This is a genomic window from Cupriavidus sp. FW305-F7 (assembly GCF_058782875.1).
Genome location: NZ_JBYSYC010000050.1, coordinates 1 through 54,736, shown reverse-complemented (window position 1 = coordinate 54,736; position 54,736 = coordinate 1). Strand labels below are relative to the sequence as shown.

Here is a 54,736-nt window from a genome sequence, read left to right as displayed (position 1 = left end):
CAAGTTAACAGCTCGACACCTTGTTTACAACCCCTGCAAAGAAAAATGCCGTTCAGACTTAACTGAACGGCATTAGCGGCCAGGGCCGCCTTTTTTCATGGTGCGCCGCTGTCATGATATTGCCATCGTGATGCTGGGCGGTGCCGCAGCGCCGTCCCGCATTCGCCAGCCGTACCCGTTTCTGCGTGCCGCGCAGGCGGGCCCACAGGCCGGGCGTACCTGTTTCTGCGTGACAGTCCGCCACGCCCTCGCGGCATGGGGCGCGGCTTGCCATTCCCCGCGGAGACGGGGCCGTTATCACCCGTTCGGGGGTGTGAAAGCGTACCCGTTTCTGCGTAGCATATGTGCTAACGTTGGCCGCCGGGAATGTGCCGGAAAAGTGTGTATTCGCAGGCCAGCGGGTAGTGTGCGCGCGGCCTCATACCAAAGTATGAGATTGGCTGTAAGCCACCCACGCGGGGCTGGACAAAGTGCCCCAAATGCACTGAACTATAGACGTGGCAAAGAGGGGCGCGGCAAGGCGCCCCTTCTTGACTCCGGTGCATGCGGCAGGATGTCGGAGCCAACCGAGAGCGCTTGAGCGCCGTTCGCCAGTCGGGGGACATTTCGGACCAGACCGTCAACAAGGCGGCATAGCCACCATCCGGGAGCGTGCGGGAAACACGCGCGCCACGCAGACAAAAAACTAGCTCAAAGACTGACAAGTGGTAACCGCAGACGTGTAGTGCCGGGGGATGTTGTTCAACGGGGATTATCATGACCGCAGGAGAGATCCGGCGACCCGCCATCGGGCCTGTTAGGGAGACTAATAACCGCTCCATCCGATCCATCCATCATGCCTGGGCTGCCGTGGGGGAAGCCACAGGCGAAGCGCCCAGCAAGCGGGCAGTCCAAGAGGGCGCGACGGCCGACGTGGCCGCCCTGCTTGCCGAAGACAGCGAACTCAGCGACAGCGCGCGCGCGGCCGTGGCCAACCTGTTGCGCCGCCATCGCCTGCTCGAGGGCGAACTGGCACGCCAGCGCACGCTGCTGCAGGAATGGATCCTGAGCCAGCTGACCTACAAGACGCTCTACTACCAATACTCCGGCCAGTCGCCGCAGGCGCCGCGCCTGGAGTTGATGCGTGAAAAGGAGACTGTGCGGCGGCGTATCCGCGATCAGCTCCAGGCAGGTGCGGACTACCTTGCCGCGCCCGATGAGCAACTCCGCAGTCTGTCCAGCTCGTGATACCGACGTCGCGCGCGGGTGCGTGCCCGCAGCCAGTTCAGCCCCACCGTCCGCCGCGGCCCCAGGCCGCGACGGCGGACACGGGTGCCGGAACCAAAAACAAGCCTAACGTCCGGGAGATCGTGATGGACCGACTGTGCAAGGCGTCACGCACTGCACAGATCGTGGTCGTGTCGCGTCATGAAGATTTTGGTTTTGACCCGTCTGGCAGCGCCACGGGATGGGAAATCCGCCGGGTCCAGCAGATTCGCGACCTTGAACGCGTGGTGCGGGCCTGCCCGCCCATGGCCGGCGTGATCGACCTGCAGTCCGACTACAGCGATGCCGAGTTCGCGCAGCTCGAACAGGCACTGCAGTACCTGCACATTACGTGGGTGGCCATCACCTCCGATGAAATGCTGGCGCAGGAGCGCGTGCGCCGGCTGATCCGCGACTACTGCGTCGACTACGTGCGCATGCCGTTCTCGATGCCAGAGTTGCTCTACACGCTCAAGCATGCGCAGGGCATGGCATCGCTGCACGGCGTGCGCCCGCAGGAGACCGCCTCGCGCGGCACCATGATCGGCGAGTGCGCGGCCATGCGGGCGATGTTCCGCTCGCTGGCCAAGGTGGCGCACAACGAGGCACCGGTGTTCATTTCCGGCGAGTCCGGCACCGGCAAGGAACTCGCCGCGCAGGCGATCCACGATGCCTCGAGCCGGCGCAAGGGACCGTTCATCGCCATCAACTGCGGTGCGATTCCGTCGCACCTGGTGCAGTCCGAGCTGTTCGGGTATGAAAAGGGCGCGTTCACCGGCGCCAACCAGCGCAAGATCGGCTGGATCGAGCAGGCGCAGGGCGGCACGCTGTTCCTGGACGAGATCGGCGACCTGCCGCTGGAAAGCCAGGTGGCGCTGCTGCGTTTCCTGCAGCAGGGCATGATCACCCGCCTGGGCGGACACCAGTCGATCCCGCTGAACCTGCGCATCATCTCGGCCACGCACGTGGACCTGGTGGCGGCACAGGCCGACGGGCGCTTCCGTTCCGACCTGTTCCACCGGCTGTGCGTGCTGACGCTGACCATCCCGGCGCTGCGCGAGCGCGGCGAAGACATCCTGCAGCTGGCCAACGCGGTGCTGACCGAGCACGGGCACGAGGCGCACCGGCGCATTCGTGGGTTCTCGGCCTGCGCAACGCAGGCAATGATGCAGTACGCGTGGCCGGGCAACGTGCGCGAACTGATCAACCGCGTGCGCCGCGCCATCGTGATGACCGACAACCGCAAGATCACCGCCGAAGACCTGCAGCTGCATGGCGGGGCGGAACTGCCGCGCAAGACCCTCGACGCGATCCGCGAAGAGGCCGAGCGCGAGGCCATCCGCACCGTGATGGCCAGCCACGGCTTTCACGTGGTGCCGGCCGCGCGCGAACTCAATGTCTCGCGCGTGACGCTGTACCGGCTCATGCACAAGCACAACATTCGCGTGGAGAGCCAGCCGACGGCGGGCGAGTAAACGGTTGGCGGTTGGCGCGGTTGGCGGTTGGCGGGCCTCAGCTGGCGCAGCTTGTCGCTGGCCGGGCGCAATCCCAGGCGCCGCAGGAAAGGGGAACAGGCGACGTCCGCTCGCCGGTTCCGCCTTTCCTCGTGCCCGTCGGCACGTCAGCGCACCACCGCACGGGGCTGGCTGGCCCCGGACCCGCCGCTGGCCGCATCCATCGGCTCGGCGGCAAGGTTCATGCTGAGCTTGCCGCGCGGATGGCGCGGCGGCCCGTTCTCGTCTTGCTGGCGCCACGGCACGATCGCGCCGCGCTCCGGCTTGTCGCGCGCTTGCCGCCCTGGCGTTGGCATGGCGGCACCGGACGATGTGTCCGGGGATAGCTGCAGTTCCCCCCAGGCCCAGCCAAAGCCGCGCACGTAGACATCATTGCTAACCGCCGCGTGGCTGTTGGCGCTGGCTGCTTCGGGGCGGTCGAACCAGGCATAGCTTGCCGCCGCGGCGCTGCTTGAGAACACCGCCAGCACCGTGGCGGCAAGCATTCCGGCTGTCATGGTGGGTGCCTCCCTGTGGAAAAAACGGTGCCCGCCGGGGGACGGAGCACCAAATCCGCGCGGGCACGCTGGCTCGTGTGCCCGCATCATTCTGTTTGCGGCGCTAGCCTGCCGCGAATGCCTGCGTCGCCGATGCTGCCTGCGGTCACGCGCGCCGCTTGCCCGCATGGCGCCGGAAGGCAGTCCTGGCAACCCCCTGCCTTGCCGTCGCTGCGCAGCCCGCGCCTTGTGCGGCTGGCGCGGCGGGCGGAGTGCGCGCACGCGGATGGGGCAACAGCGGCGACGACAGCAGATCCACCACCGATGGCGGTGGACCTGCGAGCCGGTAGGAGCGCCGGCGCGCCGTCATGCGTGATGGCGGATGACGCATGGCTGGGTTTTCTCCTGCATGCAATGACGGGTTCAACGGACACGGACACATGTGCCCCTGTCCAGCCTGAGCGACAAGTGTGCCAAGGGCCGCAAAGGCTTATGCCACGCGGGTTTGCGGCGTGCGGGGCGAGCGCGGGCAGGCTCCGGGGCGCAGTGGCAGACCAATTGGTTTCGCCGCTGCAACGCGCCCTGCGCGCGGCGGCGCGCGTGATGGCCGCGCTGGTGTGGCGCAGGCTGCCCGTTGCGTACGCCGGGTGCGGGATAACGCGCTGCGCCACGCCCGCACGCGCGGCCTTGCAACGCGTTGCACGCCTGAAACCGGTGTTGCAGCGGGCGCGGCCCGACAACACCTGCGCCGGCCGCCGATGGGTCACGCAGAAACGGGTACGCCCTGGTCGATGCTTGCAGTGCCTGTAGCGCCGTCAGCGTGGCTGCCCGGAGGCCGGCGCGCCTGGTGTGTCGGCGGGATTGAGCGTGGCGGGCGCGCCTGGGGTGGCGCTGGCCGCTGTGCCGGAAATGGGCTTGGGGCCCGGCTGGCTGCGTTCGCAGCCAGCGCAGCCCAGCATCCCGATGATCAGTAGCACGGCCGCTGGGCGCGTGCGGAGGTTGCAGGTCACGGTGCCTCCTTGCGCCGGCGCGCGGGCACGGGTTGCGCCGGCAGGTGTGCCTCGTCCTACTGTAGCAGGTTGCCCCGCTGCGCCGGCTTGGGGCAGCGTGCAATGCGCAGTATGATGAACGCACGGGCCCTCGCCGCACAGACCGTGACGCGAAGGCATGCGCAACGCACCCGCGATCCGCCTGGCGCATCGCGCCAGCACCAGGCCGTGACCGACAACACCGAACGCCCGTCCACTTCCGCCGGCAACGCGGCGCCACAGCCCCGCCGGCGCCGCCCGCACTGGCTGCCGGACCGCCATACCGGCACGCGCACCCTGCGCGTGGTCGCCGCCGCCATCAACTCCTGGTTCGCGCATCGGGCGGCCAGCAAGGGGGCGGCGCTCTCCTTTTATATGCTGTTCTCGCTGGCGCCGATCCTGGTGCTGGTGATCTCCATCGCCGGCCTGTTTTTCGGCGCCGAGGCGGCGCGCGGCGAGATTTTCTCGCAGCTTGAAGGCCTGGTGGGCGAGCAGGGCGCCGCGGCCATCCAGGAAATCCTGGCGGCCACGCACCGCGCCGGCGGCAGCGGCATGGCGGCGCTGGTGGCGACGGCCATCCTGTTCGTGGGCGCCACCAGCGCCTTTGCCGAGCTCAAGAGCAGCCTGGACGACATCTGGCATGTGCCAGTGCCCGCGACCGCGGGCTGGCAGCAACTGCTGCGCGCGCGTCTGCTGTCGTTCAGCCTGGTGCTGGTGCTGGCCTTCATGCTGCTGGTGTCGCTGATCGTCAACGCGGCGCTGGCCGTGGTGGAGCGCCTCTGGGGCCAGTTGTGGACGCAGTCGTGGTTCGCGCCGGTGGCTGATGTGATTTCCACCGCCTTTTCCTTTGCCGTGGTGACGGCGCTGTTCGCGGTGATCTTCAAGATGCTGCCCAACGCGCGCATTGCCTGGCGCGACGTCACCATGGGCGCGGTCATCACCGCGTTGCTGTTCTCGGTCGGCAAGCGGCTGATCGGCTTGTACCTGGGCAACAGCGCAGTGGCCTCGTCGTACGGGGCCGCGGGCTCGGTGGTGGCGCTGATGCTGTGGGTGTATTACTCGGCACAGATCTTCTTTTTCGGCGCGGAACTGACGCGCCAGTACGCGTTGCAGTTCGGCAGCCTGCGCGGCAAGCCGGCGGATAAGCTGGCGGAATAACTTGGCGAACCGGGCCGCCACAAACCCGGAGCGGTGCGCAAAACCGGTAAAATAGCGCCCCATTCCCTTCGCGTGCCCGCAGAGCCCGGCCCCGCCATCGCCTGCGGGCGCTGCCGGCCCTGGCCCGGCCGCCCGCCGGGCCATCCAATATTTCCCAGTCAAACTCCGCTGCCGTGAGCTCGCTCGTTTCTGAAATTGCGCGTCGACGCACCTTTGCCATCATCTCCCACCCCGATGCGGGCAAGACCACCCTGACCGAAAAGCTGCTGTGGTTCGGCGGCGCCATCCAGGTCGCGGGCGAAGTGCGCGCGCGCAAGGCCGACCGCCACGCCACCTCGGACTGGATGGAGCTGGAAAAGCAGCGCGGCATCTCGGTGACCTCGTCGGTGATGCAGTTCCCCTACCGCCGGGAGACCGCTAATGGCAAGGCGCAGGAGAATATCGTCAACCTGCTCGACACCCCGGGCCACGAGGACTTCTCTGAAGACACCTACCGCACGCTGACCGCGGTGGACTCCGCGGTGATGGTGATCGACTCGGTCAACGGCGTGGAAGCGCAGACCATCAAGCTGCTCAACGTCTGCCGCCTGCGCGACACGCCAATCCTCACCTTCATCAACAAGCTCGACCGCGAAGGCCGTTCGCCGATCGAGCTGCTCGACGAGATCGAGGAGGTGCTGCAGATCCAGTGCGCGCCGATGACCTGGCCGATCGGCATGGGCAAGGCCTTCCGCGGCGTGTACCACCTGATCGATGACAAGGTGCAGCTGTTCGATCCGCACGGCGAGAAGGGCACGGCCGCGATCCTGGACGGGCTGGACAACCCGGAGCTGGACCGCATCCTGGGCAGCCAGGCCGAAGAGCTGCGCATCGAGATCGAGCTGGTGCGCGGTGCCTCGCACACTTTCGACAAGGATGCGTTCCTCAACGGCAAGCAGACCCCGGTCTACTTTGGTTCGGCCATCAACAACTTCGGCGTGCAGTCGCTGCTGGATGCGCTGTGCGAGCTGTCGCCGCCGCCGCTGGCGCGCAATACGGATTCGCGCGTGGTCGAGCCGCAGGAGCCCAAGTTCACCGGCTTCGTCTTCAAGATCCAGGCCAATATGGATCCGCGCCACCGCGACCGCATCGCTTTCGTGCGCGTGTGCTCGGGCCGTTTCGAGCGCGGCATGAAGCTGCTGCACGTGTCCGCCGGCAAGACCGTGGCGATCAACAACGCCATCACCTTCATGGCGCAGGACCGCAACACGACGGAAGAAGCCTACGCCGGCGACATCATCGGCGTGCCCAACCACGGCACCATCCGTCTGGGCGATGTCTTCACCGAGGGCGAGCCGCTCAAGTTCACCGGCATCCCGTCATTTGCGCCAGAATTCTTCCGCCGCGCGCGCCTGAACAACCCGCTCAAGGTCAAGCAGCTGCAGAAGGGTTTGCAGCAGCTGGCCGAGGAGGGCGCCACGCAGATGTTCCGCCCGCTTGCCTCTAACGACCTGGTGCTGGGCGCGGTCGGTATCCTGCAGTTCGACGTGGTCGCGCACCGGCTCGAGCATGAGTACGGCGTCGATGCCATTTTCGAATCGCATGAATGCGCGACCGCGCGCTGGCTCAAGGGCGCGCCCGCGGAGATCGAGAAGCTGATCGCCAAGGCGGGGCATAACGTGGCGCTGGATGGCGCGGGCGACCATGTGTATCTGGCGCCGAGCATGGTGAACCTGAGGCTGACGCAGGAGCGGTTCCCGGAGCTGCAGTTCCTGGAGACGCGCGAGATCGTCTAACGATCCCATCGCTGAACGTGCAAAACGGCTCGCCTTGGCGAGCCGTTTTGTATTCCTGAAGGGGGCGGTGGCGCTGAACAGCGCCTCAATACGCCAGCGACGCCTGGATATAGAACGTCCGCGGCATCCCCACATACTTGCCCGCATTGTTGTCCGTCGAGCGCGTGAAATAGCGCTTGTCGAACACGTTCTTCACCCCGACCGCAACCTTCAGATTCTGCGCCGACTTGCCGAAGTCATAGCCCAGCCGCATGTTCAGCAGCGCATAACCCGGGATATCGCCCAGCGCACCGTTTGCGCTTTCCGCCGTCTGGTAGCTGGTCGACGTGCTCGGATCGCCCGGCGAATGCTGCTTCGACTGGGCAAAGCCATCGACATTGAGCGCCCAGCGGTTGCGCGCATAGCGCATGCCTACGGTGGCCACGTGGCGCGAATAGAACGGCAGGTCGCGCCCGGCGAAGTTGCCCTGGTTGTAGGTGGCTTCGGTGAAGGTGTAGGTCGCGTACGCCGACAGGCCGGCCAGCGACTTGTCGAGCGCGCCGAAGTCATAGCGCAGCGACGATTCCACGCCGCGGTGGGTGGTGGCGCCGAGGTTGGTCCACGCATCCGGCGCGCCGCCGGTGCCGCCGCGCAGCTGCAGCTCGTCGTCGAAATCGATATTGAACAGCGTCAGCTCGCCGCCCCAGCCGTTGGCGTTGAAGTGCGTGCCGACCTCATACGTCTTGGCCTTCTCGGGGGTCAGGCCGTTGGTGGTCTGCGCGATCTGGAAGTACTGCAGCGGCCCGAACGAGACGCCGGCATTGGCGAACAGCTTCCACTGGTCGCTGACGTGGTACATCACCGCCAGCGACGGCAGCGGCTCGTTGGACGAGACGTCGTTGCGCGCGCCGCTGAAGTTGTCGGTCACGTACGACCGGATGAACTCGTAGCGCAAGCCCGGCGTGATGGTCCAGCTGCCGACGTTGATGGTGTCGTCGAGATAGACCGCATTGGCGGTGGTGCCGCCCGTGCGCGACTGGTACACCGGTGACGGCAGTGTGGTGGGGTCGACGGTGCCCGGGGTGTAGAACAGCGTGCGCGATGCCTTTTCGTCGCTGGCTTCGCGCAGGAAGCGGTAGCCGACGCTGACCTCGTGGCTCATGCTCTCGCCGCGGAACAGCTGCGAGTAGCGCGGCTCGATCGCGAACGTATGGTAGTTGCGCGGCGCCGCGGTCAGGCGGCGCAGGTTGGCCTGCGCTCCGGTGCCTTGCTGCTCGATATTGCTGCCGCGGAAGCTGTCGGTGTAGTACGTCAGCACCTCGAACTTGCGGTTGTTGTCGTTGTGGCTGTACTTCAGGCTGAAGTCGCTGCGGCGGCCGTCGAAATTGTCGTAGGGCCGCACCGACTGGAACGGGTCGGCCGCATACTGGGCCGAAGTCAGGCCGCCGGGCATGCCGGCCCTGCCCTCGTAGTAGTGGAAGGCCGCGCTCAGTTCATCGGTCTTCGAGATCCGGTACGCGCCCTTGAGCATCAGGTCGTCGATATTGACGTGGTCGTTGCTCTCGCGATAGCCGTTGCCATGGATGCCCGAGTACAGCAACGCGCCGCCCAGGCCGTTGTCGTTGGTGCCGCCGATGAATGCGGTCGGGTTGGTCTTGACGCTGCCGCCATGGCTGTAGATGTCGGTCGATACCGATGCATCGGCCGCAAACAGCTTCGGGACCGGGCGCGTCACGAAGTTGATGATGCCGCCCACGTTCTGCGGGCCGTAGCGCACCGAGCCGGCGCCGCGCACCACGTCGATGGTTTCCAGGTTGCCCAGCGACAGCGGCGCCATCGACAGCTGCGGCTGGCCGTAGGGCGCGACTGCCAGCGGCACGCCGTCCATCAGGATGGTCGAGCGCGGCGACAGGCGCGAGGTCAGCCCGCGCACGCCCACGTTGAGCGACACATCGCTGCCGCCGGTGCCGTTGTTCTCCTGCACCTGCACGCCCGGGATGCGGCGCAGCACCTCGCGCACATTGTTGGCGCCGGCTTCCTGGAAGGTCTCGCGGTCGACGATGGTACGCGCGCCGGGGTGCTCCAGCACCTTGGCCTCGTTGGCGTTCTCCAGCCAGTTGCCGACCACGGTGACGGTGTTCAGCGTGGCTTCGGGGTTGGCGGCAGGCGCGGAGACAGGTGCGGGATCAGCGGCGTGGGCCGGCAGGGCGGCAAGCTGGGCGAACAGCAGGGCGGCGCCGATGGCACCCCCGGAAAGGCGGAAAGCGGGCTGCAAGATGAGATTCCTGAGAAGCAGCGCGTTCCGCAAGCCAAGGGGAGGGACGTCGTGGGCGGCCGCGCCAATGGGCCGCGATTATGAATGCGAGTGATTCTCAGAAGCGAAACGGCCAGCACCCGCCGCCCGGGATTGTGGTTTCTGTGCATCAATGTGCAGACATCCGGACACCTAGAAGAGGTGAATTACCAACGATTTTTTCGGTAGGTGTGCGCGTGTGGGCATCTGTATGCAGGTATTCAGCAGGCGCTTTAGAATCTTGCCTTTGTGCACTGCAAAGGCTGTCGTGGCGTCCTCAATGGCACGGCGGCGCTGTGCGGTGCGCAGCCATCTCCGCCTCCCTCCCGTATCCATGTCTTCCCCTGCCACCGTCCAGGCCGCCGCGCCGGACAGCGTCTTCGGCGACGCCGTTTTCCGCCGTTACTGGTTCGCACGCCTGTGCACCACGATTGGCTACCAGATCTTTACGGTGGCGGTCGGCTGGCAGATGTATGACCTGACCCGCGACCCGCTGATGCTCGGCATGGTCGGGCTGGTGCAGTTCCTGCCGTCGGTGGTGCTGATCCTGATGTCGGGGCACGTGGCCGACCGCTTCGACCGGCGCCGCATCGTGCGCACCTGCCAGGCGATCGAGGCGCTGCTGGCCGCCGGCATGGCCGTGGCCAGCCTGAGCGGATGGATCGACAGCCATCACATCTTTGTCTTCGTCGCGCTGATCGGCGCCACGCGCGCGTTCGAGACCCCCACGCTGCAGGCGCTGCTGCCCAGCGTGGTGACGCCACGCCAGCTGCCGCGCGCGGTGGCGCTGGCCAGTTCCGCCGGGCAGGCCGCCATCATCATCGGCCCGGCCATCGGCGGCTTTGCCTACGTGGCCGGGCCGGGCGTGGTCTATGGGCTGAGTGCCACGCTCTTTGCCATTGCTGCCGTGCTGGTAAGCGGCATCACGCTGCGCCAGGCCGCGCAGCGCCTGACGGCGCCGGTCAGCGTGCGAACGGTGTTTGCGGGGTTTGCCTATATCCGCAGCCGCCCGGTGCTGCTGGGCGCGATTTCGCTGGACCTGTTCGCGGTGCTGCTGGGCGGCGCCGTGGCACTGCTGCCGATCTACGCGCGCGACATCCTGCACACCGGCCCGTGGGGCCTGGGGCTGCTGCGTTCGTCGCCGGCAGTCGGCGCGCTGGTGATGGCGCTGTGGCTGGCGCGCCATCCGCTGAACCGGCGCGCCGGGCGCATCATGTTCGGCGCGGTGGCGCTGTTCGGGGTGGCTACCGTGGTGTTCGGCGTATCGACCTGGCTGCCGTTGTCGATGGTGGCGCTGGTGGTGCTGGGGGCCTCGGACATGATCAGCGTGGTGGTGCGCTCCACACTGGTCCAGCTCGACACCCCGGACGACATGCGCGGGCGCGTGGGTGCCGTCAATTCGGTGTTTATCGGCGCCTCGAACCAGCTGGGCGAGTTCGAGTCCGGCGTCACCGCGGCATTGCTGGGCCCGGTGGGCGCGGTGATCCTGGGCGGCGTCGGCACGCTGCTGGTGGTGGCGCTGTGGATGCGGTTCTTTCCTGCGCTGGCCGCGCGCGACCGGCTGCACGACCATCCTGCCTGACCCGTTGCCGGGGCAGGGCAGGGAGCGTACCCGTTTCTGCGTCCCTGCCGGTGCCCGCACGGCGGTATCGCCGACACCCCTTCGCCAACTTTCGTCGCTGAAAGTTGTGCCAGCACAGCTGGCCCGCCGCACCAGGCTTGGCCTGGCTGCTCCTGGTCCCTCCCTCGCTCGGATTTTTCTGATCCGCCGCCAGCCTTGATTGCACAAGGGCTGGCGCGTCGGCACGCAAGCGCGAACCGCAATCGCCGGAAACCAATTCCCGCCTTATTTGTCTCCCTAACTGGGTTGCCGTGTCGGCATTGTCGGTGATCGTCTTACATCGCGTTTGCAACGTACGGCAATTTCCCCGGCGGGAAGTTTTCTGCCAGCCGCCTGAGGGTAACCTGGCAGCCCGCTGCCGCACGCAGAAACGGGTACGCAGCACCGCCTGTCTCCTCAATAACAACCGCAAACGGAGCCGCTCCCATGGACCTGAACTTCATCGATGCCAACAAGCTGGAGGCGGGCTGGACCTACCTGGTCCAGTTCGCCATCAACCAGGGCATGAACTGCCTGGCAGCCATCCTGATCCTGATGGCCGGCTGGTGGCTGTCGGCCCGCGTGGGCCGGGCGGCCCGGCGCGCGCTCAGCCGCACGCACGTGGACGAAACCATGCGCCCGCTGCTGGCCAACGCGCTGCAATGGATGGTGCGCGTGCTGACCATCGTGCTGGTGCTGTCGCAGTTCGGGGTGCAGACCGCCAGCATCATCGCCATGCTGGGCGCCGCGGGCCTGGCCATCGGGCTGGCGCTGCAGGGCACCCTGCAGAATATTGCCGCCGGCATCATGCTGGTGCTGCTGCGGCCGTTCCGCGTAGGCCAGTACATCGATGCGCAGGGGGTGGCCGGCACCGTGCGCGAGACCGGCCTCTTCATGACTGAGTTGACCACCTTCGACGGCGTGTGCCTGCGCGTGCCCAACGGCAAGCTGTGGGGCAGCGCCATCACCAACTACAGCGAGAACGCCACGCGGCGCGCTGACATCGAAGCCACGGTGACCTTCGACAGCGATGTGCAGCGCAGCCTGGAAGCGCTGCGCGCAATGCTCGCGCGCGAGCCGCGCCTGCTGGCCGACCCCACGCCCGAGACCATGGTGGTCAACTACACGCAGCAGGGCATCACGCTGAACGTGCGCTACTGGACCTCGAATGACGACTACTGGAACGTGCGTTTCGCGTTCTACGAGCGCATCAAGCACGCGCTGGAACAGGCCGGCAGCAAGCTGGCGGTGCCGATCCAGGAATTGCACGTGCCGGGCGCCGCTTCGGTGCCGGGTGCGGTGAAGGTGGCCGACAGCGCGCCAGCGGCGGGCGCGCCGCACCCGACCGGCGCGGCGCCGCGCCAGCCGGTACAGCACCTGGGCTAGCGCTGCAGATTGTTTTCGTCGCCCTCGTCCGAAAACAGCGTGCAGGCACCGCTTTCCGCAGTGCTGACATGGCGGCGGAAGGTGGCGAACAGGTCGCGGCCCACGCCGTGGCGATTGGCGCTCAGGTCCGGACGGGCAGGCGCGCGCGCCTGCCATTCGTCATCCGGCACCAGCACGTCGAGCACGCCCGCGGGCGCATCCACGCGCATCATGTCGCCGCTGCGCACGCGCCCGATCGCGCCTCCGTGCAGCGCCTCGGGGCAGACATGGATGGCTGCCGGCACCTTGCCCGACGCGCCCGACATGCGCCCGTCGGTTACCAGCGCCACATGGAAGCCGCGGTCCTGCAGCACCGTCAGCGTGGGCGTGAGCTTGTGCAACTCGGGCATGCCGCACGAGGCCGGGCCCTGCCACGGCAGCACCGCAACGAAGTCGCGCTCCAGCTCGCCGCGCTTGAATGCGTGCAGCACATCGTCCTGATGCTCGAACACGATCGCCGGTGCCTCCACCACCTGGTGCTCGGCCTTGACCGCCGAGGTCTTGATCACCGCGCGGCCCAGCTTGCCGTCCAGCACCTTGATGCCGCCGTCCGGCGCAAAGGGCGCGTCGGCGCCACGCACGATGCTGTCATCGAGCGGCGCGGCCGGGCCGTCGATCCACGTCAGCTTGCCGTCGCGCAGCACGGGTTCGCGCGTGTAATCCTGCAGCCCGCGGCCGACGATGGTGGTCACGTCGTCATGCACCAGGCCCAGCGACAGCAGCCCGCGGATCACCACGGGCAGCCCGCCGGCCGCCTGGAACTGGTTCACGTCGGCCTTGCCGTTCGGGTACACGCGGGCCAGCAGCGGCACCACGGCCGAGAGCTCGTCAAAGTCGTCCCAGCCCAGCACGATGCCGGCCACGCGCGCCATCGCGATCAGGTGCAGCGTGTGGTTGGTGGAGCCGCCGGTGGCCAGCAGCCCGACGATGCCGTTGACGAAGGCGCGCTCGTCCAACACCTCGGCCACCGGCGTATAGCGCTCGCCGCCGTGCACCAGCTTCAGCGCCTGGCGCGCGGCCTCGCGCGTGAGCGCCTCACGCAGCGGCGTGTTGGGGTTGACGAAGGCCGTGCCCGGCAGGTGCAGGCCCATCATTTCCATCAGCATCTGGTTGGAATTAGCAGTGCCGTAGAAGGTGCAGGTGCCGGGGCCGTGATAGGAGCGGGTCTCGGCCTCGAGCAGTTCCTTGCGGCCGATCTTGCCTTCGGCGTAGAGCTGGCGCGTGTGCGCCTTTTCGTCGTTGCTGATGCCGGTGGTCATGGGCCCGCCCGGCACGAAGACGGCCGGCAGGTGGCCGAACGACAGCGCGCCCATCACCAGCCCGGGCACGATCTTGTCGCACACGCCCAGGTACAGCGCGGCATCGAACATCTGGTGCGACAGCGCCACTGCCGTGGCCAGCGCAATCACATCGCGCGAGAACAGCGACAGGTCCATGCCGTCCTGGCCCTGCGTGACGCCGTCGCACATCGCGGGCGTGCCGCCGGCAAACTGCGCGGTGCCGCCGGCCTCGAGCGCCGCTTCCTTGAGCCACTGGGGGAAAGCCGCCAGCGGCTGGTGCGCCGACAGCATGTCGTTGTAGGCCGAGACGATCGCCAGGTTGGGCCGCTCGTCGGCCTTCAGACGAATCTTCGCGGCGTCAGGCATGGCAGCCACCGCATGGGCCAGGTTGGTACAGGAAAGCTGCGCGCGTTCGACCTTCTGCCCGGCCATGGCGCGGGTGCGGTCAAGGTACGCCTGGCGCGAGGCGGCGCTGCGGGAGACGATGCGGGCGGTGACCCGCTCGAGCACTGGATGACGTGGCATGGGGTTCTCCTGCGGGGGAGCTTTCAGCCTAGCGCACTTTGCCGCGTACCGCACGGTGCACTGACCGATGCACGCAGAAACGGGTACGCTTTGGGCCCGGGTCATGCATTTGCCGCGGCATGTGCCGCAGCCTGCGCCTCGCCAAGCCGGGGCGAGTCACGTAAACTTGCCACCATGCAAACCCGCCCATGGCGGGTCCTCAACCGCACAAGGAGTCCCAGGGTGAGCATGCCTGATTTCGACATGGTGCTGTTCGGCGGCACCGGCGACCTGGCGCGGCGCAAGCTGCTGCCTTCCCTGTTCGATGCGCACCACGCCGGCCTGCTGCATCCGGCCGCACGCATCCTCGCCACCGGCAGCCTGCCGCTCTCTACCGCGGACTACCTCGCCTCGCTGGAACAGACCGTGCGCCCCGGGCTGGCCCATGCGCCGCCCGAGTCATGGGACAAGTTCTGCGCGCGCATTGTCTACGTGCAGGCCGACGCACGCGTGCCCGCGCATTTCGATGCGCTGGCGGAGCAGGTGCTGGCACGCAAGCCTGAAGTGGTGGTGTGCTATCTCGCCACCGCACCGCACCTGTTCGTGTCGATCTGCGAGCAGCTGGCACGCACCGGCCTGAACACGCGCCAGGCGCCCAACGTGCGCATCGTGCTGGAAAAACCGCTGGGGCATGACCTCGAATCGAACGAGGCGATCAACTCCGCAGTGGCGAAGTTCTTCGCCGAAGAGCAGATCTACCGCATCGACCATTACCTCGGCAAGGAGTCGGTGCAGAACCTGATGGCGATCCGCTTTGGCAACGCGCTGTTCGAGCCGCTGTGGCGGCGCGAGTGGGTGCAGGACGTGCAGATCACCATCGCCGAAGAACTCGGCGTGGAAGCGCGCGGCGACTTCTACGACCGCACCGGCGCACTGCGCGACATGGTGCAGAACCACTTGCTGCAGCTCTTGTGCATGGTGGCGATGGAGCCGCCGGCCAGCCTCAGCGAAGATGCCATCCGCGACGAGAAGATCAAGATCCTGAAGGCGCTTAAGCCGATCACGCCGCAGGACGTGGCCGAGAAGACCGTGCGCGGCCAGTACCGCTCCGGTGCCATCGGCGGCAAGCCGGTGCCGGGCTACCTGGAAGAAGCGGGCATCGCGCCCGACAGCCGCACCGAGACCTTTGTCGCGATCAAGGCCGAGATCGCCAACTGGCGCTGGGAAGGGGTGCCGTTCTACCTGCGCACCGGCAAGCGCATGCAGTCCCGCGTGGCCGAGATCGTGATCCATTTCCGCGACGTGCCGCACGCGATCTTCCCGCGGCCGCTGACGCTGTCGCCGCAGAACCGGCTGGTGATCCAGCTGCAGCCAGAAGAAAGCATCCGCCTGTATTGCCTGGTCAAGCAGCCCGGCGACACGCTGGAGCTGACGCCGACCTCGCTCGACCTGGACTTTGCCAACTCGTTCAAGGTGCGCCGCGCCGGCGCCTACGAACGGCTGCTGCTCGACGTGATCCGCGGCCGGCTGGGCCTGTTCGTGCGCCGTGATGAACAAGTGCAGGCCTGGCGCTGGGTCGAACCTATCATCGACACCTGGGAAGCCAGCACCGTGCCGCCCAAACCCTATACCGCCGGCACCTGGGGGCCGGCCGCGTCGTCGGCGCTGATGTCGCGCGACGGCGGGCTGTGGCACGAGGAAGCCTGAGCCATGCGCCCGCAGAATCGCAAAGGAAACCATCATGCGCCAGTTTGAACATCCCACCCCGATGGACCAGGCCGAGGCGCTGGCCATCTCGATCGGCAATGCGCTGGAGCTGGCCATCCGCGTCAAGGGCTGGGCGGTGCTGGCGGTCTCGGGCGGACGCTCGCCGGTGGCGATGTTCGAGCGGCTGCGCCACCGGCATGTGCGCTGGGAGGCGGTGACCATCACGCTGGTCGACGAGCGCGTGGTGCCGCCCGACCACGCGGACAGCAACGCCGCCCTGGTGCGCGCGCACCTGCTGCGCGAGGCCGCTGCCAGCGCCGCCTTCGTACCGCTGATTGCCGATGCGCAGGACGTTGCCGCGCCGGCACAGGCGGTGGCGCGGGCCAACAGCGCATTTCGCCAGCCCGACGTGGTGGTGCTGGGCATGGGCGAGGACGGCCATACCGCCTCGCTGTTCCCGGATGCGCCCGAACTGCAGAGCGCGCTGAGCGAGCCGCAGCCCGGCTACGTGATCACGCACCCGTCAGTCGCGCCCCATGCCCGCATCACGCTGAACCTGGCGGCGCTGCTGGCCGCCGAGCGCGTGTTCCTGTCAGTGTCCGGCGCAGCCAAGGCCGAGGTGCTCGAACGCGCGCTGCAGGGACCTGCGCCGTCGTTGCCGGTCAGCCTGGTGTTGTCACGGCACCGGCACGGGCTTGACGTGTTCAAGACCTGACAGATCTGATTCCCAAGCGGAGCGATACCCGACGCCATGGCCACCACTGCATCCTCCTGCGCTGACTTCCCCCGCCTGCTCGGCGATGTGGGCGGCACCAACGTGCGCTTTGCACTGGAAACCGCACCAATGCGGATCGGCCCGGTGACCGCGCTGAAGGTGGCCGATTTCCCGTCGCTCGAAGCGGCCCTGCGCCAATATCTCGACGGCCTGGCCGCGTCGGGCAAGCCCGTGCCGCGCCACGCGGCGATCGGCCTGGCCAACCCGGTGACCGGCGACCAGGTCCGGCTGACCAACCACAACTGGTCGTTCTCGATCGACGGCATGCGGCGCGCGCTCGGGCTGCAGACCCTGGTGGCCATCAACGACTTCTCCGCGCTGGCGCTGGCCCTGCCGCATCTGCCTGCCGACGGGCTGGTGCCCGTGCGCGCCGGCACCGCGGTGCGCACCGCGCCGCTTGCGCTGATCGGGCCGGGCACCGGGCTGGGCGTTTCCGGCCTGGTGCCGGTGCCGGGCGGACCAGCCGTGGCGCTGGCCGGCGAAGGCGGCCATATCGAGCTGATGCCCGACACTGACGACGAATGGGGCGCCTGGCGCGCTGCCCATCGCAACGTCGGCCGGGTGTCGGCGGAACGGCTCCTGTGCGGCAGCGGCCTGTCGCATATCCATGCCGCGCTCGCCGCAGAAACGGGTACGCTTTTGCTTGCGCCGCTGCTGCCGGAGCAGGTCACCACCGGCGCCTTCGAGCGTCACGACCCGCTGTGCCAGCGCGCCATGACGGTGTTCTTCGGCCTGCTCGGCTCGGTTGCGGCCGACATCGCCCTGGTGCTGGGCGCACGTGGCGGGGTCTACCTGGGCGGCGGCATCCTGCCACGCTTCGTGCCGGCGCTGCAGGCCTCGGCCTTTGCCGAACGCTTCGTCGCCAAGGGCCGCATGCGCGGCTGGCTGGAGGCCGTGCCGGTCCATGTCATCACCGCCAGCCACCCCGCGCTGCCGGGACTGGCGCGCGCACTGGCCGAGCGGCTTGACGGTTCCGGCGGGAACGCATAGCCATGCGCGTGCTGCTGGTGGAAGACGACGCCATGATCGGCGACAGCGTCAAGCTGGCGCTGCGCCAGGAAGGCTTTACCGTCGACTGGGTGCGCGACGGCGACGCGGGCCTGGCCGCGGCCAGCACCGCGCAGGGCGGCCAGGCGTGCTATGACCTGATTCTGCTCGACCTCGGTCTGCCGCGGCGCCCGGGCCTCGACGTGCTGCGCACCTTGCGCGCGCGCGGCGTGCCGACGCCGGTGCTGATCCTGACCGCGCGCGATGCCGTCGCGGACCGTGTCGCGGGGCTCAATGCCGGCGCCGATGATTACCTGGTCAAGCCCTTTGACCTGCAGGAACTGGCGGCGCGCATGCACGCGCTGGCGCGCCGCGCCGCCGGCCGGGCGGAGCCGCTGGTCAGCTACGGCGACATCGTGCTCAACCCCACGACCCGCGAGGCCACCCACCGCGGCGAGCCGGTGCGGCTGTCGGCGCGCGAGTTCGCGCTGCTGTCCGCGTTGATGGCGCGGCCCGGCAAGGTCTGGTCGGTGCCGCAATTGCAGGAGCGGCTGTACGGCTGGGACGACGAGGTCGGCAGCAATACCGTCGAGGTCTATATCCACGCGCTGCGCAAGAAGTTCGGCGCGGCGCTGATCCGCAATATCCGCGGCGTGGGCTACGTGGTGCCGCGCCTCGATGGGGATGCTGCATCCGCAGGCGAAGGAGACACCCCCTGATGCGCTCCATCCAGCGAACCCTGCTGTGGTGGCTGGCCGCGGGCCTGCTTGCCGGCATCGCCGTCGCCACGGCGCTGATCTACGGGCAGGCACGGCAGGAAGCCAACGCGCTGTTCGACTACCAGATGAAGCAGATGGCCGCGGCATTGCCCAGCCAGTTCGCCGACCCGGTGGCGCCGCCTTTTCTGGGCGCGCCCGACGACCTGGCGCACGCCGACGAGGATGTGGTCATCCATATCTGGGACGGCTCCGGCCGCAGCCTGTACCTGTCGCATTCGCACCCGGCGCTGCCCGCGCGCGCGGAGCTGGGCTTTTCCAATGTGACCACGCAGCAGGGCGAATGGCGCCTGTACAGCATGCAGCTCGGGCCCACCGTGGTGCAGATCGCGCAGCCGATGAGCGCCCGGCGCACGCTGGCCGCGCGCATGGCGCTGCGCACCGTGGCGCCGCTGCTGTTGCTGCTGCCGTTGCTGGGCTGGCTGGTGTGGATGGCAGTGGGGCGCGGCCTGCGCCCGCTGCGCGAAATCGCCACCGAGGTGCGCGCGCGCGACGCCAACACACTGGCGCCGCTGGCCGTGCGCCAGATGCCGGACGAGATCGCTCCGCTGAGCGCCGCGCTGAACCAGCTGCTGGCGCGGCTCTCGCACGCCATCGACACCCAGCGCGCCTTCGTCGCCGACGCCGCCCACGCGCTGCGCACGCCGCTGGCCGCGCTGCAGTTGCAGGCACAGCTGGTGGAACGGGCTGAGAACGGCGCAGCGCGTGACGAAGCGATCGGCAAGCTGCGCCAGGGACTGGAGCGGTTGACCCACCTGGTCACCCAGCTGTTGACGCTGGCACGGCAGGAGCCGGGCGCAGCCATTCCTCCGCACGAACCGGTGGAGCTGCACCAACTGGCCGCAAGCGTGGTCGCGGACATGGCGCAGGCCGCGCTGGATCGCAATATCGACCTTGGGCTCGACGGCAGCGAGGACACATCGCCGGCGGTGGTGCGGGGCGATGTGGATGCGTTGCGCATCCTGCTGACCAACCTGCTGGATAACGCGCTGGCTTATATCCCTGCCGGAAGCCGTATCGATGTGCTGGTGGGTCGCAGTGCCGACGGGCGTGCCGTTGAACTGGTGGTCAGCGACAACGGGCCGGGGATACCCGCTGAAGAGCGTGCGCGTGTGTTTGATCGCTTCTATCGGGTGGCCGATGCACCCACCGGCGGGAGCGGGCTCGGGCTGGCCATCGTGGCGGAGATTGCGCAGTCGCATGGGGCGCGGGTGGTGCTGGAGGATGCGGGGCCAGGGTTGCGGGTGAGGGTGGTGTTTGGGGCCGGGTAGGTCTTGAGCTGCTGGTTGGGCTGCTGTCGCTCGGACAGAAAGTAGGTCGCCGGCTACGCCAGCGAAACAGCCCACGCAGCCAAGAGCGACGGCGTACCGTTGGCCAATGCAAAAGCTTGCCCCTCACCCCACCGGCGTCAACACCCCCTCCCCCGCAAAATGCCGCCGCGCATTCTCCAGGAACTGCATCACGGACGCCGTGATGGCCTCCGGCGACCAGCCTGCCACATGCGGTGTCAGCACGACGTTAGGACAGTCGAACAACACCACCGGCGGCGCCGGCTCGCTCTCATAGACATCCAGCCCAGCCCCGCCAAGCTTGCCGGCGCGCAGCGCTGAAGCCAGCGCCTCGGTATCCACCACGCTGCCGCGCGCGATATTGACGAGGAACCCGGCCGGCCCCAGCGCCGCCAGCACGCTTGCATCGACCAGGTGCCGCGTACCCGCCCCGCCCGGCGTGGCGATCACCAGGTAGTCCGCCCACGCGGCCAGCGCGCCGATGCTGTCGAAGTACCGGTACCCCGCGTCTTCGCGCGGCTTGCGGTTGTGATAGCCGATCTCGAGGTCGAAGCCTTCGCCGCGCCGGGCAATACGCCTGCCGATGGTGCCTAGCCCAACGATCCCCAGCCGCTTGCCCGAGACATTGGGCCGCAGCGGCAGCGCGGTGCGCCAGGTGCCGGCGCGCGTGGCCGCGTCCAGTTGCGGCACGGCGCGCACGGTCGCCAGCAGCAGCGCGAAGGCGTGGTCGGCCACGCAGCTGTCGTTGGTGCCGGCACCATTGGCCACGGCGATGCCGCGTGCGCGGGCGTGGGCCACGGCGATATTCTCGAAGCCCGCGCCCAGCGCACACACCAGTTCCAGTGCCGGCATCGCGTCGATCTCCGCCGCGGTCAGGCCGGTGGAGCCGATGGTCAGTACCGCGCGGATGCGTTCGCCCTGCGTGGCGATCTGCGCGGCGCGGCCTTCCGCGTCCGGCGCATAGAGGATCTCGAATCGTTCGGCAATGGCGTCGCGGTGGTGGGTAGCGATCTGGGTCAGGATCAGCAGCGTGGGCTTCATGGCGGGGACAGCGGAGTAGACGGTGGAGTCGGAGAAGGGTGACAGCGTGTTGGCTGCCCAGGGGGCTGGCGCGCGGATAGCGGGCCAGCGTCACATTCTAGCGCTGCGGCGTCGTGCTTGCCGAAGGCGCCAGCACGCGCGGAGGCACGCAGAAACGGGTACGCTTTGCCTGCGGAAGCGGGGTTTGCGACCGGCCTTGCAGAGTGCAATATGCCTATAAACAAGGCTCGAACGCGTTTCCCGAAGGACCGGCGACGCCGTTCAGCCGGTCCCGGCAAGGCACGCAGAAACAGGTACGCTTTGCGGCCACGACCCCCTCGCCGCCATGCCGGCACAACACCATTGCGTATCATGCGTGTTCTCTTCCTCACTCGTGAACGAACGGCATGCGCGCAATCGGCAACTTCCTCTGGTTCATCCTTGGCGGCGTGGTCATGGGCCTGGCATGGTGGCTGGCCGGGCTGCTGGCCTTTATCTCGATCATCGGGATCCCCTGGGGCAAGGCCTGCTTCGTGATCGGCACGTTCACGTTCTTCCCGTTCGGCAAGCAGGCCATCAGCCGGCGCGAGCTGACCGGGCGCGACGATGTCGGCACCGGTGCGCTGGGGCTGGTCGGCAATGTGCTGTGGTTTGTCGTTGCCGGCGTGTGGCTGGCCATCGGCCACGTGATGGCGGCGGTCGCCAACTTCGTGACCATCATCGGCATTCCGTTTGCGATCCAGCACCTGAAGCTGGCCGGCATTGCGCTGGCGCCGATCGGCCAGACCGTGGTCACCAATGAGGTGGCCGACGCCGCGCGCCGCGATGGCGCACGCGTGCAGGTGGACAACCTGCGCCGCTGAAGGCTCAGGCGCCGGCGTCTTCGGCGCCGTCTTCGTGCTGCTGGCCGGCGTGCGCGACCAGCCGGTCGAGCAGGCTGCCCAGCAGCGCCTGTTCGGCGTCGCTCAGGCAGCCGAAGATCTCCGCATTGCGCCTGGCGATCATCGCGATCGCCTGCCGGTAGAGCGGCTTGCCCTGTGCAGTCAGTGACAGCACCACGCCGCGCCCGTCGGCCTCGCTGGCCTCCTTGCTGACCAGCCCGCGCGCCACCAGCGCCTGCGCCGAGCGGCTGGCCTGGCCCTTGGTCAGGTTGGCGCCCTGCGCCAGCTCGTTGACCGACAGCGGCGCAAAGGCGCCGATCGCGGCCAGGCAGCGGCCCTCGCTGAGCGGCAGGCCGCATTGCTCCAGGTAGGCGGCGGCGCTGTCCTTGTCGCTGAGCTTGTTGACCTGGTGCAGGCGGTAGGTCAGGAACTGTTCGAGGCGTGGCAGTGGCTTCATGGCGTGTCCTTGTCAGGCGTCGGCATTCTAGTGTCCTATGTTCCCTATTGCCGGCTGTGCGCCTCGGCTTCGTCGATCAGCGCCAGCACCGGCGCCAGCGCCTCCTGCCGGCTCATCAGGCCCAGGCACACCATTGCCAATAGCAGCGGGGTGTGCGCTTCGCCGGCACGGCCCATGGCCTCGCAAAGGCGGGTGTAGGCGAGGTCGAGGTCTTCAGCTTGCATGTCGGGCTCCGGTTTGCAACAGGGGGTCGAGGCTGGCGCGCACGGCGTCCCATGACGGTTCGCGCCAGCGTGCCAGGACATAGCCATCGGGGCGGATGAGGTAGAGCGTGCCGGGTCGTGCGCCGTAGCGGGCGTGGGCCTGGCCGGCGACGTCGGCCAGCGCCGTGGCGCCGGCGACGTTGCCGCCGGTGACCACCACGCGTGCCTGCACGGCGTCCGGATGCGCGTGCGCGAACGCGGCCAGCGGCTCGGGCAACGTGGGCGCATCGCTGAAGTACAGCAACGTGAACCGTTGACCGAAGCATTGGGTAAGGTGCACGACCTCGTCGGGGCCTGCCACGCGCATTTCCGGCGCGGGCAGGCCGGGCGCGGTGCCAGGGCAGTCGTCGCCAAAGTCGCTGGGACCGTTCAGCGCGGAATCCGTATAGGCAATCGGTGCGGACTGCCGCGGATTGATCAGCGACCGCACCGCGGGCTCATGCTGCGCCAGACGCAGCGTGGCCTCGCGCATCAGCCGGAAGGCGAAGTCGGGCGGCGCCATGAACTCGGTGCTCTTGGCGCCGTAGGCGATGTTCTGCCGCGTGGCATGCACGCGTTCGGTCGAATAGGAATCGAGCAGGCTGTCGGGCGCCTGGCCGCGCAGCACCCACGCCAGCTTCCAGGCCAGGTTGCCGGCATCGTCCAGCCCGGAGTTGAGCCCGCGCACGCCAAAGATCGGCACCAGGTGCGCGGCGTCGCCGGCGAACAGCACGCGGCCGTGGCGGTAGTCCTGCAGCGTCAGGCACTTGGCGTTGTAGATCGAGATCCACAGCGGGCGCCACGGCTCGGTCTCGCCGATCATGTCGAAGTGGCTCTGCACGCGTGGCAGCACGTTCTCCGGCTTGACGGCTTCGTCGGGGTCTTCGTCGTCGCGGATCTGGTAGTCGATGCGCCAGACGTCGTCAGGCTGGCGGTGCATCAGGATGGTCGATCCGGGGTTGGAGGGCGGGTCGAACCAGGCCAGCCGCTCCACCTCGCGCCGCGTCTTCTGCACGATATCGACGATCACGTAGCGGCCTTCGTACTGGGTGCCTTCCATGCGCAGGCCCAGTTGCTCGCGCACGGTGCTGCGCCCGCCGTCGCACGCCACCAGCCATTGCGCGTCGACCTGCACCACGCCTGCGCCTGTCTGGATCTCGGCCACGACGCCGCTGCCGTGCTGGCGCACTGCCTGCACGCGCGCGCCGAAGCGCACATCCGCCGGCGCGGCGCCGTGCAGCGCGGCGTCATGGGCGAAGGCCTCCAGGTAGTACTGCTGGATATTGACCATCGGCGCGAAGCGCTCGCCGGGCTCGCTGGGCATGCGGAAATGCAGCACCTCGGCATCGCGGTAGTAGCTGCGCCCGCCTACCCACGGCAGGCCGGTTTCGATGGTGGTGCGGTCCGCGCCCACCCAGCCGAGGATCTCCAGTGAACGCCGCGCCATGCAGATGGCCCGGCTGCCGGCGCAGTAGCCGTCGTCGGCTTCCACCACCAGCGCGGCTATGCCCTGTCGCGCCAGCAACGCGGCCAGCGTCAGGCCGACCGGGCCGCCGCCGGCAATCAGTACCGGCACGCGCTGCGGCCATGGGCGCGATGACGAGGGCGGCGGTGCCGGCGGCACGGCCGCGTGGGGTGCAGTGGAGTCTGGCATGGCGGGGCTGTGGTGTCTCTGCGATGTAGTTGTGTACGCAACTATATCGGCCGGATGGTTGCGCGCGAAACTAGTGTTAACCCGGCCGGGCATCGACCGTCCGGCGAAAGTCGGAGACAAGTCGCACATCGCCGCAGGGCGGCCTTGGCCTATGCTTCGCAAGAGGCACACTGCCTCAGCCCGCGCGCCGCGCCATGCCAACGCTCCCGACCGATGCCGCACCCCGTGCCACCTGGCTGCCCTCGCCGGGCAGCTGGCAGTATCACGTGCTGCTGGGCGCGGCAGGCATGCTGGTGCTGGGGCCGCTGGGCGGCATCGCTGCCGCGTATATGAATTTCTCGCTGGGCTTCTTTGTCGGCGGGCAGGTGCTGGCGGGCATCCTCGGCTCGGTGGTGACGGCGGGCTATGGCGCGCCCGGGCGCCACGGCGCCAACTACATCCAGACCGCCGCGGCGTCGGTGGCGGGCATGGGCGGCATGGCCGTGGTGCTGCAGGCGATGGCGTGGCTGGGCATGGCGCAGCCGCCGCTGTGGCAGCTGGTGCTGTACATGTTGTGCATCGGCATGTTCGGGGTGGGCGTGGGCATGCTGTACACGCCATTGCTGGTGGACCGGATGCAGCTGACCTTTCCGTCGGGGCTGGCCGTGGCCAATATCCTGCGCGCGCTGACCGATCCGGCGCTGCTGCGGCGTTCGGTGGCCCGGCTTGGGGGCGGCATGGCGCTGGGCCTGGGCTGCGGCCTGGGCGCGGCGCGCATGCCGTGGCTGGCGGCGCTGGACCTGTCGGCTGCGACCTTCGGCGCGGGGATGATTGTCGGCGTGCGCGTGGGCATTGCCGCGCTGGTGGGCGGGCTGGCCGGCTGGGCCATGACCCCGTGGTTTGTCGCCGCGGGCTGGATGGCGACTGGCGAGCCCTATCGCAAGGCAACCTTCCTGGTAGCCCTGGGCATGATCATGGGGGCGGCAGCCGTCGATGTGGCCTTGCTGCTGGCGCAGGCGTGCCGCCAGTGGCGTGCGGGGCCCACGCCGCGGCACTCTGCGCCGCGGCGCGGGCCGGGCATGGGCTGGGTGGCGGCCTGGGCGCTGCTATGGGGCGCGGCCACGGTGGCGGCGGGCGTTGCCTGGTTCGGCCAGCCGTTGGGCTTCCAGCTGATGGCGGTGCTGCTGGTGCTGGTGTTTGCGCTGGTCAACGGTATCTCGGTCGGCATGGTCGACCAGAACCCGATCTCATCCGCCTTCGTGCTGTCCGTGATCCTGATGGCCGCCGCCGGGCTGCGCGCGCCCCATGTCGGGCTGATCGCCGCCACGGTCTTGCTGGTGGCCACGGCCGAGGCGAGCGACATGCAGCAGGACCGCTCCACCGGCTGGCGCCTGGGCAGCGACCGCATAGTGCAGTTCGGCTACCAGGTGGCGGGCATCGTTGTGGGTGCGCTGGTTGCGGTGGCGATGGCACGGCTGTTCATGCATGCCTACCCGGTGCTGGCGCTGGACCAGACCAGCCTGCCGGCCGACCAGCAGCCGGCGCGCTGGACCTCGGCCATGACATACAAGATCGTGGGCGTGCTGCACGGGCTGGCGCAAAGCCGTGCCGGCCAGCATGTGGCGGTGGCAACGGGCCTGGGGCTCGGCCTGGCCACCGCGGTATTGCGCAAGGCCATCCTCGGCCGGCCGGCATGGCAGCGCTTTGCGCAAGCCAGCCGGCGCGGGCGGGTGGCCGATTTCCTGCTCGATGCGGTGATCCTGCCCTCGCCCTATGCGTCGTCATTCGGTGGCTTCGTCAACCTGGCGGCGGCCGGGTGGATGGCGGCCGGCGGAGTGATGGCGAGCCTGGCCGCTGCCGTGGCCAGACCCGCAAGGCCGGCCCAGGGTTTGCCGCAGGACATGAGCACCGCATCGCTGGTCGGTGGCGGCCTGATCGCGGGCGATGCGCTGGCGGCGCTGGCCATCGGTGTGGCGGGCCTGTTATCCGCCACATGGGGTTGAGGCCCGCTGCGATTGTCAAATTTTATTGACGCTTCTGTCCAAGTTTCAGTGGATTGTCAAATCTCGCGACCGGCGTACCATAGGCGGCCAGACTGACGCACTGGCTTGACCCGGAGAATCACCATGGCCCTTGACCAAGAATCCTTTGCCCTGCTGCGCGCCTCGGTGCAGCGCTTCATCGACGAACGCCTGAAGCCCGCCGAAGACACGCTGGAGGAAACCGACGACGTGCCCGCCGAGATCGTCGCGGACATGAAGGAGATGGGCCTGTTCGGCATCTCCATCCCCGAGAACTACGGCGGCATCGGCCTGTCGATGTCGCAGGAATGCGATGTGGTCTATGACCTGGGCCATACCGCCTTTGCCTTCCGCTCGGTGTTCGGCACCAACGTCGGCATCGGCTCGCAGGGCATCCTGATGGATGGCACCGAGGAACAGAAGCAGCAGTACCTGCCGCGCATCGCCAGCGGCGAGCTGATCATCTCGTTCGCGCTGACCGAGCCGAACGCCGGCTCCGATGCGGCTTCGCTGCAGACCAAGGCCGAGCTCGACGGCGACCACTACGTCATCAACGGCACCAAGCGCTTCATCACCAACGCGCCGCGCGCCGGCGCCTTCACGCTGATGGCGCGCACCGGCGGTGCGGGCGCTTCGGGCATCTCGTCCTTCATCGTGCCGGCCGACACCCCGGGCATCTCGCTGGGCAAGCCGGACAAGAAGATGGGCCAGCGCGGCACCAAGACCTGCGACGTGGTGCTTGAGAACGCGCGCGTGCCGGCCGCCAACATCATCGGCGGCGTGCCGGGCGTCGGCTTCAAGACCGCGATGAAGGTGCTCGACCGCGGCCGCCTGCATCTCTCGGCGCTGGCCTGCGGCATGGCGCATCGCCTGATCACCGACGCGGTGGCGTATGCCAAGGAGCGCAAGCAGTTCGGCAAGCCCATCGGCGACTTCCAGCTGATCCAGGGCATGCTGGCTGACAGCCAGGCCGAGCTGTACGCCGGCCTGTCGATGGTGCGCGACTGCGCCCAGCGCTACGATGCCAAGCCCGCCGGCAAGAGCGATCCGGAAGTCAGCATGCTGGCCTCGTGCACCAAGATGTTCTGTACCGAGATGGTGGGCCGCGTAGCCGACCGCGCGGTGCAGATCCATGGCGGCGCCGGTTATATCGCCGAGTACAAGGCCGAGCGCTTCTACCGCGACGTGCGCCTGCTGCGCCTGTATGAAGGCACCACGCAGATCCAGCAGTTGATCATCGCCAAGCAACTGCTGCGCGACTGACCCAGTAAACGCCCCGCGCGGCAGGAGTCGACGTGAACACGATGCAGTTACGCGGGCCGGACAGCCCGCTGCAGGCAGGGCATGATGGCGACGCGCCGCACCGGCTGCGCGCCGTGGTGGCAACTTATCGTCCCACGCTGCAGGCCTATACGCTGGCGGTGTCGCCGGCCGAGTTGATGGCACTCAGCGCGCTGCCGGCAGAGATGGCGGGCGGCGTGGGCGGCACCTGCGATCCACGCGCGCACGCGCACCTGGCGCGCCTGCGTGGCGAGGTCCAGGCCAGCGGCATTGCGTTGCCGGGTGCCATCGTGGTCGCGGTCAACGGCGGCAGCCTGCAATGCGAGTTTGACCACCTCTACACGCTGTCGCTGCATCCGCGCCGTGGTGACCGGCTGATCGTGCTGGACGGCTATGAGCGGCTGCTGGCGCTTGCGCATGGCGAACGGCGGCAATGCAAGACGCTGGTGTCGGCGGTGCTGTGGCGCGCGGCGCTGGATACTGCCGCGGCGGTGCCAGCGGCGGAGGCCGCCAACGAAGTGATCGACGCAGCCTTGGCGCAGTCGTCGTGCGCGGCGCGCTGGGCCAACGCCACGCGGGTGTGGCATTGACCGGGGCACCGGGCACGAAGAACGGGCTCAGCGCAATGTGACGGAAGCCGCCTGCATGGCGGCTTTTTTCTCTTCTAATGGTCTGACGTGCGCGCAAGCCGCTTATTGCGGCCACACGCCATCGACATCGCGCAGCAGGTGGCCGGCGAGGATATAGTCCCCGAGCCGCGTGGCCTTGGCCTCGAGGTCGAGCAGTTCATGGTCCGCCAGCGTGCCCAGATCGAACTGGCAATAGAGATTGCGTTGACGGAACGTGGCCTTGGGTTTGGCCAGCCCTTCGATCAGGGCTTCGCGGGAACGGACGGCGATGCTTTCTTGTCCGCGATACTGCACCTTGATACCGCGCTTTTCTCCGAGCCTGCCGAGTTCGACGGCATCCTGCCATCCTGTCTCGTAGTCCAGCTCAAGCGCCAGCACGCCTTCCGAGGCCAGAAGCCTGAGCGCTTCTGCCTTGCTGCCAGCTCGCACGATTGACATCCACACCTCTTATATCGACTTATACTGTACGAATATACAGTCAACCCGGGGTCGCGGCAAGGGGCTTGCACCGGACGCCTGCCGACCGCTCCCTGCCTTGCCGCCGCGATGTTGCGCAGGCCGCGCCTGCGGCCTTTCGCCAGTGCAGCCGAATATTGTTTCCCGCGTATGTCAGGGCTGCACCTGCGGTGCCGCGCCGGCCGCTTCGTTGCCTGTGCTCCCGGGCGCGCCGGCGCCACTTCCGCTGCCGGTCGTGCCCGCCTGCGCCGGTGCGCCGCTGAAGTCGCCGGCATAGACGCGCGACAGCGTGCCTGGCTGCATGTAGCGCCGAATGGCCGCGTTGACGGCTTCCGGCGTGGCGTTGCGCAGGCGCTCTTCGAGTTCGGCGGTGAAGGCCATGGTGCGGCCCAGGTAGAGCTGGTTGGCCAGCGCGCCGGCCAGCGCGGCATCGTTGCTGCGGCTGACCATGCCCTGCTGCAGCAGGCCGCTGACGGCCTCGGCCAGTTCCTGCGCGGTGATGCCGTCGCGCACGAAGCGCTCCAGCTCCTCGGCCATGGCGCGTTGCAGGCGCGCCAGGTTCTGCGGTGCGTATTGCGCCTGCAGGCCGAAGCGTCCCGCGCGGTCGAGCGCGCCCACCTGCACCCAGCTGCTCGCGCCATAGCTCAGGCCTTCCCGCTGGCGCAGCCGGTCAGCCAGGCGGCCGCGCAGGCTGGCGCCGCCGAGCACGCGGTTGGCAATCATCATCAGCGCATAGTCCGGCGCGTCGTTGGTCAGGTCGATCGGCGCGGCGGCCAGGTAGATGGCATTGGCCTTGCCCGGAGCGGGCAGCGTGAACTCCGCCGGCGGGATCGGCACATAGGGGCGCTCGACGCGCGCGTAGGGCTGTGGCGCGCTCCAGTCGCCGAACAACTGCGCTGCCTGCGCGGCCGCGGCCGGGGCATCGAAGTCGCCCACCAGGCTCAGCTGCGCGTGGCCCGCGCCGTAGAAGCGCGCGTGGAAATCACGCACCTGCGCCAGCGTGACGGCCTGCAGGTCGTCGATGTTCTCGGCAAAGGTGCGCGCATGGCGCGGGTCGCCCGCGGGGTAGGGGTCGCCATGGCGGCCCAGCGCATTGGACGCCATCACGCCGGGCTCGCGCTGGATGCTTTCGATTTCCGCGATGCTGGTCTTGCGCAGCGTTTCTAACTCCGCCTCGGGGAAGGTCGGTGCGCGCAGCAGGTCGCGCAGCAAGGCCAGCAGTTCCGGCAGGTGCGCGCGGCGCGTATCGAAGCTGACGGTCACGCGCTCAGAGCCGCCAGAGATGCCGACGCGCGCGCGCAGCGCCTCGATGCGGTCGGCGATCTGCTGGCGGTCCATGCCAGCCGCGCCGCGCCGGAGCATGGAGGCGGTTAGCGCGCCCACCGTGGTCAGCCCCTGCAGGCTCTGCACGTCGCCCATGCGCAGCACCAGCGTGCCGTGCACCACTTCACCGCGCGCGGGCTTGGGCAGCAGCGCCAGCTGCATGCCGTTGGCCAGCGTCTGGCGCGTGGTGTGGTCCTCGATATTGGCGGGGCTGGGATCGAACGCCGCCACCGCGGCCATTGCCTGCCTGCCCTGGTAGCCGCTGACCATGGCGGTGACATCGGGCGCCGGCGGCACCTGCGTGCGCGACGGCTGCTCGACGGGAAGGAACACGCCCACGGTGCGGTTCGATGCCTGCAGGTAGTTCAGCGCCACGCGCTGCACGTCGGCAAGCGTGGTGGTCTCGATGCGATCGCGCGCCAGGAAGAACAGGCGCCAGTCGCCCTTGGCGATGGCCTCGGACAGCGCAATGCCGAGCGCGCCGGGATCGTTCATGTAGTGTTCGTACGCGTTGCGCATGCGCACGCGCGCACGTTCCAACTCGGCCTCGGTCACGGGCGCCTCGGCAAAGCCCTCGACCTGCGTGATCAGCCCGGCGCGCGCGGCCGCGAGCGGCTGGTCTTTGGACGTCTCGACCATGAGCAGCAGCGCGCCCGGGTCTTTCATCGCATAGAGCGCGGTGCCGACCGACACGGCCTGGCCACGCTCGACCAGCGCCTTGTACAGCCGCCCGCCCGGCGTGTCGCCGAGGATGATGGTCAGCAGCGAGAGTGCCGTGCTGTCCGGATGCGCGCCCGGGCTGACGTGGTACTGCGCGGCGACCAGGCTGTTGTCGCCGGGGCGCATCACTACCAGCTCGCGCGCGCCTTCCTGTGCGGGCTCGACGGTATGCTCGGGCGGCAGCACGCGCGTCGGGCGCGGGATCGGCCCGAAGTAGCGCTCGATGCGTGCCAGCGTGGCGGCGGGATCGAACTTGCCGGCCACCACCAGCACCGCGTTGTCGGGCTGGTAGTAGCGGCGATAGAAGGCACGCAGGTTGTCGATGCTGACCTGCTCCACGTCGCTGCGCGCGCCGATCGGGGCCTTGCCGTAGTTGTGCCAGCGGTAGGCGGCGGCCATGGTCTGCTGCATCAGCATGCGCCCGGGGCTGTTTTCGCCCATTTCCATCTCGTTGCGCACCACCGTCATCTCGCTGTCCAGGTCGGCGCGCGAGATCACGCTGTTGACCATGCGGTCGGCTTCCATGCGCAGCGCCCAGTCGAGGTTGTCGTCGTTGGCGCTGAAGGTGCCGAAGAAGTTGGTACGGTCCTGCGCGGTGGTGCCGTTCACGCTCATGCCGCGCCGCGCGAACTCGGTCGGGATGGTCTTGTCCGGCAGCGCTGGCGTGCCCTTGAACAGCAGGTGCTCGAGCAGGTGGGCCATGCCGGTCTCACCATAGTTCTCATGGCGGCTGCCGACCAGGTAGGTGATGTTGACGGTGGTGGTGGCCTTGGCCGCGTCCGGTGCCAGTACGATGCGCAAGCCGTTGGGCAGGCGGTATTCGGTGATGCCTTCGACCGACGCCACCTGCGTGGCCCTGGCAGGCGTCGCCGCGGGGGCGGTCTGCACTGGCTGCGCCAACGCCGGCGCGCAGGCAAGCGAAGCAAGCAAGGACAGGTGCAGGGCAGTGCGGCGCATGGCGTCTCCGGGCGGGCGGTGGCAGTGAGTTGGTGGGTGAGGCACGAAGCGCATTCTAGCCGCCGCCCCTGCCAGGAACTGTGCCGCAGCCCACGCCTGCGCGCCAGAGGGAAATGTCCGAATCCAGCGGGTAAGTCGTTGCAGGTAGCGGTAGCATGCCGTCATGCACCTCGATCCCGATACCTGCTACAAGGCCGTGGCCTCGCACGACCGCCGCTTCGACGGACGCTTCTTCGTGGGCGTGTCGTCGACGGGCGTGTACTGCCGGCCGGTGTGCGCAGTACGCACGCCCAAGCGCGAAAACTGCACGTTCTATGAGAGCGCCGCGGCGGCGGAGAAGCATGGCTTCCGCCCCTGCTTGCGCTGCCGTCCGGAGCTGGCGCCCGGGCATGGGCTGGCCGATATTTCAGGCCGGCTGGCGCAGGCCGCGGCCACGCTGATCGACGAGGGCTTCATGGCGGAAGGCAGCGTGGCCGCACTGGCAGCGCGCATCGGCGTGACCGAGCGCCACCTGCGGCGCCTGTTCGATGCACAGTTCGGCGTGTCGGTGCTGGAGTACGCGCAGACGCAGCGGCTGCTGCTGGCCAAGCGCTTGCTGGCCGACACCGCGCTGCCGGTGACCGAAGTGGCGCTGGCGGCGGGTTTCGGCAGCGTGCGCCGCTTCAACGATGTGCTGAAGACCCGCTACGGCCTGACGCCGCTGGCGCTGCGGCGCCGCGCCGCCGACGGCGTGGCCGACCGGCTGGTGTTCGACCTGGGCTACCGTCCGCCGTTTGCCTGGGACGCATGGCTGCGCTTCCTGGCTACGCGCGCGGTGGACGGCATCGAGGCCATCGGGGACGGCACCTATATGCGCACGCTGCTGGTGGATGCCGGCGGCAGCACGCACACCGGCTGGGTACGCATCGAACACGTGCCGCGCCGGCTGGTGCTGCGCGTCACGTTGTCGGCCTCGCTGGCGCGCGTGATTCCGCAGGCGCTGGGCAAGGTGCGCCGCCTGTGCGACCTGGGCTGCCGCCCGGACGTGGTGGACCGGCACCTGGGCGAGCTTGCCGAGGCAATGCCGGGCGTGCGCCTGCCGGGCAGCGTCGATGGTTTTGAGATCGCCGTGCGCGCGGTGGTGGGGCAGGTGATCTCGGTGGTGCAGGCGCGGCGCATCCTGGGCGCGCTGGCGCAGCATGCGGGGCAGGCGCTGGACGGCACGCCCCCCGACGGCCTGCACTACACGTTCCCAACTGCCGCCGCCATTGCCACCCTGCCAGGGCAAGCCTTGCGCGATGCCGGGGTCTCAGCTGGCAAGGCGCGCACGCTGCTGGCGCTGGCGCAGCGCGTGGCCGACGGCACGCTGGCGCTCGATGCGCACGCGCCGCCTGAGCAGACCGTGGCGGCGCTGCGCGAGGTCGGCGGCATCGGCGACTGGACCGCGCAGTATGTCGCCATGCGCGCGCTGGGCTGGCCCGATGCCTTCCCGGGCACTGACTATGCGCTGCGCAAGGTGCTGGGCGTCAGTACCGTGCGTGCGATGCACGAGCGCACCGCGCAATGGGCGCCGTGGCGTGCCTACGCCGCCATCCACCTGTGGCATCGCTATGAAGCGATGAAGGACGCGGCCAGCGCCGCGGCCGAACCGGAGACGATCACATGACCAGCTATCGCCATATTGACAGCCCGCTCGGGACCATCCTGCTGCGCGTGCAAGGCGCACACCTGACCGGCCTCTTCTTCGCCGGGCAGAAATACCACCCCACGGGCATTGCCGACAGCCGCGACGTGCGGCCGGCCGATGCCGCCGTGCTCGACCGCGCCGCGTCGGAACTGGCCGATTATTTCGCCGGCCGCCGCGATACTTTCACCGTGCCGGTGCGCTTTGCCGGCAGCCCGTTCCAGCAGCGCGTGTGGGAGGCGCTGCTGGCCATCCCCTGCGGCGAGACCGCGTCGTACGGCGAACTGGCCCGCGCCCTGGGGCTGCCGCCCACGCATGCGCGCGCAGTCGGCGGCGCGGTGGGACGCAACCCGCTGTCGGTGATCGTGCCCTGCCATCGCGTGCTGGGCAGTGCCGGCGCACTGACCGGCTACGCCGGCGGCATCGAGCGCAAGCGCGCCTTGCTGCAACGCGAAGGCATCGGCACCACGCCAGGCTGATCGCGCTGGCTGCGCTGCCATGCCGCGCCTGTTCATTGCCGTGGAAGTCCCGCCCGCGCAGGCGGCATGGCTGTTGTCGACCCTGCCGCCCGCGCACGGCGTGCGGCCGGCAGCGCCAGAGCAGGTCCACCTGACCCTGCACTTCCTGGGTGAGTGCAACGTGCCTGGCGCAGCGCTGGAGGCCGCGCTCGACAGCATCCGCGCGCCCGCCTTCCTGCTTCAGGTGGCCGGCACCGGGCGCTTTCGCAGCGGCCAGGGTTCGGTGCTGTGGGCAGGCCTGGCGCCAGGTCCCGGCCTGGACGCGCTGCGCGCCCTGCACGCGGATGTCGGGCAGGCGCTGGCCGAGGCCGCGGGCATTACCCCGGAGCGGCGGCGCTTCCATCCGCACCTGACGCTGGCGCGCTGCAAGCCGTCCGTGCCGGAAAGCGTGCTGCGCGCCTGGCTCGATACGCACCGCACGCTGGCAAGCGAGTCCTGGCACGTGCGGCGGCTGGTGCTGTTCGAAAGCCGGCTCGGCCCGCAAGGCCCCCAGCATCTCGTGCGCCAGGCCTGGCCACTGACGCAGGCTGGCCCTACGCCAGGTTGCTGAGCCCCAGCGCCACGCCCAGCCCGCACAAGGCCGAGCCGATGGCGCGGTCCAGCAGGCGCTGGCGCCGCAGCATCGCCGCGCGCAGCGCGGGCGCGGTGAACACGCACGCCACCAGGCTGAACCACGCCAGGTGCGCCATCGACATGAACCCGCCATAAGCCCATTGCACCGGCACCGGCGTGCGCGCATCGACCACCTGGGTGTAAGTGCTGACCACGAACAGCGTGGTCTTCGGGTTCAGCGCATTGGTCAGGAAGCCCATGCGCAGCGCCGCCCACGGCCGCAGCGTGCGCGCACCTTGCAGGTCTACTGCCAGCGCCTCGCGGTTGCGCAGCGTCTGGATACCGATCCACACCAGGTAGGCCGTGCCCAGCATCTTCACCACCGTCAGCACGCTGTGCGCATGGGTCATCAGCAGCGCCACCCCGAACATCGTATAGAGCACATGCACCTGTACCCCCAGCGCGATCCCGAACGCGCTGAGCAGGCCGGCGCGGCGACCGTACAGGTAGCTGTTGCGGGTCACCATGGCGAAGTCCGGGCCCGGACTGACAACGGCCAGCACGGTCACGGCGGCGACCGCCAGGGATTCGGCGATTGGGGGCATTTTCTGTCAGATTACGTTGCAGTTATCCGGAGATCGCCACATCGGGAGATCCGGGCGTACCCAATTCTGCGGGCCGGAAAGGACCGCCACAACCGATATATACTCGCGCAATTACGTGAGAAAAACTGACTGATGCACTGGCTGGGCTGGATCCGATTCTTCGAGGCCGCGGCGCGCCACGAAAGCTTTGTCCGGGCGGCGGAGGAACTGCACCTGACCCATGGCGCGGTCAGCCGGCAGATCCGCCAGCTCGAGGACACGCTGGGCGTGGCGCTGTTCGAGCGGCGCAACCGCGGGGTTTTCCTGACCGAGGCGGGGCGCACGCTGTTTGCGGCGTCCACGCAATCGATGGAGGTGCTGGCCGGCGCCGCCGCGCGCATCCGCACACAGCCGCCGGGGCGGGCGCTGGTGCTGTCATGCGAGCCGACCATCGCCATGCGCTGGCTGATCCCGCGGCTGCCGCGCTTTGCCGCGCGCCATCCCGATATCCCGCTGCACCTGATGGCCGCGGGCGGGCCGATCGACTTCACCCGCAGCGGCGCCGACCTGGCACTGCGGCGCAATGACTTTGCCTTCGATGCGCGCTGGCACGCGCGCGAGGTGGCGCAGGAACGGGTAGGGCCGGTGTGTCGGCCGCAGCTTGCGCAGGGGGCGGCCACGGTCCCGGCGCGCCTGCATACGCGCACGCGGCCCGAGGCATGGCAGCGCTGGCAGGCGGTGCGCGGCGATGCCGCCGCCGTCGTGCAGTGCGAAGGCGACGCCTGGTACGAGCATTTCTACCTCAGCCTGCAGGCCGCCGCCGCGGGGCTGGGCTGGGCCATGGCCTCGCAGCTGATGGCCGCTGACGAGATCGCCGATGGCCGGCTGGCCGCGCCATTCGACTTTGTGGCCGACGGATCGGCCTATCATCTGCTGTCGCCCGCACCGTTTGAACACGACACGCGCCGGCTGGTGCTGCTGGCTTGGTTGCGCGAAGAGGCGCAGGCAACGCTTGCTGCGCCGCCGCCATCGCCGTTGGACGCCTGAAAGCGGCGTGCGCGCTACCCCCCGGAAGTCTGTGCTTAAGTTCTGCCACAGATCTGCCGAAGTGAGACCATGAGTCTTGCCGGGCAATGGGGCAGGCGCTTAACATGCGCGCGGCCGGCAGGCCCAAGCCCCCGTACCCGGCGATCCCAGCCACTTCAGACGTTGCGTGAATCCATGAATCAGCACGATGCCTCCGGGCCAGCCGATAACGGCGCCGAATCCGACATTGAGCCGGCGGATGAGCGTTATCGCCTGACGCACAACTCGCAGATCGGCACCGTGCTGCGCGACCTGTCCTGGCAGAAGTGCATGCTGAGCGTGCGCACCCGCACCGGGCACCAGTTCGTCACGTCGGTCCTGCACGTCGACCCGGTCGACCGCACCTTCGTGTTTGACTGGTGCAATACAGAGCCCGAACGGATGTCGCTGCTGACCTCGGAGGAGAACGCCTTCTCGGGGCTGTTGCGCGGCGTGCCGGTCAACTTCGTGGTGGGCCAGCCGGGCGCCACGCGCTATGAGGAAGGCCCGGCCTTCGTTGTCGAATTCCCGGAGAAGCTCTACCACTTCCAGCGCCGCCGTCATTTCCGCGCGCGCACGCTGGTGACCAGGGGCTACCGCTGCGAGATCCACATGTCAGACAAGACCGTGCTGGGGCTCGATATCGCCGACCTGTCGCTGTCGGGCGTGGGGCTGCGCTCGAAGACGGTCTCGGCAGAGCAGTTGCCGGTCGGCACCACGGTCGGCAAGTGCCGGCTGGACTTCCGCGAGCTGGGCAAGCTTGAGCTGGACCTGCAGGTGGTTGGCCACTGGCTGGTGGGCCATGACGACAGCGCCATCCACCATTTCGGCTGCGCCTTCATCCATCCGGACGGGCGCATAGAGAACTTCCTGCAGCGGCTGGTATTTGCGCTGGAACTGGCGCACCGGGGCTGATGCACCGTAGCGGATGCCGCGGCATATTGCCGGCCACGGCGTGACCGCGGCCATGCTCAGACCCGCGCGGCTGCGCGGGTAGTTAGCGGACTAGTAAGCGGCAATCAGGAGCCGATCAGCCGGCCGATTGCCGCCGCGGCTTCGCGTATCGGCGGCAGCAGCCGCGAGATCATCTCCGCTTCGGAGACACGCGCGGCGCGCACGCTCACGCTCAGCCCCGCCAGCACGATGCCGGAGGCCGAGCGCACCGGCACGGCCATCGCGCGCAGGCCCGGTTCCAGCTCTTCATCGACGATCACGTAGTCCACTTCGCGGGCGCGCTCGAAGCATGCTTCCAGCTCCTGGCGCGAGACCTTGGTCTGCAGCGTGCGCGGGCGCAGCTCGGCATGCTCGAAGAAGCCGTCCAGCACCGTGGCGGGCTGGTGCGCCAGCAGCAGCCGGCCGTTGGAGGTGCAGTAGGCCGGCAGGCGGCTGCCCATGCCCAGCGAATAGTTCAGCACCCGCTGCACTTCGGAGCGCACCAGGTACAGGATGTCGGTGCCGTCCAGGATCGCCAGCGTGCAGGTCTCGTGGATGCGTGCGCTCAGGTTGTCCAGGATCGGCTGCGCCAGGGACACCAGCGAGGTCGACGAGAAATAGGCGTGGCCCAGGTGCAGCACGCGCGGCCGCAGCGCAAACTGCCCATCCTGCTGGCTGACGTAGCCGAGCTGTTCCAGCGTATAGAGGCAGCGGCGCACCGAGGCGCGCGACAGCTGCGTGCGCTGCGCCACCTGCGAGATCGTCAGCGGGCGCTTGCGTTCCGAGAAGGCCTCCAGCACGGTCAGCCCGCGCGCCAGCGACAGCATGAAGTTGGGATCGCCGGCAAAACTGGCGAGCAGGTCGGCCTGGGGCCGGGCAACGCGGACGGTGTCGGCCTGTGCATGGCCAAGACCGAGGGGGCGGAGGACATCCATTGGGAGGTGTGTTGTCTGGGCTTGTTGTCCGATAATCGCGCAATCTTAAACCGGCTGGCCGCCAGGGGCCAGCCTTTGCTGCATTCGCGCATCGCCCGCACGGCACGAGGGCCGGATGCTGCGCTGCGTCAGCGCCCGCGCCGCTCCGCGATCTCGTAGAGCGCCATGCCTGCCAGCATGGCGCCGACAAAGCCCCAGGCCTTGGCATAGCCGGCACCGAGCGCTACCAGTGCGAACGCCGCGCTGCCCAGCACCAGCGATGCTACCAGCAGCCCGGCCGCCAGCACCTCGGCCCAGCCGGCATCGATTTGCGCCGCGGGCATGGCATCGAACGCGCCCGCCAGCCACGGCGCCAGCAACAGCCCGATCACAAAGGCGGCGCGCCAGGCGCTGTCGCCGTGCGGCAGCTTCAGCAGGCCGCCGACAATGCCGCTGATGCCGGCAATCGGCCGAGACCCGGGATCATCAGCGCCGCCGCGAGGCCGATGACCAGCCCGCCGGCCAGCGACAGCCACGGCGTGAAATGGGTGAAATCAATCTGCATGGGAGGAGGCGCGCGAAGGGGCGCGGAGCGGCCGCAAGTGCAGACCGAGGCCCGGATTATGGGCGCCGCATGCCAAGCGGGCGCCCAAAAAAAATGTCGCCGCTGGGGAGCGGCGACCGGGGAAGGTCGTCATTCAAGAGGGGGTCTTGGTGACGTAAAAAGTATAGATATTTGAATTAAGACATTACATACAACTTTGGTAGGGTACGGCGGGTTCACATTTGGTGAGCGCTTATGCTGGCCGGCTCAGAAGGGTTTGCCCAGGAACAGGTAAAAGCTGTATGTGCCTGCGGCGGCGCGTCCATAGGCCAGGTAAAGCGGGCCCAGCGGACTATCCAGCGCCAGGAAGACCGAGCCGGATTTGAGCAGCCCGGTCGGGCTTCCCGGCACCAGCGGGTCGCCCATGCGGCCCGCCTCCAGCGAAAAGCCTGCGTACACGCCTTGCAGCAGGGTCTGGCGCGCAAGCTTGTTGTAGTACACCAGCCGCGCAAACTGCAGGTTGCCGCCCAGCAGCTGTCCCGTGGCATAACCGGATTGCTGCAGGAAGCCGCCCCACTGGAACAGGTCATAGCGCGGCAGCGGCTTGCCGCCAAGATTGCTGCCGACCTTGAAGGCCAGCGAGACCGTGTTGTCACCGAACGAGTGGGCATAGATGCCCTCCGCCTGCGCTTTGACATAAGCCTGGTCGGCACCCAGCCCCGGCTGCGAGGCGTAGATGTGCAGCCGGGCCGCATAGCCGAAGCGCGGGAAGTCGACGCTGTCGAGCTGGTCGAACAAGAGCCGCCCGGTGATGGCGCCGCGCCGGATATTGCCCGGGCCTGGCGACAGCGACTCGGGGCCGGTGCTCAGGGTGGCGTGTTCCGAGCCGGTCTGCACGCCCACGCGCAGCTCGCCGTACTTGGTGAACTGGCTGCCCGCGTCCAGCGCGATGTCAAAGCGGCGCAGGTCGTAGGTGGCGATGCGCGTGCTGCCCTGGAAGACATTGACCGGGCGCCGCTCCAGCTCGATGCGTGGCGCGATAAAGAAGTACTGGCGCGTATCCAGCGGTTGGTAGAACTCACTGATCAGCGACGAGGTCTGGCCCACCTGCGCATCGGTGCGCCATTCGGCGCCAAGCGCATTGAGCCAGGTGCGCCGGTAGCTGCCCACCAGGTTGAAATAGGCATCGCCGCGGAAATCCGAGCTCAGCCCGAGCCCGAAGCGCAGGTAGTCGGGACCGTAGGATTTCTCCACCGCATTGACCGCCAGCACGCGCTTGCCGGGCTCTTCCAGGATGCCGTAGTTGACGTGCTCGAAGTCGCCGGTGCCGAACAGGCGGCGCATGTCCTGGTCCAGCGTGGCCTGGTCGACCGGCTGCCCGGGCTTGGTTTCCATCACCGCGGTGGCGTAGTCCGGGTTGACGCGCTGCAGCGGCGCCAGCCGGATCTCGTCGACCGGGCGGGTGTCGGGCGGCTGTACCGCCTGTTGCCTGGCGCGCAGTTGCGCATATTGCGCCGGCGGCAGTGCCAGCGGCGCAAGGCGGTCGGCGACCTTGCGCGCGGCGGCCTCGCCGATGGGGATGGTTGCCGGAAGGTGGTCGAAGTCGGTCGCGGAGAAATCGCCCAGCGCCGGCTCGATCAGCACGTCGGTGGGCCGCAGCGAGGCCAGCGACGCACGCACGTTCTGCTCGGTCAGGATATTGAGCATCTGGCCGGTCACGCCGATGATCGAGGTCAGCTCCTCGCGCTTCATCAGCGGCGTGCCTAGGTTCACCGCGATCACGACATCGGCGCCCATCTTGCGCGCCACGTCCACCGGCAGGTTGTCGGTCAGGCCGCCGTCGACCAGCAGCCGGCCCTCATACTCGGCCGGCGCCACCGCGCCCGGCACCGACATGCTGGCGCGCATCACGTTGGCCAGCTCGCCCTGGCTGAACACTACTGGCGTGCCCGCCACCAGGTCCGTGGCCACGGCGCGGTAGGGAATCGGCAGATGGTCGAAGTCCCGGTAGCCGGGCGCGTTTGCCAGCTGGCGCAGCACGGTCTCCAGCTGCACGCCCGAGACCGCGCCCTTAGGCAGCAAGAGGCCGCTGGCCTGCACCCCGATCTCCGGCGTGAACAGGTTGGTGAAATCGTCCTGCTTGCGCCGGATGGTCAGGTCCTGGCGCGGCGGGCGTTCCTTGAAGATCTTGTCGGTGCTCAGGCCGCCGACCAGCCGCTCCATTTCGGCGGGCACCATGCCGGTGGCATAGGCACCCCCCACCAGTGAACCCATGCTGGTGCCTGCGATGCAGTCGACCGGGACGCGCATCGCCTCCAGCACCTTGAGCACGCCGATATGCGCCGCGCCGCGCGCGCCGCCGCCCGAGAGCACCAGGCAGATGCGGGGGCGCGCGCCCGCGGCCCGCTGCGGCGTGGCTGCCGCGGCCTGGTTCGCGGGCGGCTCAATCGCCGGCGCCGCCGGCATGGAGGCCGGCTCAGCGGCCAGGACCGCGCCCGCAGCCAGCGCCAGGGCCGCCGGTACGAGCAGTTCGCGCAAGCAATGGAATGGGGCTGCCTTCATGGCACCGTGGGGTTCGCAATCGGTTCGCTGACGGCCGCAGCGCGCGGCAGTGGCCCCGCCCGGCGGCCGCCGGGCGGGACATCCGGCTATCTTCGGGCAAAATGCCGCATGCAGGCCGCCCGCTCGCGGCCGTGCAAAAACAATTCATCACGCCGTTCGGAAGCGTGCAGATCGGCACGCGACCCCGCGGTGCCCTGCACTAGGATGGATACAGGCGAGGTGCTTGGGGGTTGCATGTACGGTTATTTCTTTTGCCAGACCGCCGCGGGACAGCTCACGCTCATTCCCCGCGAGAAGGACTGGATGCTGATGCTGGGCAATGGCGTGATGGGGAGGTTCCCGGATGCCCAGGCAGCGGTGGATGCCCTGCACGAAGGCACCCTGCGGGTGCAGGGGCAGCGCATCGATGCCAGCGCGCTGGGCGTGCCGGCACGCGCGCACGACTGGCTCTACCATGTACTGAGCCGCTGACGCGGCGCACCGGCGGACGCGCTGTCCCGCCAAAGGGGGAATCGCCATGACTGCCCTGGTCGAGTGGACCCGCGAGCATACCTGCCGGCTGTTTCCGATGTCGGCCGAATACCATCGCAGCGACGGCAACCAGGTGCAGGTCAGCTGGCAGGCCGAGCCGGCCGGCTCGCCCGGGCGCTGTCGCCTGAGCGCGGCCCTGCAGTTCGACCAGAGCGTGATCGACGCCGTCTACCTGGCCGACGCCGCCGAACTTGCCCGCATCGGCGCCAGGCTGGCCAGCGTGGTGTCGCGCCGGCTTGCCGAGGACGACATCGCCTGCCTGGCGGGCACGGCGCTGGTGATCCCGGTCGGCGAGGGGCTGCTCAGCCACTGAGGGGTCCGGCGGCAGGCCGGGGCTGGCGGGAATATACTGGCGGTTGATCCGCCATTGCGCCTGTTCGCGAACTGTCAGTGTCCCAAGCGTCCCCCGCCATGCCCCCCGACGACCCCCGCCCGGTGCCGCCAGAGCGGCCCGGCGACGACGAGTGCTGCGGCTCCGGCTGCGATCCCTGCATCTTCGACTACTACTACCAGGAGATGGACCGCTACCGCGAGGAGCTGCGCGCCTGGGAGGCGCGCCAGGCGGCGCGCCATGCCGAGGATCCGGCAAGTTGAGCGAGCCGCTGCAACCCCCGCACCCGACGTCCGCGCTGTTCGATTTCGTGCAGCGCCACCCGCGCCTGTTCGTGCTGACCGGCGCGGGCATCAGTACCGATTCCGGCATTCCCGGCTACCGTGACGCGCGCGGCCAGTGGCAGCGCTCGCAGCCCATCACGCTGCAGGCCTTCCTGGGCTCGCACGCGGGGCGCCAGCGCTACTGGGCGCGCAGCATGCTTGGCTGGCCGGTGGCGTGGCAGGCGCGACCCAATGCCGCGCACCATGCGCTGTCGCGCCTTGGCGCGCACGGCCGGCTCACGGCGCTGGTCACGCAGAATGTCGACGGCCTGCACCAGCGCGCCGGCAGCGAGGGTGTGATCGAACTGCATGGCAGCCTGGCCAGCGCCATCTGCCTGGACTGTGGCACGCGCCATGACCGCGCCGGCCTGCAGGACTGGCTGCTGGCACAGAACGCCGCGCTGCGCGACGTGATCGCCGAGCCCGCCGCCGATGGCGACGTGCATTTCGAATCGCCGCTGTTCGCGCAGTTCCGCGTGCCCGAGTGCGGGCGCTGCGGCGGCATCCTCAAGCCGGACGTGGTGTTCTTCGGTGAATCCGTGCCGCGTCCGCGGGTCGATGCCGCGCGTGCGGCACTGGAAGCAGCGGATGCCATGCTGGTGGTCGGTTCGTCGCTGATGGTCTATTCCGGCTACCGCTTCTGCGTCTGGGCCGGACAGATGGGCAAGCCCGTGGCCGCGCTCAACCTGGGCACCACGCGCGCGGACGCGATGTTCGCGCTGAAGGTGGAAGCCGGATGCGCGCCGACACTGCAGGCGCTGGTGTCCCGGCTGGAGCAGGGCACGACAAAACCTCGTTGACGCGATGGCCGCACAGGCATAGCATCGCCAGATTGCTTCTTCAAAGTCTTCGATTCCCACCATGACCGCAGACCGCCAACGCCCCATCAACGCCGCGCCCCCGGGCCGCGCGTTGCCATGCGTGCGTCGCCAGCCTGCGTTCACATCTGTCGCGCCGCCGCCGTTCATCGGCGGTGCGCACCCGCCGCCGCCGCCGCGCGGCTGACGGGTACGCCCCCCAGCCTCATTCGTCTCCGGTAGTCCCGTATCCGTGTGCCTGCGCGCACGGCAGCCGCACGCCTGTACGCGTCTGCCGCCGTCCCATGGCCGCATGCCGATGCGCGTCGCCGGAGCCTGCCAAGCTGACGACAGGTGACATCCATGACAACCGACAAAGACTGCGTGGCGCAATTCGACGCCGCCACCGGCACACGCACCACCAACTCCTTCGCCTGGGCCACGCCCCTCTTCGTGCTGCTGTGGAGCAGCGGCGCCATCGCCGCCCGGCTGGCCCTCGACCACGCCGCGCCCTTCGCCTTGCTGACGCTGCGTTTCGCGCTGGTCTGCGCCGTGCTGGGCGCGATCGGCCTGGCCAGGCACCGCCAGCTGCCGCCGCGCGGCGAGCGGCTGTACACCGCCGTGACCGGCCTGCTGCTGATCGGCGGCTACTCCGTCTTTTACTTCCTTGCGCTCGACCACGGCATGACACCCGGCGTGCTCGCCACCGTGCTTGGCGCCCAGCCGATGCTGACCCTGCTGCTGACCGAGCGGCGCTTCAGCGCCGCACGCATGGCGGGCCTGGCCTTCGCGCTCGCCGGGCTGGCCATGGTGGTGGCGGACAGCCTGCTGCTGGCCAGACTGTCGCTGGCGGGCATGCTGTGCGCGCTGGCCTCGCTCGCCAGCATGACCGTCGGCGCCATCCTGCAGAAGCGCATCACGCGTGCACCGGCTGAAGTGCTGCCGCTGCAGTACGGCGCGAGCCTCGCGGCCTGCCTGCTGTGCCTGCCGTTCCAGCCCTTCGCCTTCGATGCTTCGCTGGCGTTCGCTGCGCCGTTGCTGTGGCTGGCACTGGTCATTTCGATCGGTGCGACGCTGCTGTTCTACCGCCTGATCCGCGCGGGCAACCTGGTCAACGTTACCAGCCTGTTCTACCTGGTGCCGGCGGGTACGGCGGTGCTCGACTACCTGCTGCTGGGCAACCGCATGGCGCCGCTGGCGATGGCGGGAATGGGGGCGGTGTTGGCGGGGTTGGGGGTGGTGTTCAGAGGTGGGCGGGGATGAGGTAGAGGAAGAAGGAGCGAGCCTGGCCCGCAGGCTATGCCTACCGCTGCTTCACCTCCACCCGCACTTCATCCTTGCCCACGGTAATCGCCCCCGGCTCCACATCCTTGCCGCCGACGCGCAGCTCCTCGGGCTTGAAGGTGTAGACCGGATAGTCCTTCAGCAGCTGCTGCGCAACCACGGCGCCGATCGCATTGAGTTGTTCGCGGTATTGCCCCATGCCGGCAACTTCCACCTGCTGCACGGTCGGGTTGTCTAGCAGCACCGCGCGCTTGGCCGGGTCATAGCGCACGCCGCTGTTCAGCGCGAGCTTGCCGTCTACCGGCGGGGAGGGCAGCAAGGCGTTGGTCAGGCGTGCGTCGACGTGGGTGGTGACGCGGTTGTTGGCTTCGTCCAGCACCAGCCGGGGATGGCTGAGCTGCACGCTGACGACTTCGGCGTAGCGCAGCGTGGCGGGGAAGCGCTGGTCCAGGGCGGTCTGCAGTTCCTGCCGGGAGAGGGAGTACTCGCCGGTCCAGATGTTGTAGCCGGCCAGCGCCGAGGAGGCACCAGCGACGCAGGCGGCGGCAATCAGCAGGGAAGGTTTCACACGCATGTGGCGGATGGGGCGCGCCTGTCGAGGGCAGCGATGGATGGGTCAGCCTGTCAGACCGCGCGGGCGGGGTGGCGTTCCGTCACATCGGCGATCGGCCCGCGTCCATCAGTAGTGCGGCGGGATTTCCTGCTGGGGATCGGCTTCGGCCGCGGTGGTGGCGGCGCTGCGCACCTGCTGGTACAGCGCGCGGAACTGTTCCTGCAGCAGGTCGATCTGCTGCTGCTGGCGCGCCACGGTGCTGTTCAGGGTATCAAGCAGGTCTTCCTGGAAGGCGAGCTTGATTTCGAGTTCGTTGATGCGATCGTCCATGGCGTGGTTTCTCCGGCAGGCGGCGCATTGTAAGCCTATCGGCCCACATGGCGCTCCGCCGGCCGGGAAACGGCGTTACATCTTGCTTACTTCGGTGCCGTCAGCAGCATCCACATGATGCCGAAGCGGTCGGTGACCATGCCGAACTGCTCGGCGAAGAAGGTCTTGTCCAGCGGCATCACCACCTGGCCGCCTTCCTTCAGGCCGTTGAAGGCTTTTTCGACCGCGGCCTTGTCCGGGTAGTTGATCGACAGGCCGAATCCCTGGAAGTTGGGCTGGTTCGAGCAGCGGCCGTCGGAGGCCATGATCACGCTGTCGCCGATCTGGAACTCCATGTGCATGACCTTGTCTTCGGTGCCGGCGCCGGGCTGGCACCCCGGGCTGGCCTTGTCGGCCTCCGGGTTTTCCTTGAACGTCATCCGCATGTTGACCTTGGCGCCGAGAATCTTCTTGTAGAACTCAACGGCTTCATCGCAACGGCCTTCGAAAAACAGATAGGGTTGGACTTGCATGACAACTCCTGTAGGTAGGCCGCCGCTCGGGCGGCCGTGGATATCGGCATGGCGCGCGAATCAGGCGGCGCGCTGGCAACTGGCGCACGCTCTTGTGTACGCCGTCCACAATACCTTAGCAAAGAAAATGGACGACGTCCACATCAAGTGAGTGGAGTGTGTGCGGACCGGGTGGCGGGCGGGAGCCCACAGTGCTGCACTAGAATGGCCGCGACACCACCAGCGCCAATCCCTTCGACCGTCCCGACCTAAGCGGAGTTGCTTTGCGTTACGAACTGACCGACCTGCGCCTGTTCCAGGCCATTGCCGATGCGCAAAGCCTGTCAGGTGGCGCTTCGGCCACGCATATCACCGCGTCGGCGGCGAGCTACCGGCTGAAGAACCTGGAGCACGCGATGGGCACGCCGCTGTTCGTGCGCACCGCGCGCGGCATGGAACTGACGCCCGCCGGTGAAACCCTGCTGGTCCATGTGCGCGAACTGCTGCTTGGCGTGGAGCGCATGCATGGCGAGGTGGGACGCTTTTCTGCCGGGCTGAAGGGCAATATCCGGCTGCTGGCCAACAGCAGTTCGCTCAACGGTTTCATCATCCCGAGCGTGAGCCGCTTCCTGCTGGCCAACCCGGATGTGAACATCGACCTGGAGGAGCGCGCCAGCCAGTCGATCCTGGCGGCGGTGGCGGCGCACGAAGCCGATGTCGGCATCCTGGCGGGAGATTTCCAGACGGGCGGCGAAGCCACCGGCGTGCGCTCGGTGCGCTATGCGCGCGACGAGCTGATCCTTGCGGTGGCCGCGGATCACCCGCTGGCGCGCGAGCCTGAAGTGCGTTTCGGCGCGGCGCTGGCCTTCGACTTTGTCTGCATGAGCCGCACCAGCAGCAACTTCCTGTTCCTGCGCGACATGGCGCAGCGCGCGGGCAAGGGGCCCAACGTGCGGCTGCATGCGCACAGCTTCGATGCGGTGCTGTCGCTGGCCGAGGCCGGCGTGGGGGTGGCGCTGGTGCCGCGCAGCGTGGCGGCGCAGGCCTTGCGTGAGGCGCGCGTGGTGGGGGTGCGGCTGGCAGAGCCGTGGGCCCTGCGCGAACTGAACCTGATCGTGCGCGCCGACGGCAAGCTGCCGGCGTTTGCCGAGGCCTTTGCGCAGTTCCTGCTGAACGATCCGCGCGTGGTGGCCACGCGCGAAGGCGGCGCCGTCGCGGCCACGGCGCCGTAAGCACTTCCCCGCGCTTCAGCGCTTGCGGTTCAGGAAGGTGGCCATGTGCTGCTGCGGCTCGCCGGTGTCGAAGGCGCTGCCGAACTCGGTCACGCTGTTGTTGATCGACACTTCCAGCGGCGCATCTTCCCACTCGCGCAGCAGGCGCTTCTGCTGACGCACCGCGACCGGGCCGAAGCCGGCCAGCAGCGCGGCCACGCGTTCGATTTCCAGGTCCAGCTCCGCCAGTGGCACCACGCGGCTCACCAGCCCCCACTGCAGCGCCTCGGCGGCATCGGAGATCTCGCCCGTCAGCAGCATCCATGCCGTGCGCGCATTGCCGATCAGGCGCGGCATCAGCGCGGCGTGGATCACCGACGGGATGCCGACCTTCACTTCCGGCATGCCCAGCTGCGCGTTGTCGGCGGCGATGCGGATATCGCACGCCAGCGCCAGTTCCAGCCCACCGCCCAGGCACCAGCCCGGCATGCGCGCGATCACGGGCACCGGCAGGTGGCGCACGGCGTCGCACAGGCGGCGCAGGCCGCTGATGAAGGCCTCGGCGCTGGCGCGGTCCAGCGCGGCCATTTCCTTGATGTCGGCACCGCCGACAAAGCCTTTCTCGCCGGCGCCGCGCAGCACCAGCACGCGTACCGCGTCATTGCCGGCCAGCGCTTCGATGGCGCGCGTGAGCGATGCGATCACCGGCGTGCTCAGGATATTGAGCGAGCCCGCCTCGCGGATGGTGACGGTGGCGATGCCGCGCGCGTCGATCTCGACGCCGGCGTGCGGTTCTTGCTGAAGTGCGCTCATGTCGTTCCTTGTGGCTTACTGGAGCTTGGTGAAGTGGATGTCCTCGACGACTTGCTTCCAGTGCGCATTCTGCGCCCGGATCAGGTCGCCGAAGGCCTTGCGCGATGTCGGTGCCGGGACCGCGCCTTGTTTCTCGATGGCGGCGATCACCTCCGGCTCGGCCAATACCTGGCGCACCGCGTCGTTGAGCTTGTCGAGGATGGCAGCGGGCGTGCCCGCCGGTGCGCCCAGGCCGAACCACGACGGGTTGTTCATCGCCGGCAGCCCGGCCTCGGCATAGGTCGGCACATTGGGCAGCACCTTCAGGCGCTGCTTCGCGGCGACCGCCAGCGGCTTCAGGCGCCCACCCTGGATCAGGCCCGACGACGATGGGATATTGTCGAACACCACCTGGATCTGGCCCGCCACCGCATCGTTGAGCGCTGGGCCCAGGCCCTTGTACGGCACGTGCAGCATGCGCGTGCCGGTGGCGTTCATGAACAGCTCGCCGTTCATATGGCTCAGTCCGCCGTTGCCGGACGAGCCGAACGAGTACTTGCCGGGGTTGGCCTTCAGCAGCTTGATGAACGACTGCAGGTCCGTGGCCGGGAACGCCGGGTTGACCACCAGCACGTTGGGCACGTCGGCCAGGTTGCTGACCGGAGCGAAGTCCTTGACCGGGTCATAGGCGGTCTTCAGGTAGACATTGGGGTTGACCGCGTGCGAGCTCTCCACCTCCATCACCAGCGTGTAGCCGTCGGCCGGCTGCTTGGCCGCGTAGGCGCTGCCGACCGCGCCGCCGGCGCCCGGGCGGTTCTCGACCACCACCGGTTGCCCCAGCACCGGGCCCAGGCGCGTGCCGACGATGCGCGCGATGATGTCGGTGGTGCCGCCGGCGGCATAGGGGACGATCATCTTGATCGGCCGGTCGGGATACGCGCTTGCATGCGCGGCGCCGCTTGCGCATGCAGCCAGCAGCGCGATGGCGGTGAAGGTTGGTTTCATCGGTGTCTCCGTGTCAGTGTTTTCGGTCTTGTGGGTCGCTGCGCGCCGTTCAGCCTGCCGGGCTGTGTTCGCCCAGCAGCGGCGGCGGTGGCAGCGGCAGGTCGTGCCCGGCCAGCATCGGGTTGCGCACCATGGGCACTTTGCCCATGACGGGGTGTTCGGCCACCTGCATCAGCCCGCGGTGTTGCACCTGTGGGTGGGCGAAGACTTCATCCATAGTGTGGATCGGCCCCCAGGGCACGCCGGCCGCATCGAAGGCATCGGTCCACGCAGCGCGCGTGCGTGTGGGGAATAGATCGGTCAGCACGGCGCGCAGCGCGGGCAGGTGCTCAATGCGCGCGGAGTTGGTGGCGTAGCGCGGGTCCTGCGCAAGATCCGGCATGCCGGCCACGGCGCAGAAGCGCGCGAACTGGCTGTCATTGCCGATCGCCAGGATCAGGTGGCCGTCGGCGCAGCGGAACACTTCATAGGGCGCGCAGTTGGGATGGGCATTGCCGCTGCGCTGCGGGTTCTGGCCCGACACCAGGTAGTTGGCAGCCTGGTTGGCGTTAATCGCCACCGCGACATCGAGCAGCGCGATATCCAGGTGCGCACCCAGCCCGGTCGCCTGGCGCTGGTACAGCGCGGCCAGGACGGCGGAGGTGGCATACATGCCGGTGCTCAGGTCGACCACGGCGACGCCGGTGCGCAGCGGCCCGGCGCCGGGCGTGCCGTCGGGCTGGCCGGTGTAGCTCATCAGCCCGCCCATGCCCTGGAACACATAGTCATAGCCGGGTTTGTCCGCCATCGGCCCGCTCTGGCCGAAGCCGGTGATCGACAGGTAGACCAGGCGCGGATTGATCGCCTTGAGCGTGTCGTAGTCCAGCCCGTAGCGGCGCAGCGTGCCGACCTTGTAGTTCTCGACCAGCACGTCGGCCTCGCGCGCCAGCTCACGTACCTGCGCGGCGCCCTCGGGCGTGCCATAGTCGATCGCGACCGAGCGCTTGCCGCGGTTGCAGCAGATGAAGTAGCCAGACAGGCGCTGCGTGTCTCCGCTGCCCTCGGGCGCTTCCAGGTAGGGCGGGCCCCAGCCGCGGGTATCGTCGCCGCGCTCCGGGTGCTCGACCTTGGTCACCTCGGCGCCCAGGTCGGCCAGGTTCTGGGTACACCAGGGACCGGCCAGGATGCGCGACAAGTCCAGGACCCGGACTCCTTCCAGGGCGCGATGCAGCATGACGACTCCGCTTTCAGACAACAGTGCGGCGGAGTATAGGGAGGGGCCCAGGCGCGAACCAGTCGAGAGTTTTGAAAGGCGCGTTCGCGGGATTTGAATGGTCCGGCGGGCCCGGATGCAGGTGGCGCCGACGCCCCCGCCAGTCCCGGCGTTTGGCGCGTGGGCGCTGCCGTGTCACAATTCGCGTTTGGCACTGACTCGGCACGTGACTCGGCCGGCCGCGTCGCCGTGCTTCCCGCCGCCCCGGCGCGCGTATTGGAAGCCCGCCCAAGAGCCGACAAATTCACTTAGATTTTCTGGCGATGACTACCATCCTTCAGCACATTCCTTCCGGCCAGCGCGTCGGAATCGCCTTCTCCGGCGGCCTTGACACCAGCGCGGCGCTCCTCTGGATGCGCCAGAAGGGCGCCGTCCCCTACGCCTACACCGCCAACCTGGGCCAGCCCGACGAGCCCGACTACGACGACATCCCCCGCCGCGCCAAGGCCTACGGTGCCGAGGAAGCCCGCCTGGTCGACTGCCGCACGCAACTGGTGGCTGAAGGCATCGCCGCCATGCAGTGCGGCGCGTTCCACATCTCGACTGCCGGCATCACCTACTTCAACACCACCCCGATCGGCCGTGCTGTCACCGGCACTATGCTGGTTGCCGCAATGAAGGAAGATGGCGTCAACATCTGGGGCGATGGCAGCACGTTCAAGGGCAATGACATTGAGCGTTTCTACCGCTACGGTCTCCTGACCAACCCCGGCCTGCAGATCTACAAGCCGTGGCTGGACCAGCAGTTCATTGACGAACTGGGCGGCCGCGCCGAGATGTCGGAGTTCATGCGCCAGAACGGCTTCGACTACAAGATGTCGGCCGAAAAGGCATACTCGACCGACTCCAACATGCTGGGCGCCACCCACGAGGCCAAGGACCTGGAGCACCTGGATTCGGGCATCCGCATCGTCCAGCCGATCATGGGCGTGCAGTTCTGGCGCGATGACGTGGAAGTGAAGCGCGAAGAAGTCACCGTGCGCTTCGAGGAAGGCCAGCCGGTCGCGCTGAACGGCCAGACCTTCGCCAACAGCGTCGACCTGTTCATGGAGGCCAACCGCATCGGCGGGCGCCATGGCCTGGGCATGAGCGACCAGATCGAGAACCGCATCATCGAAGCCAAGAGCCGCGGCATCTACGAAGCCCCGGGCCTGGCGCTGCTGTTCATCGCCTACGAGCGCCTGATCACCGGCATCCACAACGAAGACACCATCGAGCAGTACCGCGACAACGGCCGTCGCCTGGGCCGCCTGCTGTACCAGGGCCGCTGGTTCGACCCGCAAGCCATCATGCTGCGCGAAACCGCCCAGCGCTGGGTGGCGGGCGCCATCACCGGCGAAGTCACCATTGAACTGCGCCGCGGCAACGACTACTCGATCCTGAACACCACCTCGCCCAACCTGACCTACAAGCCGGAACGGCTGACCATGGAGAAGGGCGAGTCGATGTTCACGCCGCTGGACCGGATCGGCCAGCTGACCATGCGCACGCTGGATATCGTCGACACGCGCGAGAAGCTGCAGACTTATGCCAAGAGCGGCCTGCTGTCGACCAAGGTCAGCGCCTCGCTGCCGAAGCTGGAAGACTGAGCTTCGCCGCGCCTCGCCTGACGGCGGGCCAGCGAGAAACCGGCACCTTCGGGTGCCGGTTTTTTTTGTCTCGGCGTTTTCCCCAGCTGTCCCGGAATGTCAAACGTACGTCCCGGAATATCAAACCGCACGGTCCCGATCGCCAGATACTGCCTGCGCTCGTCACCCTTCGGCGGCGGGCTGTGAACGCACGGCGGCGCGAAGACCGCCGGTCTGCTTCCGGAGACGCCCATGTCCAGACCCCGCCTTGCCCTTGCCGCAGAGTCGGCCACGCCGGCCCTGCCGGCTGCTGCCGGACCGCGCTATGCGTGGCTCGTCTTTGCGCTGACGTTCGCGCTGCTGCTGTCGGACTATATGTCGCGCCAGGTGCTCAACGCGGTGTTTCCGCTGCTGAAGGCCGAATGGCAGCTCGGTGATACGGAGCTGGGCGCGCTCGGCGGCGTGGTGGCGCTGATGGTGGGCGTGCTCGCGATTCCGCTGTCGCTGCTGGCCGACCGCTGGGGACGCGTGCGCAGCCTGATCCTGATGGCGGCGCTGTGGAGCCTGGCCACGCTGGGCTGCGCGGTGGCGGACAGCTTCGGCCAGATGTTCCTGGCGCGGCTTTGCGTTGGCATCGGCGAGGCGGCGTATGGCAGCGTGGGTATCGCGGTAGTGGTGTCGGTGTTCCCGCGCCATCTGCGCGCCAGCCTCAGCGCGGCCTTCATTGCCGGCGGTGCCTTCGGCTCGGTGCTTGGCATGGGGCTGGGCGGTGTCCTGTCGGCCCACTTTGGCTGGCGCATTGCCTTTGCCGGGATCGCCGGCTTCGGCCTGGTGATGGTGGCGCTCTACTACCTGACCATCAGCGAGCATCGGCTGCGCGGGCTCCAGCAACGCGTGAGCGCGGCCAACGGCGACGCGGCGGTCCCGGCCCGGCAACTGGAGCCGCGCCGGATCGTGCGCGAGCTGCTGACGGTGCCTTCCATGCTCTGCGCCTGCGCCGGCAGTGCGCTGCAGCTGCTGGTGATGGCGGCGCTGCTGGGCTGGCTGCCCAGCTTCCTGTCGCGCGACTACGGCATGGCGACCGGACGCGCCGGCGTGGCTGCGGCAATGCTGGTGCTGATGGCCGGCGTGGGCATGGTGGCCTGCGGAGCGCTGACCGACCGCGTGGCGCGGCGCGTGCCCGCGCGCAAATGGCAGATGGCCATCGCCTACAGCGTGATCTGCTGCGTCTTGCTGATGACGGCGTTCCGGCTGCCCGCGGGCCATGCGCAGCTGGTGCTGATCGGCGCGGGCATGCTGGTGGTGGGCGGCACCGCCGGCCCAGCCAGCGCGATGGTGGCCAACCTGACGCGGCCTGCCATCCATGCGACCGCGTTTGCCACGCTGACCCTGATCAACAACCTGCTGGGGCTGGCACCGGGTCCGTTCCTCACCGGCGTGCTGGCCGACCACATCGGCCTGACCGGCGCGCTGCAATGGATTCCGCTTGCCGGTGCGGCCGCGGCCCTGCTGTTCTGCCTCGGCCGCCGGCGCTATGCGGCGGACCTGCGCCGCCTGGATGGCCACGCTGTGCCTGACGTTGTTCCTGCCTGACTCCTTCCAATCCGACCATGACTGCTACACCCACCCACACTGTCCTGATGGTGCCGGGCCTGCGCGACCACGTCGCCGAGCACTGGCAAACGCTGCTGCAAGCCGAACTGCAGGCGCAGGGGCGCGACGTCCGCTGCGTGCCGCCGCTGGAGCACGACAAGCTCAGTTGCGCGGCCCGCGTCGCCGCGCTCGATGCCGCGCTGGCGGACATCGACAAGCCGGTCGTGCTGGTCGCGCACAGCGCCGGCGTGATGATCACCGTGCACTGGGCGGCGCGGCACCAGCGCCGAATCCTGGGCGCGCTGCTGGTGACGCCGCCGGATTTTTCGCAGCCGCTGCCGCCCGGCTATCCGGCGCAGGACACGCTGGTGCAGGGGGGCTGGCTGCCGACGCCGCTCGCGCCCTTGCCGTTCCCCAGCCTGGTTGCTGCCAGCGGAAACGACCCACTGGCCAGCCATGCGCGTGTCGCGGAGATGGCCGCCGCATGGGGCAGCCGGCTGGTGGACCTGGGCAACGTCGGCCACCTCAACCCTGCCGCGGGCTACGGCCCGTGGCCGCGTGCCCATGACTTGCTGGCGGAGCTGGGCACCCTGGTCACGCACGATTCGTGACCCGCCGCGTCCGCGGCACAACAAAAGAATCCGGCCGCAAAGGCCGGGCAACCAAGGAGGAGATGAATGAAAACCAGAAGCACCGTGATGGCCTTGATGCTGGGCTGCCCGCTAGCGGCCGCCGCGCAATCGTCCGTCACGCTGTATGGCGTGGCGGACGTCAACGTCGAATACGTGAACCGCGTCGGCGCTGTGCCCGTTGCCACTAACGGCTTCAACCCAGGGCCGGGCGACAAGGTGTTCCGGATGGCGTCGGGCGGGCTGTCCGGGTCGCGCTGGGGCCTGCGCGGCGCGGAAGATCTTGGTGCGGGATGGCAGGCGTCGTTCGTGCTGGAAAGCGGTTTCAGCCTGGACAACGGCACCATGCAGCAGAGCGGTCGCCTGTTCGGCCGCCAGGCCTTTGTCGCCCTGCAGCACGCCGGCATCGGCCAGCTCAGCCTGGGCCGCCAGTACACGTCGATCTTTGAAGCGCTGGCGAACTTCTCGCCTACCGCCTACGCCACGCAATATGAACCGGTGGTGCTGCAGGCGGGCGCCAATTTCCGCGAGGACAACACGGTCAAGTACACCGGCCAGTTCGGCCCGCTGACGGCGCGGGCGCACTGGTCGTTCGGCGCCGGGCTGGCGCTGCCGCAGACTGTTGGTATTGCCACCCCGATCGGCGGCAATGGCGAAGTGCCCGGACAGTTCCGGCGCGACACCGCCTACGGGGCCTCGCTGGCGTATGCCACCGGGCCGTTCGGCGCCACCATCGGCTATGACCAGTGGAACCCCACCATCGGCACCAGCAATGGCACCGTGCGCAAGGCCGTCGTGGCGGCCAGCTACGCCTTTGGCCCGGCCAAGATCATGGGTGGCTATCGCTGGGGTCAGAACAAGAATGCCGCCGACGTGGTGATCCAGCGGGACGACTACTACTGGATCGGCGCCAACTATCAGGTCACCCCGGCCGTGGGGCTGACGCTGGAGTACAACTACGACAATGTCAGGAGCCTGTTTGGCAATACGGAAGTGGCCAATCCGTGGCAGGTTGCCTTTGTCGCCAACTATGCGTTTTCGCGGCGCACGGATGTGTACCTGTCGACGGCCTATGCTCGCAATGCCGGCCTGATGCTGGAGTCGCTTGCCACGGTCTATGCCAACAGCCTGTCGCTGGGCAACAGCTATGCCGCGGCCAACGGGCAGCGCAGCATGGTTGGCGTGGCTTTGGGGATGCGGCACAAGTTCTGAGTGCGCCGGGAGACCGGCAAGGAGTAGGTGGTGAAAGTCCACTACGATGAAGGAATAGCGAACCACAT

The 54,736-nt window shown here is 68.4% G+C and carries 51 protein-coding genes; 30 read left to right on the top strand and 21 right to left on the bottom strand.

The window, feature by feature from the left end; translation table 11 throughout:
- Nucleotides 1-756 precede the first annotated feature (756 nt).
- Complete coding sequence (locus AC3WL8_RS33165; protein WP_211979515.1) at nt 757-1,227, top strand: hypothetical protein; 471 nt, start codon at nt 757-759, stop codon at nt 1,225-1,227.
- A 125-nt stretch (nt 1,228-1,352) separates the two neighbouring features.
- On the top strand, nt 1,353-2,720 hold the full coding sequence (locus tag AC3WL8_RS33160; protein WP_013954097.1) for a sigma-54 dependent transcriptional regulator: 1,368 nt from the start codon (nt 1,353-1,355) through the stop codon (nt 2,718-2,720).
- 146 nt (nt 2,721-2,866) lie between these two features.
- Here AC3WL8_RS33160 and AC3WL8_RS33155 read toward each other — a convergent pair whose 3' ends face one another.
- Together AC3WL8_RS33155 and AC3WL8_RS33150 are read right to left on the bottom strand one after the other, a co-directional pair.
- On the bottom strand, nt 2,867-3,256 hold the full coding sequence (locus AC3WL8_RS33155; protein ID WP_013954096.1) for a hypothetical protein: 390 nt from the start codon (nt 3,254-3,256) through the stop codon (nt 2,867-2,869).
- Between the two features lie 794 nt (nt 3,257-4,050).
- On the bottom strand, nt 4,051-4,245 hold the full coding sequence (locus tag AC3WL8_RS33150; RefSeq protein ID WP_235205753.1) for a hypothetical protein: 195 nt from the start codon (nt 4,243-4,245) through the stop codon (nt 4,051-4,053).
- A gap of 102 nt (nt 4,246-4,347) precedes the next feature.
- Here AC3WL8_RS33150 and AC3WL8_RS33145 point away from each other — a divergent pair, with 102 nt between their 5' ends.
- Complete coding sequence (locus tag AC3WL8_RS33145; protein WP_013954094.1) at nt 4,348-5,421, top strand: YihY/virulence factor BrkB family protein; 1,074 nt, start codon at nt 4,348-4,350, stop codon at nt 5,419-5,421.
- Between the two features lie 173 nt (nt 5,422-5,594).
- Nucleotides 5,595-7,196 carry a peptide chain release factor 3 gene (locus tag AC3WL8_RS33140; protein ID WP_211979513.1) on the top strand — a complete coding sequence of 534 codons (1,602 nt, stop codon included), beginning with the start codon at nt 5,595-5,597 and terminating at the stop codon, nt 7,194-7,196.
- A gap of 85 nt (nt 7,197-7,281) precedes the next feature.
- Here the strand turns inward: AC3WL8_RS33140 and AC3WL8_RS33135 are convergent, their stop codons facing one another.
- Entirely contained in the window at nt 7,282-9,450 is a 2,169-nt protein-coding gene (locus AC3WL8_RS33135) for a TonB-dependent receptor family protein (protein ID WP_041228759.1), read from the bottom strand.
- 352 nt (nt 9,451-9,802) lie between these two features.
- On the opposite strand from AC3WL8_RS33135, the gene AC3WL8_RS33130 reads away from it, so the two are divergent.
- Entirely contained in the window at nt 9,803-11,050 is a 1,248-nt protein-coding gene (locus AC3WL8_RS33130) for an MFS transporter (RefSeq protein ID WP_010811158.1), read from the top strand.
- Between the two features lie 465 nt (nt 11,051-11,515).
- Nucleotides 11,516-12,454 carry a mechanosensitive ion channel family protein gene (locus AC3WL8_RS33125; RefSeq protein WP_211979512.1) on the top strand — a complete coding sequence of 313 codons (939 nt, stop codon included), beginning with the start codon at nt 11,516-11,518 and terminating at the stop codon, nt 12,452-12,454.
- On the opposite strand, the gene edd is transcribed toward AC3WL8_RS33125, so the two are convergent.
- Nucleotides 12,451-14,298: a phosphogluconate dehydratase gene (gene edd / locus AC3WL8_RS33120; protein WP_013954089.1), complete on the bottom strand. Its 1,848-nt coding sequence runs from the start codon at nt 14,296-14,298 to the stop codon at nt 12,451-12,453. The genes AC3WL8_RS33125 and edd overlap by 4 nt on opposite strands.
- Before the next feature lie 228 nt (nt 14,299-14,526).
- Between edd and zwf the strand changes: the two genes are divergently transcribed.
- The 5 genes from zwf to AC3WL8_RS33095 are packed head-to-tail and all read left to right on the top strand — an operon-like array spanning nt 14,527 to nt 19,793.
- The gene (zwf, locus tag AC3WL8_RS33115) at nt 14,527-15,984 is read left to right on the top strand and encodes a glucose-6-phosphate dehydrogenase (protein ID WP_211982230.1); all 1,458 of its coding nucleotides are present in this window, start codon (nt 14,527-14,529) and stop codon (nt 15,982-15,984) included.
- A 34-nt stretch (nt 15,985-16,018) separates the two neighbouring features.
- Entirely contained in the window at nt 16,019-16,699 is a 681-nt protein-coding gene (gene pgl / locus AC3WL8_RS33110; RefSeq protein ID WP_211979510.1) for a 6-phosphogluconolactonase, read from the top strand.
- 36 nt (nt 16,700-16,735) lie between these two features.
- Complete coding sequence (gene glk, locus AC3WL8_RS33105; protein WP_211979509.1) at nt 16,736-17,749, top strand: glucokinase; 1,014 nt, start codon at nt 16,736-16,738, stop codon at nt 17,747-17,749.
- A gap of 2 nt (nt 17,750-17,751) precedes the next feature.
- Entirely contained in the window at nt 17,752-18,465 is a 714-nt protein-coding gene (locus AC3WL8_RS33100; RefSeq protein WP_153954301.1) for a response regulator transcription factor, read from the top strand.
- Nucleotides 18,465-19,793: a sensor histidine kinase gene (locus AC3WL8_RS33095; RefSeq protein ID WP_153954300.1), complete on the top strand. Its 1,329-nt coding sequence runs from the start codon at nt 18,465-18,467 to the stop codon at nt 19,791-19,793. The genes AC3WL8_RS33100 and AC3WL8_RS33095 overlap by 1 nt, the downstream gene beginning before the upstream one ends.
- Nucleotides 19,794-19,916: 123 nt before the next feature.
- Here the strand turns inward: AC3WL8_RS33095 and AC3WL8_RS33090 are convergent, their stop codons facing one another.
- Nucleotides 19,917-20,852, bottom strand: a complete 936-nt coding sequence (locus AC3WL8_RS33090; RefSeq protein WP_013954083.1) for a 2-hydroxyacid dehydrogenase — start codon at nt 20,850-20,852, stop codon at nt 19,917-19,919.
- A 386-nt stretch (nt 20,853-21,238) separates the two neighbouring features.
- On the opposite strand from AC3WL8_RS33090, the gene AC3WL8_RS33085 reads away from it, so the two are divergent.
- Nucleotides 21,239-21,694 (top strand): YccF domain-containing protein, encoded by a 456-nt coding sequence (locus AC3WL8_RS33085; protein ID WP_013954082.1) that lies wholly within the window; start codon nt 21,239-21,241, stop codon nt 21,692-21,694.
- Between the two features lie 4 nt (nt 21,695-21,698).
- On the opposite strand, the gene AC3WL8_RS33080 is transcribed toward AC3WL8_RS33085, so the two are convergent.
- The 3 genes from AC3WL8_RS33080 to AC3WL8_RS33070 are packed head-to-tail and all read right to left on the bottom strand — an operon-like array spanning nt 21,699 to nt 24,065.
- A complete protein-coding gene (locus AC3WL8_RS33080; protein ID WP_013954081.1) occupies nt 21,699-22,169 on the bottom strand; it encodes a MarR family winged helix-turn-helix transcriptional regulator in 471 nt (156 codons plus the stop codon).
- A 44-nt stretch (nt 22,170-22,213) separates the two neighbouring features.
- Nucleotides 22,214-22,393 carry a hypothetical protein gene (locus AC3WL8_RS33075; protein WP_013954080.1) on the bottom strand — a complete coding sequence of 60 codons (180 nt, stop codon included), beginning with the start codon at nt 22,391-22,393 and terminating at the stop codon, nt 22,214-22,216.
- Nucleotides 22,383-24,065: an FAD-dependent oxidoreductase gene (locus tag AC3WL8_RS33070; RefSeq protein WP_492379710.1), complete on the bottom strand. Its 1,683-nt coding sequence runs from the start codon at nt 24,063-24,065 to the stop codon at nt 22,383-22,385. Before AC3WL8_RS33070 ends, AC3WL8_RS33075 begins: the two co-directional genes overlap by 11 nt.
- A 194-nt stretch (nt 24,066-24,259) precedes the next feature.
- On the opposite strand from AC3WL8_RS33070, the gene AC3WL8_RS33065 reads away from it, so the two are divergent.
- The 3 genes from AC3WL8_RS33065 (at nt 24,260) to AC3WL8_RS33055 (ending at nt 27,936) form a co-directional block, all read left to right on the top strand.
- A complete protein-coding gene (locus AC3WL8_RS33065) occupies nt 24,260-26,047 on the top strand; it encodes an OPT/YSL family transporter (protein ID WP_492379709.1) in 1,788 nt (595 codons plus the stop codon).
- Between the two features lie 123 nt (nt 26,048-26,170).
- Nucleotides 26,171-27,328, top strand: a complete 1,158-nt coding sequence (locus AC3WL8_RS33060; RefSeq protein WP_013954077.1) for an acyl-CoA dehydrogenase family protein — start codon at nt 26,171-26,173, stop codon at nt 27,326-27,328.
- A 32-nt stretch (nt 27,329-27,360) separates the two neighbouring features.
- Entirely contained in the window at nt 27,361-27,936 is a 576-nt protein-coding gene (locus AC3WL8_RS33055; protein ID WP_041228757.1) for a hypothetical protein, read from the top strand.
- Nucleotides 27,937-28,038: 102 nt separating this feature from the next.
- On the opposite strand, the gene AC3WL8_RS33050 is transcribed toward AC3WL8_RS33055, so the two are convergent.
- On the bottom strand, nt 28,039-28,413 hold the full coding sequence (locus AC3WL8_RS33050) for a hypothetical protein (protein WP_010811174.1): 375 nt from the start codon (nt 28,411-28,413) through the stop codon (nt 28,039-28,041).
- 171 nt (nt 28,414-28,584) lie between these two features.
- The gene (locus AC3WL8_RS33045) at nt 28,585-31,431 is read right to left on the bottom strand and encodes a M16 family metallopeptidase (protein WP_492379708.1); all 2,847 of its coding nucleotides are present in this window, start codon (nt 31,429-31,431) and stop codon (nt 28,585-28,587) included.
- 163 nt (nt 31,432-31,594) lie between these two features.
- On the opposite strand from AC3WL8_RS33045, the gene AC3WL8_RS33040 reads away from it, so the two are divergent.
- The 3 genes from AC3WL8_RS33040 to thpR are packed head-to-tail and all read left to right on the top strand — an operon-like array spanning nt 31,595 to nt 34,162.
- A complete protein-coding gene (locus AC3WL8_RS33040; protein ID WP_492379707.1) occupies nt 31,595-33,076 on the top strand; it encodes an AlkA N-terminal domain-containing protein in 1,482 nt (493 codons plus the stop codon).
- Entirely contained in the window at nt 33,073-33,573 is a 501-nt protein-coding gene (locus AC3WL8_RS33035; protein ID WP_013954073.1) for a methylated-DNA--[protein]-cysteine S-methyltransferase, read from the top strand. The genes AC3WL8_RS33040 and AC3WL8_RS33035 overlap by 4 nt, the downstream gene beginning before the upstream one ends.
- A 19-nt stretch (nt 33,574-33,592) precedes the next feature.
- A complete protein-coding gene (thpR, locus tag AC3WL8_RS33030) occupies nt 33,593-34,162 on the top strand; it encodes an RNA 2',3'-cyclic phosphodiesterase (protein ID WP_013954072.1) in 570 nt (189 codons plus the stop codon).
- On the opposite strand, the gene AC3WL8_RS33025 is transcribed toward thpR, so the two are convergent.
- Complete coding sequence (locus tag AC3WL8_RS33025; RefSeq protein WP_153954293.1) at nt 34,146-34,769, bottom strand: LysE family transporter; 624 nt, start codon at nt 34,767-34,769, stop codon at nt 34,146-34,148. The genes thpR and AC3WL8_RS33025 overlap by 17 nt on opposite strands.
- 132 nt (nt 34,770-34,901) lie before the next feature.
- Here AC3WL8_RS33025 and AC3WL8_RS33020 point away from each other — a divergent pair, with 132 nt between their 5' ends.
- Together AC3WL8_RS33020 and AC3WL8_RS33015 are read left to right on the top strand one after the other, a co-directional pair.
- Entirely contained in the window at nt 34,902-35,795 is an 894-nt protein-coding gene (locus tag AC3WL8_RS33020; protein ID WP_153954292.1) for a LysR substrate-binding domain-containing protein, read from the top strand.
- Nucleotides 35,796-35,969: 174 nt separating this feature from the next.
- On the top strand, nt 35,970-36,728 hold the full coding sequence (locus AC3WL8_RS33015) for a flagellar brake protein (RefSeq protein ID WP_041228754.1): 759 nt from the start codon (nt 35,970-35,972) through the stop codon (nt 36,726-36,728).
- A gap of 104 nt (nt 36,729-36,832) precedes the next feature.
- Here the strand turns inward: AC3WL8_RS33015 and AC3WL8_RS33010 are convergent, their stop codons facing one another.
- The 4 genes from AC3WL8_RS33010 to AC3WL8_RS32995 all read right to left on the bottom strand — a co-directional run bounded on the left by AC3WL8_RS33010 (nt 36,833) and on the right by AC3WL8_RS32995 (nt 40,766).
- The gene (locus AC3WL8_RS33010) at nt 36,833-37,681 is read right to left on the bottom strand and encodes an IclR family transcriptional regulator domain-containing protein (RefSeq protein WP_013954068.1); all 849 of its coding nucleotides are present in this window, start codon (nt 37,679-37,681) and stop codon (nt 36,833-36,835) included.
- 128 nt (nt 37,682-37,809) lie between these two features.
- Nucleotides 37,810-38,052 (bottom strand): hypothetical protein, encoded by a 243-nt coding sequence (locus AC3WL8_RS33005; RefSeq protein ID WP_492379706.1) that lies wholly within the window; start codon nt 38,050-38,052, stop codon nt 37,810-37,812.
- A 38-nt stretch (nt 38,053-38,090) separates the two neighbouring features.
- Entirely contained in the window at nt 38,091-38,225 is a 135-nt protein-coding gene (locus AC3WL8_RS33000; RefSeq protein ID WP_256449231.1) for a hypothetical protein, read from the bottom strand.
- Between the two features lie 246 nt (nt 38,226-38,471).
- The gene (locus tag AC3WL8_RS32995) at nt 38,472-40,766 is read right to left on the bottom strand and encodes a patatin-like phospholipase family protein (protein WP_492379705.1); all 2,295 of its coding nucleotides are present in this window, start codon (nt 40,764-40,766) and stop codon (nt 38,472-38,474) included.
- 234 nt (nt 40,767-41,000) lie between these two features.
- On the opposite strand from AC3WL8_RS32995, the gene AC3WL8_RS32990 reads away from it, so the two are divergent.
- From AC3WL8_RS32990 to AC3WL8_RS32970, 5 genes are all read left to right on the top strand, one after another.
- The gene (locus AC3WL8_RS32990) at nt 41,001-41,237 is read left to right on the top strand and encodes a hypothetical protein (RefSeq protein WP_013954064.1); all 237 of its coding nucleotides are present in this window, start codon (nt 41,001-41,003) and stop codon (nt 41,235-41,237) included.
- 46 nt (nt 41,238-41,283) lie between these two features.
- Nucleotides 41,284-41,610 carry a hypothetical protein gene (locus AC3WL8_RS32985; RefSeq protein WP_013954063.1) on the top strand — a complete coding sequence of 109 codons (327 nt, stop codon included), beginning with the start codon at nt 41,284-41,286 and terminating at the stop codon, nt 41,608-41,610.
- 77 nt (nt 41,611-41,687) lie between these two features.
- Nucleotides 41,688-41,891 carry an oxidoreductase-like domain-containing protein gene (locus tag AC3WL8_RS32980; RefSeq protein ID WP_492379704.1) on the top strand — a complete coding sequence of 68 codons (204 nt, stop codon included), beginning with the start codon at nt 41,688-41,690 and terminating at the stop codon, nt 41,889-41,891.
- Nucleotides 41,888-42,751 (top strand): NAD-dependent protein deacetylase, encoded by an 864-nt coding sequence (locus AC3WL8_RS32975; protein ID WP_153954289.1) that lies wholly within the window; start codon nt 41,888-41,890, stop codon nt 42,749-42,751. The genes AC3WL8_RS32980 and AC3WL8_RS32975 overlap by 4 nt, the downstream gene beginning before the upstream one ends.
- Before the next feature lie 360 nt (nt 42,752-43,111).
- On the top strand, nt 43,112-44,011 hold the full coding sequence (locus AC3WL8_RS32970; protein WP_492379703.1) for a DMT family transporter: 900 nt from the start codon (nt 43,112-43,114) through the stop codon (nt 44,009-44,011).
- Nucleotides 44,012-44,051: 40 nt separating this feature from the next.
- Here AC3WL8_RS32970 and AC3WL8_RS32965 read toward each other — a convergent pair whose 3' ends face one another.
- The 3 genes from AC3WL8_RS32965 to AC3WL8_RS32955 form a co-directional block, all read right to left on the bottom strand.
- Complete coding sequence (locus tag AC3WL8_RS32965; RefSeq protein WP_013954058.1) at nt 44,052-44,606, bottom strand: DUF1439 domain-containing protein; 555 nt, start codon at nt 44,604-44,606, stop codon at nt 44,052-44,054.
- A gap of 105 nt (nt 44,607-44,711) precedes the next feature.
- Nucleotides 44,712-44,915, bottom strand: a complete 204-nt coding sequence (locus tag AC3WL8_RS32960) for a SlyX family protein (RefSeq protein WP_010811191.1) — start codon at nt 44,913-44,915, stop codon at nt 44,712-44,714.
- A gap of 86 nt (nt 44,916-45,001) precedes the next feature.
- Nucleotides 45,002-45,427, bottom strand: coding sequence for a VOC family protein (locus AC3WL8_RS32955; protein ID WP_013954057.1), 426 nt, complete (start codon nt 45,425-45,427; stop codon nt 45,002-45,004).
- A 263-nt stretch (nt 45,428-45,690) separates the two neighbouring features.
- On the opposite strand from AC3WL8_RS32955, the gene AC3WL8_RS32950 reads away from it, so the two are divergent.
- On the top strand, nt 45,691-46,638 hold the full coding sequence (locus tag AC3WL8_RS32950; protein WP_011617941.1) for a LysR family transcriptional regulator: 948 nt from the start codon (nt 45,691-45,693) through the stop codon (nt 46,636-46,638).
- A gap of 15 nt (nt 46,639-46,653) precedes the next feature.
- Here AC3WL8_RS32950 and AC3WL8_RS32945 read toward each other — a convergent pair whose 3' ends face one another.
- The 3 genes from AC3WL8_RS32945 to AC3WL8_RS32935 are packed head-to-tail and all read right to left on the bottom strand — an operon-like array spanning nt 46,654 to nt 49,627.
- Entirely contained in the window at nt 46,654-47,430 is a 777-nt protein-coding gene (locus AC3WL8_RS32945; RefSeq protein ID WP_013954055.1) for an enoyl-CoA hydratase, read from the bottom strand.
- A gap of 15 nt (nt 47,431-47,445) precedes the next feature.
- The gene (locus AC3WL8_RS32940; protein WP_013954054.1) at nt 47,446-48,414 is read right to left on the bottom strand and encodes a tripartite tricarboxylate transporter substrate binding protein; all 969 of its coding nucleotides are present in this window, start codon (nt 48,412-48,414) and stop codon (nt 47,446-47,448) included.
- Between the two features lie 49 nt (nt 48,415-48,463).
- Complete coding sequence (locus tag AC3WL8_RS32935) at nt 48,464-49,627, bottom strand: CaiB/BaiF CoA transferase family protein (protein WP_013954053.1); 1,164 nt, start codon at nt 49,625-49,627, stop codon at nt 48,464-48,466.
- 302 nt (nt 49,628-49,929) lie between these two features.
- Between AC3WL8_RS32935 and argG the strand changes: the two genes are divergently transcribed.
- The 4 genes from argG (at nt 49,930) to AC3WL8_RS32915 (ending at nt 54,668) form a co-directional block, all read left to right on the top strand.
- The gene (argG, locus tag AC3WL8_RS32930) at nt 49,930-51,255 is read left to right on the top strand and encodes an argininosuccinate synthase (RefSeq protein ID WP_013954052.1); all 1,326 of its coding nucleotides are present in this window, start codon (nt 49,930-49,932) and stop codon (nt 51,253-51,255) included.
- Nucleotides 51,256-51,486: 231 nt separating this feature from the next.
- Nucleotides 51,487-52,827 carry an MFS transporter gene (locus tag AC3WL8_RS32925; RefSeq protein WP_013954051.1) on the top strand — a complete coding sequence of 447 codons (1,341 nt, stop codon included), beginning with the start codon at nt 51,487-51,489 and terminating at the stop codon, nt 52,825-52,827.
- A gap of 17 nt (nt 52,828-52,844) precedes the next feature.
- Nucleotides 52,845-53,438: an RBBP9/YdeN family alpha/beta hydrolase gene (locus AC3WL8_RS32920; protein ID WP_211979500.1), complete on the top strand. Its 594-nt coding sequence runs from the start codon at nt 52,845-52,847 to the stop codon at nt 53,436-53,438.
- A 66-nt stretch (nt 53,439-53,504) separates the two neighbouring features.
- The gene (locus AC3WL8_RS32915; RefSeq protein WP_492379702.1) at nt 53,505-54,668 is read left to right on the top strand and encodes a porin; all 1,164 of its coding nucleotides are present in this window, start codon (nt 53,505-53,507) and stop codon (nt 54,666-54,668) included.
- Nucleotides 54,669-54,736 lie beyond the last annotated feature (68 nt).

What these genes read in the sequence shown, in the direction of transcription:
- AC3WL8_RS33050 (WP_010811174.1), bottom strand. Translation starts at nt 28,413, where the DNA reads ATGTCAATCGTGCGAGCTGGCAGCAAGGCAGAAGCGCTCAGGCTTCTG.
- AC3WL8_RS33130 (WP_010811158.1), top strand. Translation starts at nt 9,803, where the DNA reads ATGTCTTCCCCTGCCACCGTCCAGGCCGCCGCGCCGGACAGCGTCTTC.
- glk (WP_211979509.1), top strand. Translation starts at nt 16,736, where the DNA reads ATGGCCACCACTGCATCCTCCTGCGCTGACTTCCCCCGCCTGCTCGGC.
- AC3WL8_RS32920 (WP_211979500.1), top strand. Translation starts at nt 52,845, where the DNA reads ATGACTGCTACACCCACCCACACTGTCCTGATGGTGCCGGGCCTGCGC.
- thpR (WP_013954072.1), top strand. Translation starts at nt 33,593, where the DNA reads ATGCCGCGCCTGTTCATTGCCGTGGAAGTCCCGCCCGCGCAGGCGGCA.
- AC3WL8_RS33065 (WP_492379709.1), top strand. Translation starts at nt 24,260, where the DNA reads ATGCCAACGCTCCCGACCGATGCCGCACCCCGTGCCACCTGGCTGCCC.
- pgl (WP_211979510.1), top strand. Translation starts at nt 16,019, where the DNA reads ATGCGCCAGTTTGAACATCCCACCCCGATGGACCAGGCCGAGGCGCTG.
- AC3WL8_RS33010 (WP_013954068.1), bottom strand. Translation starts at nt 37,681, where the DNA reads ATGGATGTCCTCCGCCCCCTCGGTCTTGGCCATGCACAGGCCGACACC.
- AC3WL8_RS33085 (WP_013954082.1), top strand. Translation starts at nt 21,239, where the DNA reads ATGCGCGCAATCGGCAACTTCCTCTGGTTCATCCTTGGCGGCGTGGTC.
- AC3WL8_RS33145 (WP_013954094.1), top strand. Translation starts at nt 4,348, where the DNA reads ATGCGCAGTATGATGAACGCACGGGCCCTCGCCGCACAGACCGTGACG.
- AC3WL8_RS32935 (WP_013954053.1), bottom strand. Translation starts at nt 49,627, where the DNA reads ATGCTGCATCGCGCCCTGGAAGGAGTCCGGGTCCTGGACTTGTCGCGC.
- AC3WL8_RS33015 (WP_041228754.1), top strand. Translation starts at nt 35,970, where the DNA reads ATGAATCAGCACGATGCCTCCGGGCCAGCCGATAACGGCGCCGAATCC.
- AC3WL8_RS33095 (WP_153954300.1), top strand. Translation starts at nt 18,465, where the DNA reads ATGCGCTCCATCCAGCGAACCCTGCTGTGGTGGCTGGCCGCGGGCCTG.
- AC3WL8_RS32915 (WP_492379702.1), top strand. Translation starts at nt 53,505, where the DNA reads ATGAAAACCAGAAGCACCGTGATGGCCTTGATGCTGGGCTGCCCGCTA.
- AC3WL8_RS33070 (WP_492379710.1), bottom strand. Translation starts at nt 24,065, where the DNA reads ATGCCAGACTCCACTGCACCCCACGCGGCCGTGCCGCCGGCACCGCCG.
- AC3WL8_RS33090 (WP_013954083.1), bottom strand. Translation starts at nt 20,852, where the DNA reads ATGAAGCCCACGCTGCTGATCCTGACCCAGATCGCTACCCACCACCGC.
- AC3WL8_RS32945 (WP_013954055.1), bottom strand. Translation starts at nt 47,430, where the DNA reads ATGAGCGCACTTCAGCAAGAACCGCACGCCGGCGTCGAGATCGACGCG.
- AC3WL8_RS33040 (WP_492379707.1), top strand. Translation starts at nt 31,595, where the DNA reads ATGCACCTCGATCCCGATACCTGCTACAAGGCCGTGGCCTCGCACGAC.
- AC3WL8_RS33100 (WP_153954301.1), top strand. Translation starts at nt 17,752, where the DNA reads ATGCGCGTGCTGCTGGTGGAAGACGACGCCATGATCGGCGACAGCGTC.
- AC3WL8_RS33045 (WP_492379708.1), bottom strand. Translation starts at nt 31,431, where the DNA reads ATGCGCCGCACTGCCCTGCACCTGTCCTTGCTTGCTTCGCTTGCCTGC.
- AC3WL8_RS32925 (WP_013954051.1), top strand. Translation starts at nt 51,487, where the DNA reads ATGTCCAGACCCCGCCTTGCCCTTGCCGCAGAGTCGGCCACGCCGGCC.
- argG (WP_013954052.1), top strand. Translation starts at nt 49,930, where the DNA reads ATGACTACCATCCTTCAGCACATTCCTTCCGGCCAGCGCGTCGGAATC.
- AC3WL8_RS32995 (WP_492379705.1), bottom strand. Translation starts at nt 40,766, where the DNA reads ATGAAGGCAGCCCCATTCCATTGCTTGCGCGAACTGCTCGTACCGGCG.
- AC3WL8_RS33035 (WP_013954073.1), top strand. Translation starts at nt 33,073, where the DNA reads ATGACCAGCTATCGCCATATTGACAGCCCGCTCGGGACCATCCTGCTG.
- AC3WL8_RS33125 (WP_211979512.1), top strand. Translation starts at nt 11,516, where the DNA reads ATGGACCTGAACTTCATCGATGCCAACAAGCTGGAGGCGGGCTGGACC.
- AC3WL8_RS33160 (WP_013954097.1), top strand. Translation starts at nt 1,353, where the DNA reads ATGGACCGACTGTGCAAGGCGTCACGCACTGCACAGATCGTGGTCGTG.
- AC3WL8_RS32940 (WP_013954054.1), bottom strand. Translation starts at nt 48,414, where the DNA reads ATGAAACCAACCTTCACCGCCATCGCGCTGCTGGCTGCATGCGCAAGC.
- AC3WL8_RS33020 (WP_153954292.1), top strand. Translation starts at nt 34,902, where the DNA reads ATGCACTGGCTGGGCTGGATCCGATTCTTCGAGGCCGCGGCGCGCCAC.
- AC3WL8_RS33060 (WP_013954077.1), top strand. Translation starts at nt 26,171, where the DNA reads ATGGCCCTTGACCAAGAATCCTTTGCCCTGCTGCGCGCCTCGGTGCAG.
- AC3WL8_RS32970 (WP_492379703.1), top strand. Translation starts at nt 43,112, where the DNA reads ATGACAACCGACAAAGACTGCGTGGCGCAATTCGACGCCGCCACCGGC.
- AC3WL8_RS32990 (WP_013954064.1), top strand. Translation starts at nt 41,001, where the DNA reads ATGTACGGTTATTTCTTTTGCCAGACCGCCGCGGGACAGCTCACGCTC.
- edd (WP_013954089.1), bottom strand. Translation starts at nt 14,298, where the DNA reads ATGCCACGTCATCCAGTGCTCGAGCGGGTCACCGCCCGCATCGTCTCC.
- AC3WL8_RS32965 (WP_013954058.1), bottom strand. Translation starts at nt 44,606, where the DNA reads ATGCGTGTGAAACCTTCCCTGCTGATTGCCGCCGCCTGCGTCGCTGGT.
- AC3WL8_RS32955 (WP_013954057.1), bottom strand. Translation starts at nt 45,427, where the DNA reads ATGCAAGTCCAACCCTATCTGTTTTTCGAAGGCCGTTGCGATGAAGCC.
- AC3WL8_RS33075 (WP_013954080.1), bottom strand. Translation starts at nt 22,393, where the DNA reads ATGCAAGCTGAAGACCTCGACCTCGCCTACACCCGCCTTTGCGAGGCC.
- AC3WL8_RS33025 (WP_153954293.1), bottom strand. Translation starts at nt 34,769, where the DNA reads ATGCCCCCAATCGCCGAATCCCTGGCGGTCGCCGCCGTGACCGTGCTG.
- AC3WL8_RS32985 (WP_013954063.1), top strand. Translation starts at nt 41,284, where the DNA reads ATGACTGCCCTGGTCGAGTGGACCCGCGAGCATACCTGCCGGCTGTTT.
- AC3WL8_RS33165 (WP_211979515.1), top strand. Translation starts at nt 757, where the DNA reads ATGACCGCAGGAGAGATCCGGCGACCCGCCATCGGGCCTGTTAGGGAG.
- AC3WL8_RS33080 (WP_013954081.1), bottom strand. Translation starts at nt 22,169, where the DNA reads ATGAAGCCACTGCCACGCCTCGAACAGTTCCTGACCTACCGCCTGCAC.
- AC3WL8_RS33155 (WP_013954096.1), bottom strand. Translation starts at nt 3,256, where the DNA reads ATGACAGCCGGAATGCTTGCCGCCACGGTGCTGGCGGTGTTCTCAAGC.
- AC3WL8_RS33000 (WP_256449231.1), bottom strand. Translation starts at nt 38,225, where the DNA reads ATGCAGATTGATTTCACCCATTTCACGCCGTGGCTGTCGCTGGCCGGC.
- zwf (WP_211982230.1), top strand. Translation starts at nt 14,527, where the DNA reads ATGCCTGATTTCGACATGGTGCTGTTCGGCGGCACCGGCGACCTGGCG.
- AC3WL8_RS32960 (WP_010811191.1), bottom strand. Translation starts at nt 44,915, where the DNA reads ATGGACGATCGCATCAACGAACTCGAAATCAAGCTCGCCTTCCAGGAA.